The organism is Streptomyces sp. NPDC048172 (assembly GCF_043202595.1).
GTDB lineage: Bacteria > Actinomycetota > Actinomycetes > Streptomycetales > Streptomycetaceae > Streptomyces.
The window spans coordinates 278248-334408 of record NZ_JBIDAT010000009.1; the positions used below are offsets into that span (position 1 = coordinate 278248).

Consider the following 56161-nt stretch of genomic DNA (forward strand, 5'->3'; position numbering starts at 1 on the left):
GGGGGCGGGGGGGTGGGGGGGGCGCGGCCCGGGCGGCCCCCGCCCGCCGGGGGGGGGGGGGGGGGGGCCACCGCCGCGACAAGCCACGACGCAGCCGCAGCCTGCAAAGCACCGCACGGGGCTACCCCTGCCCAGCCCTGAGGCGGCGGGATCGCGCGTGGTCGTGCTGGGAGAAACGTTTCTGAGCGCGCGCCGGGTCGTTGTTGGCAACGTGGAGTATGACGAGACGGAAAGCCGACCGCGGACGCCCCGGTGGGTCGCCTGGGCCCGCTGGATCCTGATGGCCATCGCCGTGGCCTCGATGGCCGCCGCGTTCGTCCTCGCGGCGACCGACTGACCGCCCGGACCGGCCCGGGTCACCCCGCGGTGGCGAGGCGGACGAAGGAGTGGACCAGCGGCCGCGCGTCCGCGCTGTTCCAGGCGACGACGAGGCTGCTGGGCGCCACGTCGAGCAGCGGGACCGCGGTGAGCCCCTCGGGCAGGGCGTGGGTGAGGGGCGCGATGCCCACGGTGCCGCTCCACAGCACGGCCTGGAGGCACTCGTGGACGGTCCGCACCACGGGCCCGTCGCCGCGTCCGGCCGCCCCGCGCCCCTCGTCCGTGCCGCCGCACCAGTACGCCGACCACACCGGATCGGTCCCCTCCGGCAGCCGGAACCAAGTGCGGTCGGCCAGCGCGTCCAGGGGCAGGGCGCCGTGGTGCGCGAGGGGGTCGTCGGCGCGCAGCACGACGCCGACGGGGTCGGAGCGCAGCACCCGGGTGGTCAGGCCCGTCTCGTCGAACGGGGTCCGGGTGAGCGCGACGTCGGCCAGGCCCGCGCGCAGCCCCGTCGTCGGATCGGCGAAGTCGGCCTCGCGGACGACGACGCGTACGCCGTGGTGGCGGCGGCGGTACGCGGCGGCCAGCCGGGCCCCGGCCTGTTCGGCGCTGTCGGCGAGCATCCCGAGCGTCAGCGTCGCCTCGCCCGCCGCCGCGGCGACCCGCTGCCGTGCGCGCCCGGCCTGTTCCAGGAGCGCGCGGGCCTCCTCGTAGAGCGCCGTCCCCGCCGGGGTGAGCGCGACGCCCGTCGCCGAGCGGCGCAGCAGTACGGCGCCGAGGTCGGCCTCCAGCTGCTTGACGGCCCTGCTCAGCGGCGGCTGGGTCATGCGCAGCCGGACGGCGGCGCGGCCGAAGTGCAGTTCTTCGGCGACGGCCACGAAATAGCGCAGCGTCCGCAGGTCCATGAGCGGCGACGATACCCGCGCTGTATCGGGCCACGCCGAAGCGGTGTTGGACGTCCGCGCACGTCACGGGGTGAACTCGGGGTGAACAGCCCGGAGAAGAAGGAGAGTTCCCGTGACCGGAGCAGAGCCCGAAGCCGTGTCCGAAGCCGCCGAACCCCGCGTCCGCGTCGAGGGTGCGTACGAAGTCGCCCCCGATCTCGTGGTGATACCGGACCGGCGCGTCCCGCTCGTGCCGAACGTCGGCCTCGTCGGCGGCAAGGAGGCCGTCCTCGTCGTCGAGACCGGGATGGGTCCGGAGAACGCCGGGGAGGTGCTGCGCTTCGCGCGCGAGTACGCCCGGGGCCGCAGGCTGTATCTGACGACGACCCACTTCCACCCCGAGCACGCCTTCGGCGCGGAGGTCTTCGCGGGCGAGGCGACGTATCTCGCCAACCACGCGCAGGCCGAGGACCTGAAGGTGAAGGGGCCCGGCTATCTGGAGATGTTCCGGGAGTTCGGCCCGCTGGTCTCCCGGCACCTCGACGGCGTGGAGCTGGCGGCCCCTGACACCCTCTACGACCAGGCGTACGACCTCGATCTGGGCGGCCGCGTGGTGCGGCTGCGGCCGACGGGGCGCGCGCACAGCCTGGGCGACCAGGTGGTGACGGTCCCGGACGCCGGGGTGATGTTCACCGGGGACCTGGTGGAGGCGCGGCAGTTCGCGATCTTCCCCTGGTTCCCGCCGCACGACACGGACGTCTCGGGCGTCCGCTGGCTGGCCGTCATGGAGCGGCTGGCCGACGAGCGGCCGGGCGTGGTGGTGCCGGGGCACGGCGAGGTGGGCGGCGCCGGGCTCCTCGCGGACGTACGCGACTATCTGCGGCTGCTGCGCGACGAGACCTGGGCGCGCCGCGACTCGGCGATGGGCGAGGAGACGATCGCCGAGGAGGTCCACGCCCTGATGCTCGCCCGGCACCCGGAGTGGGAGGGCAGGGAGTGGATCGAGAAGGGCGTCCACTGCCTCTGCTCGGAGCACAGCGCGTAACGCGCGGGCCCGAACCGACCCCCACCCGGGCGTACTCGGGGGCGGACGCGTGCCCCGCGCGGGCCGGAGGCGTTGACGGGAGTGAACCGACCCCCTCACGAAGGAGCATCCGCCGTGCACCGTTCGCTCGCCGCCGCCGTGACCACCGCCGCGCTCGCCCTCGCCGTCGCACCCGTCACCACCGCGACCGCGCAGGCCGCCGAGCCGGGCCAGAGCGGCCAGGCGGGCGGCGAGGCCGGCCAGGCGGAGGAGATCCTGGGCACGGTCGTCAAGGGCGCCACCGAGAACGGCCTGCCCGTCGGCCTGCCCACGGACAGCCTCACCGGCAGCGTGACCCCGCTCCTGGGCTGACCGCGCCCCTCCCCCGCCCGGCACGACGACGCCGGTCTCCCCGCCCCTCCCCTTCTCCGGGCGCGGGAGACCGGCGTCGTCGTGCATGGAGCGGGCGTGGATCTAGACTCCTGTCCCTCGAACCCCCGTGGAGGGCATGTGACGGACGACCAGTTGGAGATGCTCCTCACGCGGATGCGCAATCTGGTCGTCGCGTGGGCGCCCGGGTGTCTCGCGTTCACGTGGTTCCTGACCCGGGAGGAGGGCTGGCACATGAGCTTCCTGGCCATGTGCCTGCTGCCGCCCCTCGGCGCGTATCTGGGGATCCGCGCCCACCGCGAGATCCGGCCCGGACTCGCCTGGACCGCGGGCGCGCTGGCCTTCGGGCCGCTGGTCCTCGTCGGCGCCGTCGAAAGCGCCTGACGGGACTCAGCGCCTGACGGGACTCGGGGCCCACGCTCCTCCACGCCGCGGCCGACCGCCGACGGATGGCTCGGCGACGGCCGGCCTGTGGCCCGGGGCGCGGTGTGACGGCCCCCCTGCGCGTCCCAGGCCCCCTTGCCCTGCCGTCCGAGGTCTTCGGCAGGGCCCCGCCTGGAACCGTCGTGCGGCGCGGGGGTGGGACGGCCCCGGCGGGGACGGGCTCTGAGGGTGCGCCGCCCGCCGGAACGGCCGTCCACGGACGGGCGCCGCTCGCCGAGGTCTGGGGCGAAGTCGCTACGCCCTCCCGTATGCCCGTAGTCGGACGGCGGAAACCGCGTGGCCGCCCGAGCGGGGGCACCGGTATCGTCCGGCTTCCGATCAACGACCGTACGGAGCGCGAGTCCCATGAGCAGCCAGCGAGCGACGACCACCCTGTGGCGCCCGACCGGCCCCGAGGAGCTGGAGCTCGTCCGGGAGCTGGAGTGGCGCGCGTGGCCCCCGCGCCTGCCCGAGCAGCCGATCTTCTACCCGGTGCTCAACGAGGACTACGCCGTCAGGATCGCCCGGGACTGGAACGTCAAGCACAGCGGCGCGGGCTTCGTGACGCGCTTCGAGGTGGACACGGAGTTCCTCAGCCGGTACCCGGTGCAGCGCGCCGGGGGCGAGACGATCCTCGAACTGTGGGTGCCCGCGGAGGAGTTGGACGAGTTCAACGCCCATATCGTCGGGCGGATCGAGGTCGTGCGCGAGTTCCGCTGAGCCGACGGCGGCGGATCCGCACGGGCTCGTCCGGCGAGGGCGCGGGCGTACGGCGCTCGGCGCGGGCGTGGATCGCGACACGGGCCTGATGGGCGCTCGCGCGGAACGCCTCCTCGCCCATGAGCGCGCCCATGGCGGCAGTGGCCGTTCCCCCGCGCCGCCGGACGAAGACGGCCAGCCAGGAGAACAGCCCCAGGGTCACGGCGAGGACGACGAGCACGACGACGTACGGCAGGAACGTGTTCACCGGCACAGCTGACCGCACCGCCGCCGCTGCCGCAAGGCCCGTGGAAGCGCTGCTCCGGGACGATGACCGGGCTCTCCCCCACGCGCCGTAGTCCGGCCACTTTTGCCACGCGCGTGACTAGCCGTGCCTCGTGGGGCCGTGCAGGGTTGTGGGCTTCTGACCACATGTGGGGAGAGGGGTCGGCAAAGTGGAGCGAAGACGTTTTGTTGCGGGGGCCGTCGGGGCCGTAGGGGCCGTGTCGGGGCTGGCGCTCGCGGGCGGAGCGGGCCAGGCGTGGGCACGTACCGCGTCGCCCGCCGCGTCCCGCGCGGGCGAACGGGCCGCGCTCGCCGAGTGGGGGCCCGTGCCGTCGCCCGGCAGCGAGGCGGGCGCGCACCTGCGCAAGGTCGCCGCGCTGGGCCCGAAGGCGGCGTGGGCCGTCGGCGAGGAGGCGCGGCCCGCCGCCGGGCAGCGGGGACGGCCGCTGGCGATGCGCTGGGACGGCGCGGCCTGGGCGAAGTCGGACACGTCCACGCTGAAGTTCAGCGGCGGGCTGCTCTCGGTGGCCGCCGCGGCGCCGGACGCCGTCTGGGCCGTCGGCTCGGCCGCGGACGGTTCGGGACGCCTGGTCCGCTGGAACGGGACCACGTGGCGCCCCGTCGACTTCCCCGGCAGCGGCAGCGCGGACACGCAGCTGTGGGCGGTGGCCACCGGACCCGGCCGCGAGGTGTGGGTGACCGGGCGTCAGGCGGGCGCCGTACGGCTGCTGCACTGGAACGGCAAGCGCTGGAAGTGGCTGGCGCCGCTCCCCGTGGCGGAGCCGACGGCGGCCTCGCTCGTCTCCGTCACCGTGGGCCCCGGCGGCGCGGTGTGGGCGTCCGGGAGCCAGAACACGGGGGAAGGCACCTGGGGCGGACTCGTGGCGCGCTGGGACGGCGCGTGGACCGTGCTGCCCGCCGTGGGCAGCATCCGCTCGGGCATCAGCGAGGTGCTGCCGGTCGCCGACGACGACGTGTGGGCGGTCGGCGCGGCGTACGGCGTGGGCGGGCCGCCCGGGAAACCGCCGGGCGCCGTGCTCGCGCGCTGGGACGGCGCGGCCTGGACGTACGTGGAGGACCACATCGGCCCCGGCGCCCTGCTGGGCATCACCGCCGACGACGCGGGGCAGCCCGCGTGGATCTGCGGCTGGGAGTTCTGGGACCAGAAGCGCAGCGCGTATCTCCAGTGGGACGGCAGCGCCTGGCAGTTGGTGCGCGGCCCGGCGGGCGACGCGGCGCCGACCCCGTACATGTACAGCGTGGCGCGGGTGCCGGGCACCTCGTCGTACCTCTCCGTGGGCAGGACCGGCGCCTCGGAGAACCCGCCGTCGACGGCGTACAGCGAGCTGACGACGGGCGCGTAGTACGGGCGTGCGGTACGGCCGGGGCGGGGGGGCGTTCTCACCCCCGCCCCTTCCCGTCTCCCCCGCCCGCCGTGCCCACGGCGACCGCGTTGGCCGCGACGACGACCGCGACGGCCGCCCAGGAGGCGGGGTCGAGCCGCTGGCCGAGGACGACCATGCCGACGAGGGACGCGTAGACCGGGTTGACGCTCATGAAGACGCCGAAGAAGCGGGCGGGGACCCGGCGCAGCGCGAGCAGGTCGGCGAGGAACGGCACCGCCGAGGAGAGCACCCCGGCCGCCACCGCGCACAGCAGTACGGGCGCGGTGGGCCGGTGGAGCCAGAGGACGACGGCGCCCACGGGCACGTAGAGCAGCGCTGAGACGGCCGCCGCCGTGGCCGATCCCTGGAGTCCGGGCAGGCGTTGGCCGACCGTCCGATTGAGCAGGATGTAGCAGCCCCAGCAGACGGCGGCGAGCAGCGCCAGCCCGATGCCGACGTAGTCCGTGCTGGGCCGGGGCCGGGTGAGGACCACCACGGCACCCGCGGCGGCGAGCGCGCACACCAGGTCCACGCGGCGCCGCGAGCCCGCCAGCGCGACGGTGAGCGGGCCGAGGAACTCCAGGGTGACCGCGAGGCCGAGCCCGATGCGGTCGATCGCCGTGTAGAGCGTGAGGTTCATGGCCGCGAACACCGCCGCGAGCCCCAGCACCGGTCGCCACTGCGCCGCCGTGAACGACCGTGGCCGCGGCCGTCCGGCGGCCACCAGCACGACGGCGGCCACCCATTGCCGTACGGCCACGACGCCCGCGGGGCCCAGCGCGGGGAACGCGAGCGCGGCGACGGAGGCGCCCACCTGGTTGGACAGCCCGCTGCCCAGCATCAGCGCGACGCCGGACCGGCGGGACGCGGCCTCTCCGGGACCGGTGGCGGCGGGCGGCTTCGCGTGCGCCTGTGTCGTCATGGCACGACGATCCGGCTCCCCCTCCCCCGCGCAAAATGCGCCGGACGCGCCATCCATACGATGGACGCATGGATGAACGTACGCGGCCGGGGCGCGAGCTGGAGCTGCGGCATCTGCGCTGCCTCGTCGCGATCGTCGACACCGGGACGCTCACCGACGCCGCGATCGAGCTCGGCGTCTCGCAGGCGGCGGTCTCGCGCACGCTGCTCGCGCTGGAGCGGATCCTCGGCGCGCGGCTGCTGCACCGCACCAGCCGCGTCTGCGTGCCGACGACCGCGGGCGTGCAGGTCCTGGCCCGCGCCCGGCAGCTGCTCGCCGAGGCCGAGGAGCTGGTCCGCCAGGCGACGACGGGCCACACCCGGCTGCGCGTCGGGCACGCGTGGTCGGCGATGGGCCGCCACACGGCGGAGTTCCAGCGCCGCTGGCGCGACCGCCACCCCGACGTCGAGCTGCACCTGATCCGGCACAACACCCCCACCGGCGGCCTCGCGGAGGGCCTGTGCGACCTGGCCGTCGTCCGTACGGCGCCGGGCACGCGGAGCTACGCGGAGGCCGTCGTCGGGCACGAGCCCCGCGTCGTCGCGCTCGCCTCCGACGATCCGTGGGCCCGGCGGCGCGGCGTGCGGCTGGCGGAGATCCGCGAGCGCACCCTGATCATCGACCGCCGCACGGGCACCACGACGCTGGACCTGTGGCCCGAAGGGGCGCGGCCCGCCGTGGAGTTCACGCAGGACATCGACGACTGGCTCGCCGCGATCGGGACCGGGCGCTGCGTCGGCGTCACGCCGCGCGCCACCGCGGCGCAGTACCGGCGCGACGGCATCGTCTACCGCCCGCTGCGCGACGCGGAGCCCGTGCCGGTCCGGCTCGTCTGGCGCCGCCACGACCCGCACCCGGCGACGCGCGACGCGGTGGCCCTGCTCGGCGAGCTCTACCGCGAGGGCGCGTAACCGCCGTGACCGCCGTGCCCCCCGTGCTCCCCGTAGGGGCGCAGGTCCTTGCGGCGCACCTGCCGGACCCCGCAGATGTCCTCGTACAGCTCGCCGTCCTCGTTGTCCCCGACCGTGCCCTTGGCCGAGCCGCCGGTGAACAGGAGGATCCAGGAGCGCAGCCAGTAGTACGGCTGGAGGGGCAGCCAGCACAGCCCGGCGAGCCAGCGCCAGGCGAGCCGGAACGGGCCGGGACGCGTGCCGTCCGTGGCGCGCACGACCCGGATCCGGGCCAGGAGCTTGCCGAGGCTGGCCCCGCAGGCCCAGGTGAGCAGCGTCTGGTTGATGAAGGAGAAGCCGATCAGCGTGCCGACGGCCGCGCCCGTCGCGCGCCCGCCCATGGGCGTGCCGTCGGGCCCGGCGTCCTTGCCCAGCGCGTTGGCCACGAGGAGGCCGAGCGTCACGGCCAGCACGAGGTCCACGAACACGGCGGCGTAGCGCCGCGCCTCACCGGCGCGGCCCGGGACGTACGGCCGGTACGGCACGTAGGGCCCGTACGGGCCCTGTGGCGGCGGATGGTGGGCGTACTGATTCCCCCGAGGATCGATCATGACCCTCATCCTGCCAGCCCGGAGTGCGGGAGCCGGACGGGGGTTTCGTAAGAGTCGCACTTGCCATAGGGTCATTACATGACCGAGGTGAGACCTGCCGTGGAGGACGACGTCGCGGAGCTCGTGCGGCTCCGGGCCCTGCTCTTCGAGACGTTGGGCGGCGACTTCTTCAACCCCGCGTCAGCCGACCCCGCGTGGCGCGGGACCTGCGCCGCCGTGCTCACGGAGCAGCTCGCGCACGACGGCGCGCGGATCCTCGTCGTGGACGGCGAGGACGGGCTCGCGGCCTGCGCCATCGGCACCACCGAAGTGCGCGTGCCGAGCCCGCACCTGCCGCGCGGCCGGGTGGGGAACGTGCTCGGGGTGGTCACCGACCCCGCCCACCGGCGGCGCGGCCACAGCCGCGCGCTGATGCGGGAGCTGCTCGGCTGGTTCCGGGAGCACGGGGTGGACCGCGTCGACCTGCACGCCTCCCGCGAGGGCGAACCCCTCTACCGCGACCTGGGCTTCACCGACCACCCCGACCCGTCGCTCTACTGGCGCCCGTAGCGCAGGAGGTGGCCGAGGTGGTCACGGGGCCAGGAACGCCGCCGTGACCGCCGCGAACCGCTCCGGGTCGTCGAGCCACGGGTGGTGCCCGGCACCGGACTGGACGACGAGCTGGGCGTACGGGAAGAGCCCGGCGTACTCGGCCATCGCGCCCGGCGGCGAGTTGAGGTCCACCTCTCCGGCGAGCACCAGCACGCGCGAGGCCAGGCGCCGGAGCGCGGCGCGGGTGGCCTCCGGCTCGTACGCCCCGTCGGCGCCGTAGACGGCGGCGGCCTCGGCGTTGCGCTGCCCGGCGTCGGCGGCGTCCAGGGCGCGGGCCGCGTCGTCCCAGCGGCCGTGCAGGAACGGCGCGACGGCCTCCCAGCGCGTGTCCTTGCCCCGGCCCGCCACGATCTCCTCCAGCGCCGCGAACGCCGCCGGGTACCAGGGCTCGCCCTCCCGCAGCCGCGCCGTCTCCAGCCGGTCCTCCGCCGTGACGCCGATGCCGACGGCGGCGACGCTGGGCGTGATCAGCGCGAGGCCGCCGACGCGTTCGGGGTGGCGGGCGGCGTAGAGCACGGCCAGGTTGGCGCCCGCGCAGTGCGCGAGGAGGTCCACCCGGTCCACGCCGAGGTGCGCGCGCAGCGCCTCGACGTCCGCGACGAGCCGGTCGCAGCGGTACGTCGCGGGGTCGTCCGGCGTCGCCGACTCCCCGGTGCCGCGCAGGTCGAGCGGGACCAGCCTGCGGCGCGCGGCGTCCGCGAGCCCGCCGAGGTCCCCGAGGTACGCGGAGGCGCGCATCGGGCCTCCGGGCAGGCAGATCACGGGCGGCCCCTCGCCGTACGCGTGATGGGCGAGCGTGGTCCCGTCGTACGCGGAGAAGGTCGGCATGCGCCGACCCTTTCAGTGCCGTTCACCTCCGGACAACCGGATTGAGCCCGTTCTACGGTGAGTTCACCGCCGCCCCTACCTCAGTTCACGGGGTCAGCGCGTCGATGCGCGCCAGGACCTCGTCCACGTGCGGGCGCAGGCCGGAGCGGAGCGTCTCGGGCCAGGTCTCCTCGTCGTACGAGGAGGTGCGGTAGAGGTCCCTGGCGTGGGCCAGGACCGGGCGGTGCGCGGGCGGGAGCCGGTCGAGGGCCCAGTCGGCCGCGGCGTCCTTCGGTTTGATCTCGCCGGTGGCGAGCGTGGCCCAGACGCGGGCGAGGGTGAGGAGGACGTTCCGGGTGTCCTCCTCCAGCTCGCCGACGAGTTCGGGAACGCCCGCCACGCTCGCCCGTACGAGATCGGCGTGCGGCACCGGGTCGAGAAGGTGCGCCGGAGGCGGACCGAGGAGGGGGCGGTCACCGGCGAGGACCATCGTGATCAGCAGCGCCAGGTCCGGCATGGGCCCGGCCTGCGGGACCGCGCCCGCGGCGAACTCCTCGCGCAGCCACTCCCCGTACAGGAAGTCGCCGGCCGGCGGGGTCCGCCACGGGCTGACCTCGGACCGGACGACCACGGTGAGTTCGACGGGACGGACCTCGCGCGAGAGCCCGGAGATCTTCAGCAGCCCCTCCAGGAGCGCGGCCCGCTCCCGCTCGTCCATGGCGCGGCGGGTGACGACCAGCACGTCCAGGTCGCTGGCGGGCTGGAGACCGCCGAGCACGGACGAGCCGTGCAGATACGCGCCGAGGACCTCGGCCCCCAGGACGTCGCGGACCAGGGACACGGTCTCCTCGATCTGATCACCCATCGGGTCAGTCTAGAGACCCTGGGGGCGGGGCCAGGGGCGGCCTCCGAGGCGTTCGATGTCGGTGTTGAAGCGCCGCAGATAGGACGCGAAGACGGCGATGTCCTCGTCGGCCCAGTCGGCCATGACCCGGTCCAGCGCCTCGACGAGCCCCTCGCGCTCCTCGTCGAGCAGCCGGGCCCCCTCGCCGGTCAGCCGGAACTTGCGGGCCATGCCGCCCTCGGGATCGGGGATGCGCTCGACGAGCCCGGCACGCATGGCCGCCGCCGTCTGGCGGTTGAGGGTGGAGGCGTCGAGCCCGAAGGCGTCGCTCAGCTCGCCGATCGACATCGGCCCCTGCACGCGGATGCGGCTGAGCAGGATGTACGCGCTGCGCTCCATGACCCCGCCCTTGCGGCGGGCGCCCCGGTGGAGCGGGAGGCCGTGCCGGCTGAGGAGCATCTGCTCGTACTCGACCTCTTGGGTGGGCCTGTCCGTCCGCTCCATGCGCCTGCCGCCTCCTGCTCGCCGTTCCCCGCCGGGCCATCCTCGCACGGCTATGTGCATCGACCATACGATGTGGCTCGTACATTGGATGTGTACGATGCACATCCCCCGGTCGGACGGATCCGGCCGACCCGACAGACCCGACCCGACAGACCCCGAGGAGCCCTCCTTCATGGAAGCCCCCCAGCACTCAGCCCGCGCGGGCGGCGTGGTCGCCACGCTGGCGTTCGCCGGCATCACGGCGGCGATCATGCAGACGCTGGTCACCCCGCTCATCGCCGAGCTCCCACGGATCCTGGACACCTCGTCCTCGAACGCCGCGTGGGTGATCACCGCGACCCTGCTGGTGGCGGCCGTCTGCGTGCCGGTCTTCGGGCGCCTCGGCGACCTCGTCGGCAAGCGCAGGATGCTGCTGGCGTGCACCGTGCCGCTGATCGCGGGCTCCGTGCTCTGCGCCCTCTCGTCCTCCGTCGTCCCGATGATCGTCGGGCGCGGCCTCCAGGGCATGGGGATGGGCATGGTGCCGCTCGGCATCGCGCTGCTGCGGGACGTGGTGCCGCAGGAGAAGCTCAGCTCGTCCATCGCGCTGGTCAGCGCCTCGATGGGGATCGGCGGCGGGCTCGGCCTGCCGATCGCCGCCGCGGTCGCGCAGTACACGAACTGGCGCGTGCTCTTCTGGGGCTCCGCCGCGTTCGCCGTGGCGGTCGCCGCGCTGATCTGGTTCCTGATCCCCGAGGTGCCCGCCGCGGCGAAGGGCCAGCGCTTCGACGTGCCGGGCGCGCTGGGGCTCGGCGCCGGGCTGGTCTGCCTGCTGCTCGCCGTCTCCAAGGGCGCCGACTGGGGCTGGGGCTCGGGCACGACGCTCGGCCTCTTCGCCGCCGCCGTCGTGGTGCTGGGCGTCTGGGGCCTGTGGGAGCTGCGCACCCGTGACCCGCTGATCGACCTGCGCACCACGGCCCGCCCCCGGGTGCTGCTCACCAACGTGGCCTCGGTCTTCGTGGGCGTCGGCATGTACGCCGCGATGCTGATCGTGCCCCAGCTCCTGCAGTTCCCCGAGGCCACCGGGTACGGGCTGGGCCAGTCGATGCTCGCGGCGGGCCTGTGGATGGCGCCGGGCGGGATCATGATGATGCTCGTCTCGCCGCTGGGCGGGAAGCTCACGAACGCGCGCGGCCCCAAGTTCACGCTGATCTGCGGCGTGATAGTGATCGCCGCCGGTTACGGGCTGGCGCTGCCCCTGATGGGCTCGGCGTGGGGCCTGATGCTGGTCTGCATGGTGATCAACAGCGGCGTGGGCCTCGCGTACGGCTCGATGCCCGCCCTGATCATGAGCTCCGTCCCGCTCTCCGAGACGGCGGCGGCCAACGGCTTCAACACCCTGATGCGCTCGCTGGGCACCTCGGTCGGCGCCGCCGTCATCGGCGTCGTCCTCGCCCAGATGACCGTCACCATGGGCGGCCACACGATCGCCTCGGAGGACGGCTTCCGCACGGGCCTGATCGTCGGCTGCGGCGTCGCCCTGGTGGCCGCGGCGATAGCCGCCGTCATCCCGGCGGCCCGCCCGGCCTCGGCGGACGACGACGGGCCCGGCCGTACGGCGGAGCCCGCGCAGGCCCCGGCGGGCGCCTGACCTGACCGACCCGCCCGCCCCCCCCAGTCCACCGACGGCCCTCTTCCCCCCGGGGGCCGTCGGTGCCGTCGCCGGGTCGCCGATCCCGTGCATCACCTCGATCCTGAAGGGGACACGGAAGAGACGAAGCACACGGAGAAGTGCGAACCGGGAGGAACCATGCCCGCCGGGTCCAGCAGGAAGCGCGAACGGCAGTACGAGCACATCAAGGAGGGCGCCGAGCGCCAGGGCGCCTCCACCAGCAGGGCGAAGGAGATCGCCGCCCGTACGGTGAACAAGGAACGGGCGCAGTCCGGCGAGGCGAAGAGCGCCAGCCGTACCTCCGTACGCGACAAGCCCGCCCCGAAGCGCGGCGGCGAGCGCTCGCACAAGGGCGCCGGAGGCCCCACCCGCGACCAGCTCTACAACGAGGCACGGCAGCGCGGCATCGAGGGGCGCTCCCAGATGAACAAGAGCCAGCTCCGCAAGGCGCTCGGCCGCTGAGGGGCGCCCCGTGAGCGGCAAGGACGCCGGGGAGCGGCTGAGCACGTACCGCGGCAAGCGGCACTTCGACAGCACCGCCGAGCCCGAGGGGGACGGCGGCCCCGGGGAGGACGGGGACGCGGGGCACCGCTTCGTCGTGCAGATCCACGACGCGACCACCCTCCACTTCGACTTCCGGCTGGAGGTCGAGGGCGTACTGAAGTCGTGGTCCGTGCCCAAGGGGCCCTCGACCGACCCGCACGACAAGCGGCTCGCGATGCCGACCGAGGACCACCCGCTGGAGTACCGCACGTTCGAGGGCGTGATCCCCAGGGGCGAGTACGGCGCGGGGCCGGTGATCGTCTGGGACACGGGCACCTACGAACCCCTCAAGGCGGACTTTGCCCGCGCCCTGGAGAAGGGGCATGTCTCCTTCCGGCTGCGTGGCGCGAAACTGCGCGGCGCCTGGGCGCTCACCCGCTTCCGCAGCGGCGAGGAGGGCGAGCGCGAGGCGTGGCTGCTGGTGAAGGAGAACGACGGCCGGGCCGGTTCGGCGCACGGCACCCCCGATCCGGCGCGGGCGCGTTCGGCGCTGAGCGGGCGCACGCTGCGGGGGGTCGCCGAGGCGGGCGGCCCGGCACCGGACTTCATCTGAATTTTAGGTCCGTACCACTCCCCCTTTTCTCTCCGCACATGACAATTCGCTCAACAATCCGCATCGCGCGGTTAATTTCCGCCACCACTCATATGCCCGGCCACATACCCTGAACGCATATGCGAAAAAGCCTTCTCCACTTCCGGGTAAAGGCGCTTCCCCGATGTTCTCAATTCGCGGGAAAGGGTCTTCTGCCGGGAAGCGGAAGCGGCGCAGGCTGCACCATGTGGTGAAACGCGGCAAGGCGAGGGAGAAAGCGGAGCGGGCCGCCGCCGATGCGGCCGAACGGCTCCTCAAGGCCGGACAGTTGCTCGGCACGGCACCCGTGTCCGAGGACCGGCGCGCGGTGTTCCGTACGAGAGAAGGCGTCAACGACGCCCCGTACCGCGAACGTTGGGCCCACGACAGAGTCGTCCGCTCGACGCACGGGGTGAACTGCACCGGATCCTGTTCCTGGCACGTGTACGTCAAGGACGGGCTGATCACCTGGGAGACGCAGGCGACGGACTACCCCACGACGGGGCCCGACCGTCCCGAGTACGAGCCCCGGGGCTGCCCGCGCGGCGCCTCTTTCTCCTGGTACACCTACTCCCCCACCCGGATCCGCTATCCGCACGCGCGCGGCGTGCTCGTCGAGATGTACCGCGAGGCCAGGCAGCGGCTGGGCGATCCCGTCGCCGCCTGGGCCGAGATCACGACGGACCCCGACAAGCGGCGCCGCTACCAGTCGGCGCGGGGCAAGGGCGGGCTGGTGCGCGTCAGTTGGGACGAGGCGCTGGAGATCGCCGCCGCGGCCCATGTGCACACGCTCGCCGCGCACGGCCCCGACCGGATCGCCGGGTTCTCCCCGATCCCCGCCATGTCGATGGCCTCGCACGCGGTCGGCGCCCGCTTCCACGCGCTGATCGGCGCCCCGATGCTCTCGTTCTACGACTGGTACGCGGATCTGCCCGTCGCCTCCCCGCAGGTCTTCGGCGACCAGACCGACGTGCCTGAGTCCGGCGACTGGTGGGACGCGGCCTACCTCATGCTGTGGGGCTCCAACGTGCCGGTGACCCGGACGCCCGACGCGCACTGGATGACCGAGGCCCGCTACCGGGGCCAGAAGGTCGTGGTCGTCTCCCCGGACTTCTCGGACGCGACGAAGTTCGCCGACGAGTGGCTGCACCCGCACCCCGGGACCGACGGCGCCGTGGCGATGGCGATGGGACACGTGCTGCTCACCGAGTTCTTCGTGGAGCGCCGGGTCCCGTACTTCCAGGAGTACGTCAGCCGCTTCACCGACCTGCCCTTCCTGGTCGAGCTGGAGGAGAAGGACGGCGCGTACGTGCCCGGCGCGTTCCTGACCGCCGCCGACCTCGACGGCGAGCACGCCGAGGACTCCGCCGACGAGGCCGACCGGTGCAGGCCCGTCCTGGTCGACGCCCGCACCGGGCGGGTCACGGCGCCCAACGGCACGCTGGGCGACCGCTGGTCCAAGGGCGGTGAGGAGCGCTGGAACCTCGATCTGGGCGACATCGAGCCGCTGCTGACCCTCCATCGGGAGACGGGAGGCGCCACGGCCGAGGTCGTCCTCCCCCGCTTCGACGAGCCGGACGCGGTCGTCCGGCGCGGCGTGCCCGTACGGGAGATCGGCGGGCGCCGGGTGACCACCGTCTTCGACCTGCTGCTCGCCCGGTACGGGGTGCGCCGCGCGGGACTTGAGGGCGAGTGGCCGGAGTCGTACGAGGACGCGTCGCTGCCCTGCACGCCCGCCTGGCAGGAGACGGTGACCTCGGTACCGGCGGGCGCGGTGGTGCGCGCGGCGCGCGAATTCGGGCGCACGGCGGAGCAGACCCGGGGCCGGTGCATGATCGTGATGGGCGCGGGCACCAACCACTGGTTCCACTCCGACACCATCTACCGCTCCTTTCTCTCGCTGCTCCTCCTCACCGGCTGCCAGGGCGTCAACGGCGGTGGCTGGGCGCACTACGTCGGGCAGGAGAAGGTCCGCCCGTTCGCGGGGTGGCAGCAGCTGGCGACGGGCGCCGACTGGGAGCGCCCCTCCCGCCAGATGGCGGGGACGCCGTACTGGTACACGCACACCGACCAGTGGCGGTACGAGCGGGCACCGGCCGAAGCGCTCACCGCCCCCACCGCGCGCGGGCTCTTCGCCGGGAGCCACACGGCCGACCTGGTGGCCCGCTCGGCGCGGCAGGGCTGGATGCCCTCGTACCCGACGTTCGCCGAGAACCCCCTCGACATGGGCCGCCGCGCCCGGCTCTCCGGGATGGACCCGGCACGGTGGCTGGCTGCCGAACGGGCGGCGGGGCGCGCGGAGTTCGCCTGCGAGGACCCGGACGCACCCGCCAACTGGCCCCGGGTGCTGACCGTATGGCGGGCGAACCTCATCGGCTCCTCGGCCAAGGGCAACGAGTTCTTCCTGCGCCACCTGCTGGGAGCGCAGGACAACGCGGCGGCGCCCGAGGCCCCGCCCTCCTCCCGCCCCGCCGAGGTCCGGTGGCGGGAGGAGGCGCCGCGCGGCAAGCTCGACCTGCTGCTCGCGCTCGACTTCCGGATGACGTCCACGACGCTCTACGCCGATCTCGTGCTGCCCGCCGCGACCTGGTACGAGAAGCACGACCTCTCCAGCACGGACATGCACCCCTACGTGCACGCCTTCTCGCCCGCCATCGACCCGCCCTGGCAGGCCCGTACCGACTTCGAGATCTTCCACGGGCTCGCGGAGAAGGTGGGCGAACTGGCCGCCGGACGGCTGGAGGAGACGTACGACCTCGTCGCCACGGCCCTCCAGCACGACACCCCCGGCGAGGTGCCCGCCGAAGGCCCGACCGCGCCGCAGGTCGCCGTGGTCGCACGGGACTACACGCGGATCGCCGACCGGCTCGCCTCCTTCGGGCCCCTGTCGGTGCGCGAGGGCGTCCGGGTCAAGGGCGTCACCGTACGGCCCGAGCCGGAGAGCGAGTGGCTCGCGGCCCGCTGCGGCACCGGCACGCGCGGCGACGCGCGCGGACGGCCGCTGCTCGACACCGACGTCAAGCTGTGCGAGGCGATCCTCGCGCTCTCCGGCACCACCAACGGGCGGATCGCCGCCGAGGGGTTCAGGGCGCTCGCCGAGCGCTGCGGCCCTGGCTCCGGGCTGGAGGAGCTGGCCGCCTCCGTGGCGGACCGGCGGATCGTCTTCTCCGACACGCAGGCCCGGCCCGTCAGCGCGGGGGCGAGCTTCGAGTGGTCGGGCAAGGAGGGCCCCGAGCGCCGCTACGCGCCCTTCACCGTCAACACCGAGCACCTCAAGCCCTGGCACACCCTCACCGGGCGGCAGCACTTCTTCCTCGACCACGCGTGGATCAGGGAGTACGGGGAGCAACTGCCCGTCTACCGGCCGCCGCTGGACATGTCGGAGCTGACGGAGGCCGAGAAGGGGGACGGGGCCGGGAAGGGAGACGGGACCGGGAAGGGGGACGGGGCCGAGGGCCGCGCGGTGACCGTCCGCTATCTCACGCCGCACGCGAAGTGGTCCATCCACTCCGAGTACCAGGAGAACCTGCTGATGCAGACCCTGGCGCGCGGCGGCCCCGTCATCTGGATGAGCCCCCAGGACGCGGAGGCCGTGGGCGTCGCCGACAACGACTGGATCGAGGCCGTCAACGCGAACGGCGTCGTCGTCGCCCGCGCCGTCGTCTCGCACCGCATGCCCGAGGGGACCGTGTTCATGTACCACGTCCAGGAGCGCATGGTGAACGTGCCCAGGTCGGAGGCGACCGGGCGGCGCGGCGGCGTGCACAACGCGCTGACCCGGCTGCTCATCAAGCCCACCCATCTCATCGGCGGCCACGCCCAGCTCTCGTTCGCGCCCAACTACTACGGCCCCACCGGCAACCAGCGCGACGCGGTCACGGTCATCCGCCGCCGCTCGCAGGATGTGGAGTACTGATGACGCGCGTCATGGCCCAGGTCGCCATGGTCATGAACCTCGACAAGTGCATCGGCTGCCACACCTGCTCGGTCACCTGCAAGCAGACGTGGACCAACCGCAGCGGCACCGAGTACGTCTGGTTCAACAACGTCGAGACCCGCCCCGGGCAGGGCTACCCCCGCCGCTACGAGGACCAGGGCCGCTGGAAGGGCGGCTGGGAGCTCAAGCACGGCCGCCTCGTCCCCCGCTCCGGAGGCCGCGCCCGCCGCCTCGCCCGGCTCTTCGCCAACCCCGAACTCCCCTCCCTCGACGACTACTACGAGCCCTGGACGTACGACTACTCGATCCTCACCGACGCCCCGCTCGGCGACGACGTGCCCACCGCGCCGCCCCGCTCCCAGATCGACGGCCGCCCCATGGCCGTCACCGGCGGCCCCAACTGGGACGACGACCTCGGCGGCGGCCCCGAGCACACCGCCGCCGACCCGGTGCTGGAGAAGATCGGCGACGAGGTGCGGCTGGAGTACGAGCAGGCGTTCATGTTCTACCTGCCGCGCATCTGCGAGCACTGCCTCAACCCGTCCTGCGTCGCCGTCTGCCCCTCCGGCGCGATGTACAAGCGGATCGAGGACGGCATCGTCCTCGTCGACCAGGACAGGTGCCGGGGCTGGCGGATGTGCGTGAGCGGCTGCCCGTACAAGAAGGTCTACTTCAACCACCAGACCGGCAAGGCCGAGAAGTGCACCTTCTGCTACCCGCGCATCGAGGCCGGGCAGCCCACCGTCTGCTCCGAGACCTGCGTCGGACGCCTGCGCTACCTCGGCGTGATGCTCTACGACGCGGACCGGATCGGCGAGGCGGCCTCCGTGGAGAACGAGCAGGACCTGTACGAGGCGCAGCTGGACTGCTTCCTCGACCCGCACGACCCCGAAGTGGCCCGTGCCGCCGAGGAGTCGGGCATCCCGCACGACTGGATCACCGCCGCGCGCCGCTCCCCCGTACGGTCGCTGATCTGCGACCACCGGGTGGCGCTGCCCCTCCATCCCGAGTACCGCACCATGCCGATGGTCTGGTACGTCCCGCCGCTCTCCCCCGTCGTCGACGCGCTCACCCGCAGCGGCCACGACGGCGAGGACCCGGCGGCGCTCTTCGGCGCGATCGACACCCTGCGCATCCCGCTGTCGTACCTGGCCGAGCTGTTCACCGCCGGGGACCCCGCGCCCGTCGAGGCCGCGCTCTGCCGCCTCGCGGCCATGCGCGCCCACATGCGGCGCCTCAACCTCGGCGAGGAACGGGACCCGGCGATCGCCCGCGCCGTCGGCATGGACGAGGAGGGGATCGAGGCCATGTACCGGCTGCTGGCCCTCGCCAAGTACGAGGAGCGGTACGTGATCCCGACCGGCTACGCGCCCGAGGACGGCACGCCCCTGGACACCGGGTGCAGCCTGGAGGGCGCGGGCGGGCCCGGCATGTACGACGCGGACGCGTTCCACGCGCCGCCGCCGATGCGGGACCCGGAACCGCAACCCGCGCCCGAACCGCAGCGCGTCAACCTCCTCAACTGGGACGGCAAGGGCCGCCCCACCGGGCTCTTCCCCGCGCGGGACCTCATGCGCGGGGAGGGCGAGTGAGGTCCCGCGCGGGCCGGTCGCAGTCCGCGCTGTTCCAGGCCGCCTCCCTGCTGCTCCGGCACCCCGGCGACGAGTGGCCCGAACGCCTCGCGCTGGTCCGTACGGCCGTCGCCGCCCTGCCGGGCCCCGGCGCGGCGGCGCTGCGCGGCGTGTGCCGGGCCCTCACGGACGTACCCCAACTGGAGCTGTCCGCGCGGTACGTCGCCACCTTCGACCGCTCACGGCGCCGCACCCTGCACCTCACGTACTACACCGACGGCGACACCCGGCGCCGCGGCGCCTCCCTGCTGCGCTGGCGGCACCTCTACCGGGAGCACGGGTGGCGGGCGCCGGAGGACGAGCTGCCCGACTTCCTGCCGCTCGCCCTGGAGTTCACGGCGCGCTGCCCCGGGCCCGGTCGCCGGGCGCTGCAGGAGCACCGGGCCGCGCTGGAGCTGCTCCGCACCGCGCTCGACAGCCACCGCAGCCCGTACGCCGGCGTCCTCACCGCCGTCTGCGGCGCGCTGCCCGGCGCCTCGCCCGCCGACCGCGCGGCCGCGCTGCGGATGGCGCGCGGCGGACCGCCGCCCACGGAGACGGTGGGCCTGCTGCCCTTCCCCACGTTCCGGCAGACCGGACCGCAGACCGGAGGAACCACCCCGTGAACCATCTCCACACGGCGCTGTGGGGCGTCCTGCCCTACGTCGCCCTCGTCCTGCTGGTCGCGGGCACGGTCTGGCGCTTCCGGCACGACCGCTTCGGCATCACCACCCGCTCCAGCCAGCTCCACGAGAGCCGCCTGCTGCGGGTGGGCGGACCGCTCTTCCACTACGGGCTGCTCTTCGTCTTCCTCGGACACGTCGTCGGGCTGGTCGTCCCGGAGTCCTTCACGGAACGCCTCGGCGTCCACGAGTGGCTCTACCACGCCAACGCGCTCCTCGTCGGCGGCGCCGCCGGGCTCGCCACGGCGGTGGGGCTCGGCGTCCTGGTCTACCGGCGACTACGGGTGCCCGCCGTCCGCGCGGGCTCCCTCCGCAGCGACCGCCTGGTCCACCCCCTGCTGGCCACGGTGCTGCTCGCGGGCCTGGCCGCGACGGTGACCACGCTGGAGCCCCACCCGTACGACTACCGGCAGGGCGTCTCGGTCTGGTTCCGCTCCCTCTTCACCCTGGACCCCGACGTCCCCGCCATGTCCCACGCCCCCTTCGTCTACCAGCTCCACGCCCTCCTGGGCATGGCTCTCTTCACCCTCTGGCCCTTCACCCGCCTCATCCACGCCTTCGCCCTCCCCTTGGGCTACGCGACCCGCCCGTACGTCATCTACCGACACCGCGCCGGGCAACGCCCCACGGCACGCCGATGACGAACGCCCCGTCAGGGGCGCGGGGAACTGCGCGACGAGCCACGACGCACGCGCACACCGCAGCGAGCGGAAAGGGGCACCCCCTGACCGGCACAAAGGTCAAGGCCGAGACGAGGACCGGCGGCGTCCGGGAGCTCGCTCCCGCCTGCTTCGCGCCCGTCATGGCCACCGGCATCGTCTCCCGGGCACTGGACCAGGCGGCCGGGGCACGGCAGGCGGCGGCCCTGCTGTTCGGGGCCGCGCTCGCGCTGCACCTCGTACTGCTGACGGCCACCGTCGCGCGCGCCGTACGCCACCGCGACCGGCTCGCGGCCGACCTCCGCGAACCGGCCCGCTTCTTCGGCGCGTTCACCCTCGTCGCCGCGACGGGCGTCCTCGCGTCCCGCCTCGCCACCGGGCCTCTGCGCGGCGTCACGGCAGCGCTCCTGCCGCCCGCCGCCGCACTGTGGGTCGCACTCGCCCTCACGGGCGTACGCCTGCTGCGCACGCACGGCGCAGCGGCGACGCGAGGCGCGGACGGCACCTGGTTCCTGGCCACCGTGGGGCTCCAGTCGCTCGTACTCACCCTCACGGCCGTCGCGCACGGCCCCGCCGCCGACCGCGCGGCACTCGCGGGCTGGCTCGCGGGCACGTGCCTGTACGCGGTGACGCTGTGCTGCGTCGTACGCCGCCTCCTGCGCCACCCGCCGGGCCCGGCGCAGCTGGCCCCCTCGTACTGGATCGTGATGGGCGCCGCCGCGATCTCGCTCCTGGCGGGGTGCGGCGTACGCGTACGGCCCGTGGTGAGCGTGGGGCTGGTGGCGCTGTGGGGATGGGCCACACTGCTCGTCGTCCCTCTGCTCGCCCCAGGCGCCTGGCGCCACGTCCGCCACCGGATCCCGGTCCGGTACGAACCGGCGCTGTGGGGCATGGTCTTCCCCCTCGGCATGTACGCCACGGCAACCGCCCGCCTCGCCACGACCCGCGACGTGCCCGCGCTACGACCGTGGGCGGAGGGCATGGCCTGGTGCGCGGCGGCGGCGTGGCTCGGCGTGACCGCTCTCCTCCTCGTACGGGCCGTACGGCGGGGCCCCGGGGGGTGGACGTAACACCCCCATGAGCCCGGGGGATGCTCCCCTCGTGGGCGGCGTGGGGCGCTGGTTGGCTGGTGGGCAGCGGAGGGCGGACGAGCCCTCACCGGCGGACAGGGGAGGACGGATGCGCGGCTTCGGGCGGACGGCGGTGCGTTGGGGTGCGGCGGCGGTGGCGTCGGCGGCGGTGCTCGCGGGGGTGGCCGGGGCACAGCACGCGGGCGCGACGGGGGCGTCGGTGACGGCAGAGGCGAAGGGCACCGACACGCTGCGCGCCGACGTCGCGGCCGTACGGAAGGCGGGCGGCGGCAAGGTCAAGGTGCTGGCCGAGACCTCCGGCGGGGGCGGTGCCGCGCGAGCGAGAGCGGGGGCGGGCGCGAAGGTGCCGTGGGAGGCGCGGTTCCGGGCGGCGAGCACGACGAAGACGTTCACCGCCGTCGTCGCGCTGCAGCTGGCCGCCGAGAAGAAGCTGTCCCTGGACGACACCGTCGAGAAGTGGCTGCCCGGCGTCGTCGAGGGGCACGGGAACGACGGCTCCAGGATCACCCTGCGCGATCTGCTCCGGCAGACGAGCGGGCTCTTCGACTACATGAAGGACCCCGAAGTGGCGGAGGGGCTGAAGGACTTCGAGGCGCACCGCTACGACACGGCCCCGGCGCGCGACTACGTGGCCCTCGCGATGCGGCACGAGCCCGTGTTCGTACCCCGGCAGGGGAAGACCCGCTGGGCCTACTCGAACACGAACTACCTGCTGCTCCAGATGGTCGTGGAGAAGGCGGGCGGCGGGCTCCCCTGGCGGGAGCAGGTCGAGCACCGCGTCGTCGCGCCGCTCGGGCTGCGGCAGACCTCGGTGGGCGGCGCCAACCCGTTCCTGCCGGGGCCGCACGCGCGCGTCACCCTGCCGGGTCCGGGCGGTCCGGGCGGCAAGGCCCTGGACGTGACCGAGCACAGCCTCCAGCACACCGCCGACTCGGGGGTCATCAGCTCCACCCGCGACCTGGACACGTTCTTCCGCGCGCTGATGACGGGCAAGCTGCTGCCCCAGGCCCAGTTGGACGAGATGCGGCGGACGGTGCCCCGCACCGACGACCCGGACGACCTCGCCGCCTGGCCCCGCGGCGGCTACGGGCTCGGCATCCGCGAGACCCCGCTCTCCTGCGGCGGCCGCTACTGGCACCACGAGGGCGACGGCTTCGGCTCGTACACCCGCACGGGCGTCACGGCCGACGGGCGGCGCGCGGTGACCGTCTCGGTCACCAGCGACGGCGGCGTCCCCGACCAGGTACGCCTGAACAAGGCCACCCGCGCCCTGGTCGACCACGCCCTGTGCGGGAAGTGACGCCGCATCAGCCGCGGGGGTACGGCGTCGGTGGGCGGGGGACGCGTTGGCCGGAGAGGGAGGGCTGGGCCAGGGTGAGGTAGCCGGTGTCGGGGCCGGGGTCGAGGCCGTGCTCGGCGGCGAGGCGGCGGCAGGCGCGCAGCCGGTCGGAGCCGACGACCCAGCGCGGGCGGGCGAGCGCGGTGACGGTACGGACGTACGGGCGGCGGCGCGCGGTGGCCAGGTCGTCGGCCTGGAGGACGACGAGGCGCCGGGGCGAGATCGCCGGGGTCAGCGCCAGGGCGATCCCCCCGTCCTCGGCGAGGAGCGCCACGGGCTCGCCGTCCAGGTGCAGGAGGCCGACGAGTTCGACGAGCGGCACGCCGTGGTGCGCGACGACGAGGCGGGCTGCGGAGACGGCGGCGAGGAGGTCGCGGCACTCCCTCTCGTCGAGCGCGAGCCGTCTGCGCGGCCCGCCCGGCACCGCGGCCGGTGCCGGGCCGGTGGCACGGACCAGCGAGAGGGGCTCCGCGTCGCCGGAGCCGGGGGGACGGTCGGCCGCCGGGTCCTCACCGGCGGACGACGGCCAGTCGTCCAGGACCGTGAAGGCGTGGTCGAGGCGGGCCAGGCACAGCACCCGCCAGACCTTGGGACTGCCGCGCAGCAGGCGCAGCGTGCCGCCGTAGTCGGCGACGTGTTCCTTGACGCGGAGCAGCAGCCGCAGACCGCTGGCGTCCAGGAAGGTCACGCCGCGCAGGTCGACGAGGACGTCGGCGGAGCGCTCGCGGTTCAGCAGCGCGCTCACCCGGGGGCCGGTCTCACGCTCGGCCCAGCAGTCCAGTTCGCCATGGAACGCGAGGACGAGCGTGCCGTCCCGCAGGTGATGGCGGAGTGCGAAGGTGAAGGTGTCAGGGGTACCCATGGCTCACCCCGGAGGTCTCCTCTCACGGAGGGTGACGGCTACGCGGAGGGCGCGCGGCCGAAAGGCGACGCCGTGACGCCACCGGGGTCCGGGGTGGCACCGCAGCGGTACTTCCCTCATGCCCCGTCAGCGGCGTTCGTACCCGGCGGCCCTGAGTGGTCCCTTGATGGTCCGGTGGCGTGAATCGCGTTCAAGTCCCCTGTCACAGCGGGTAGGTAAGAGCAGTGTCATCTGACATGCCCATGTGCCGACCGGCTTCCGCCGGTCTCCTCTCGGAGGTCCAGAATGCGCCGTAGCAGAGTCAGCCGCACCACCGGCAGAGTCACCGCCGGGCTCGCCGTGACGTCCGCCGCCCTGTTCACCCTCGTCGGTGCCGCCTCGCCCGCCGCGGCCGACCCGGCGGACAAGCCTCAGCTCCTGTCGAGCTGGACGCAGACCAGCGCGTCCAGCCAGAACGCGTTCCACGCCGCCCGGGCGAACCAGGGTTCGTACGCCTCGTACAACTTCGACTGGAGCACCGACAAGTGCTCCTCCTCGCCGGACAACCCCTTCGGCTTCCCGTTCGAGAACAGCTGCATCAGGCACGACTTCGGCTACCGCAATTACAAGAAGATGGGCACCTTCGACGCGAACAAGGCCCGCATCGACAGCGCCTTCTACGAGGACCTCAAGCGGGTCTGCTCCCGCTACAGCGGCGCCAAGAAGGCGTCCTGCAACAGCCTCGCCTGGACGTACTACCAGGCCGTGAAGGTCGTCGGAGTGAAGAAGGGCAGCCCCGTGGGCTGAGAGACCGTCACGTCTGATCCGGAGTACGGGTGACGACCGCGCCCGTCGACTTCCTGCCGTGGCGGGCGCGGGACTCGATCCTGGCGGCGAGTGTCGTCAGGAGAAGGTTGAGGGCGACGAAGAGAACGGCGACGACGGTGAGGCAGGCGAGGGTGTTCGCGCCGTAGTTCGCGGAGATCAGCCGGACCTGGTGCAGGAGTTCGCCGAAGGCGAGCATCTCGCCGCCCAGCGCCGTGTCCTTGACGATCACCACCAGCTGGCTGGTGAGCGCCGGGAGCATCGCGGTGACCGCCTGCGGCAGCAGCACGTACGCCATGGTCTGGGTCTCGCGCATGCCGACCGCGCGGGCGGCGTCGCGCTGCCCGGCGGGGAGGGCGAGGACGCCCGCGCGGACGATCTCGGCGACTACGGCCCCGTTGAAGATCACCAGCCCCGTCACCACGGCGTAGAGCGGGCGGGTGTCCGGGGCGACGTCGCTGAGCTGCGCGTACGCCTCGTTGCACAGCAGCATCAGCATCAGGACGGGCACGGCGCGGCCGAGGTTGACGAGCGTCGCCGTCGGGCCGCTGAGCCAGCGGTGTTCCGAGAGCAGCGCCACGCCCAGCAGCGCGCCGAGGGGCAGCGCGAGGACCATCGCGAGCGCGGCGGCCTCGACGGTGGCGCGCAGGCCCGGCAGCAGGAACTCGGTCCACACCCGCGCGTCGTCGACGAACGGGCTCCACTTCTCCGCGTCGAGCTGGTGCCGCTCCCCCATCGCCGCCAGCACCCACCACAGCGCCGGCGCGAGGACGGCGAGGAACGCGAGCCCCGCCAGCCGGTGGCGGCGCCGGGCGCGCGGACCCGGCTCGTCGTACAGCACAGGCGCCCCGCCCCCGCCCGGCCCGCCTCCGTCCGGCCCACCGCCATACGGCCCGCCCCCGGACGGCCCGCTCACCGGCGCACCGCCACGCGGCGGCTCACCCAGCCGAGCAGCAGCGCCGTGGGGAGCGTGAGGCAGACGAAGCCGAGGGCGAAGACGGCGAACACCGCGAAGATGGCGTCGCTCTCGTTCTCGATCATCTCCTTCATCAGCAGCGACGCCTCGGCGACGCCGATCGTGGAGGCCACCGTGGTGTTCTTGGTCAGCGACATCAGTACGGTCGCCAGCGGCGTCACGACCGTGCGGAACGCCTGCGGCAGCACGACGAGCGTCAGCACCTGGCGGAAGCCGAGCCCGAGGGCGCGCGCCGCCTCCGCCTGGCCGACCGGCACGCTGTTGATGCCGGAGCGCAGGGATTCGCAGACGAACGTGGCGGTGTAGCCCGCGAGTCCGAGCACCGCGAGCCGGAACCCGGTCTCCTTCGCCGTGCCGCCGCCCAGCGCGACGCCCATCGTCTGGTGCAGGCCCAGCGACATCCCGACGATGATGACGGCGAGCGGGATGTTCCGTACGACGTTCACGTACACCGTGCCGAACGTCCGCATCAGCGGGACGGGGCTGACCCGCAGCGCCGCCAGGACCGTGCCCCAGACGAGCGCGCCCGCCGCCGACCAGAGGGCGAGGCGCACGGTGACCCCGAACGCGGCGAGCAGGTCGTACCGTTCGGGGTCGAGGAACCCGGGCATGGACCGCGTGCCCTCCCCTCTCAGTCGGCCGCGCCGGTCTCGGTGAGCCTCGGCGCCGCCTCCGCCTCGTATCCGGCGCCGCCGAAGTGCGCGCGCACGGACTTCTTCCAGGTGCCGTCGGCGACCATCTGCCGGAGCGCCCTGGTGACGTCGGCGCGCAGCGCGTCCTGGCCCTTCTTGACGCCCACGCCGTACCGCTCGTCGCTCAGCCGCAGCCCCGTGAGCCGGAACTTGCCGCGGCTCTCCTTGCGCGCGGCGAAACCGGCGAGGATGGCGTCGTCGTTGGTCAGCGCGTCGACGGCCTTGTTCTCCAGGCCCGTCAGGCACTCCGAGGGCGAGCTGAACTCCTGGAGGTCGGCCTTGGGCGCCAGCTCGTTCTTCACGTTCTGCGCCGAGGTCGAGCCGGTCACGGAGCAGAGCTTCTTGGAGTCGAGGTCCCCGGCCGCGTCGATCGAGTCGTCCCCGGCGCGGACGAGCAGGTCCTGGTGGGCGAGGAAGTACGGGCCGACGAAGTCGACCTTCCGCTTGCGTTCGGGCGTGATCGAGTAGGTGGCGACGACGAGATCGGCGTCGCCGCGCGTGAGCACGTTCTCGCGCTCGGCGGGCACGGTCGCCTTCCACTCGATGTCGTCGGCGGCCACGCCGAGCCGCTTGGCGATGTACGTCGCGACGTCGATGTCGAAGCCCTGGTACTTCCCGTCCGGGGTTCTGAGCCCGATGCCGGGGAGGTCGTCACGCACGGCGATCGTCAGGCCGTCTCTCTCGCCCCCGGCGCCGTCCGAGCCGTCCTCCGAGCCGCCGCACGCGGTGGAGGCCACGCACAGGAGCCCCGCCGCCACCGCGATGTTCACCGCACGGGATGCCATGTCGCGTCAGCATGACCGCGCGGCGGACAAGAGACAACAGAAGGGGCGGCAGTGGCTGAAAAGCGCTCGGATCGCCCGTTCGGACGCTGAACGCACGCGCCCCGCCGTCCGTATGGAGGCGTGAGGGAACACCTCACGTCCCGGGAGGGGAAGGTGATCGCGATGAAGCGGCGACCATCCGGACGGACGACCCGGCGGGGCCTCTTCCTCGCCGCGACGGTCACCGCGCTGCTGGGCATCGCCTCGCCCGCGCTGGCGACCGGTGCGGCCCAGTACTGCGGTGCCTCACGCGGCCTGACGGCCGAGGTCGCGGTCGCGGGCGCGATCGACGACGCGCGGACCTCGGCGAGCGGCGACGGCAGATTCGACTGCGCACTCGCCGAACAGCCGCAGATCTTCGAGGTCTTCGACGACCCGACCTTCGGGCACATCTTCCGCGCGAGCGTGGTCATGAACTGCGAGTGACGCCCATTCCACGGGCGCGGCGGAAGCGGGCGAGCCCGTCGGCGAGGGCGACGACCGGCTCCGGGTAGTCGTACGCGGCCCGTTCGCGCGCGGACAGCTTCCAGGGCTCGTGCACGGACGGGCCCTGGATCCCCGCGAGTTCGGGCACCCATCGCCGCACGTAGGTGCCGTCGGGGTCGTAACGGCGGCCCTGGCGGACGGGGTTGAGGACGCGGTTCGGGCGGGTGTCCGTGCCGGTGCCCGCCACCCACTGCCAGTTGAGCTGGTTGTTGGCCACGTCGCCGTCGACGAGCAGGGAGAGGTAGTGCCGGGCGCCGGTGCGCCAGTCGACGTAGAGCGTCTTGGTGAGGAAGCTCGCGGCGAGCAGCCTGCCCCGGTTGTGCGTCCAGCCCTCGTGGAGCAGCTGGCGCATGGCGGCGTCGACGACGGGGTAGCCGGTGCGGCCCCGCCGCCACGCCTCGGCCTCCTCGCCGTCCGCGCGCCACGTGTCGTCCCGCCGCCGGTAGTCCTCGGTCGCGGCCTCGGGGCGCGCGGCGAGGACCTGGTGGTGGAAGTCGCGCCAGCAGACCTGGCGGACGAAGGCGTCGGCGCCCTCGCCGCCCTCGCCCCCCTCGCCGCTCTTCTCGCGCGCCCGGTGCACGATTTCGGTGGGCGAGAGCGTGCCGAAGTGCAGGTGCGGGGAGAGCCGGGAGGTGGCGTCCCCCGCGAGGTCGTCGTGGCGCGCGGCGTACGCGCCGAGGGGGCCGCGCAGCCAGGCGGTGAGCCTCCTGCGGCCCTCGGCCTCGCCGCCCCGGGCGAGCCCCGGGGAGACCCCGGCCACGTCCTCGCGCGCGGGGACCTCCTCGGTGCGGACGCCGTCGGGTACGCGCACGGCGCGCGGCGCCGGGAGCGGGGCACGCGGGCTCTCCTGGGCCCAGCGGCGCGCGTACGGTGTGAAGACGGCGAAGTGGTCCGCGCCCTTCCCACTGGGCACGACGGCGCCGGGCGGCACGACGGTGACCACGGCGTCGTGCACGCGCAGCTCGGCGCCGAGCCGTTCGACGGCCGTACGGAGCCGCCGCTCGCGGGCCTGCGCGTAGCCGCTGACCCCGGCCGCCAGGTGCACTTCGCGGGCCCCCGTCTCCCGCACCACGGCGCCGACCTCGTCCGCGACGTCCCCGGACCGGACGATCAGCCGGCCGCCGCGCGACCGCAGCCCTGCGTCGAGGTCGGCCAGGCAGTCCGCGAGGAACGCGAGCCGGTTCGGCGCGTCGAAGCCCGCCTCGGCGACGCGCCGGTCCCGGACGAAGAGCGGCACGACCCGCTCGCACGCCGCGAGCGCGGCCCGCAACGGCGGATGATCGCGCACCCGCAGATCGGACGTGAAGAGGACTACGGCGGTACGGGTCATGGGAGCCTCATCGGTCGGTGGCGGTGCGTCGTTCGGCCGTACGTTCAGCCGTACGTTCGGCCGTACGGGCGATGTTGCGGGCCATGCCGCCGAACACCACGGCGTGGAACGGGGAGACGGCCCACCAGTACAGGAGCCCGGCCAGCCCGTGCGGATGGAACAGGGCACGCTGCCGGTAGCGCGAACCTCCCCCGCCGTCCGGGTCCGGCTCCGCGCTCATCTCCAGCCAGGCGAGGCCCGGCAGCCGCATCTCGGCGCGCAGCCGCAGCATCCGGCCCGGCTCGATCTCCTCCACCCGCCAGAAGTCCAGCGCGTCGCCCACGCGCAGCCGCTCGGCGTCCCGCCGTCCGCGGCGCGGCCCCACGCCGCCCGCGAGCAGGTCGATCCAGCCTCGTACGGCCCAGGCGAGCGGGAAGGAGTACCAGCCGTGCTCGCCGCCGATGCCCTCGATCACCCGCCACAGCGCCTCGGGCGGCGCCGCGACCGCCCGCGCACGCCGGTCGGTGCGCAGGCTGCCGCCCGACCAGTCGGGATCGGTGGGCAGCGGGTCGCTCGGCGCACCGGGGGTGGCGGCGGAGGACCACCGCGTGGCGACCCGGGCCTCCCCCACCCGCCGCAACGCGAGCCGCAGAGCCTCATCGAACCCGAGCGGCGCGCCGAGTGCATCGCTGGGGGTGGCGTCAGGCGCACCAGACGCGCCGCCGGTCCCGGCGGGCGCGGCACTGGGCCCGCCGGGCGTGGCGCCTGACGCGGCGGGCGCGACGCCGGACACACCGGGCGCCGCGTCGGGCACGGCAGACGCGCCGTCAGCCCCGGCGCTGGGCCCGGCGGGCGCGCCGTCCGCCCCGGCGGGCGCGCCCCCGGACACGGCAGGCGCGGCGTCGGCCCCGGCGGGCGCCGCGCCGGCGGGCACATCGGGCACGGCGCCGGATACGTCGGGCACGTACGCCGCGATGTCGTGTTCGTGGCAGACGACCTCGTGGCGGAGGGACTCGGTCAGGGGGCGGGCCAGGGCGCAGGGGACGGGGGTGACCAGGCCGATCCAGAGGCTGGAGAGGCGGGGCGTCAGCATCGGGACGCGGAGTACGCGCCGCTTGGGGAGCCGCGCGACGCGCGCGTAACGGTGCATCATGCCCTCGTACGTGAGGACGTCGGGCCCTCCGACGTCAAACGCGCGGTTGACGTCGTCCGGCATGCGCGCCGCGCCCACCAGGTAGCGCAGGACGTCGCGGACGGCGATGGGCTGGACGCGGGTGCCCACCCAGCTCGGGGTGACCATCACGGGGAGCCGCTCGGTGAGGTGGCGCAGCATCTCGAACGAGGCGGAGCCGGAGCCGATGACGACGGCGGCGCGCAGGACCGCGGCGGGGACGGGCCCGTCCAGGAAGATCTGGCCCACCTCGGCCCGGGAGCGCAGATGCGGCGAGAGCGCGTGGACGGGCACGCCGGACGGCGTCAGGCCGCCGAGGTAGACGATCCGCCGTACGCCCGCGGCCCCGGCCTCCTCGGCGAAGGTCCGCGCGGCGATCCGGTCGGTACGTTCGAAGTCCGCGCCGGTGTCGAGGGCGTGGACGAGGTAGTGGGCGACGTCCACGCCGCGCAGCGCCGCGCGGAGGGAGGCCCGGTCCGTGACGTCGCCGCGCGCGGCCTCGACCCGGTCCGCCCACGCGTGGTCGCGCAGCTTCTCCGGGGAGCGGGCGAGGCACCGTACGCGGAATCCGGCGGCCAGCAGTTCGGGGACCAGGCGGCCCCCGATGTAGCCGGTGGCGCCGGTGACGAGACAGAGCGGACGCTCCTCGGTCATGTGCCCTCCATTCGGTACGCCCGTACACCCGTACGCCGTCGCAGACTCGCACGGCACGGCGGCGGAAGGGCCGCGGCCACTCCGCGGTGCGATGCTGGTCAGCGGAACGGGTGGTACCGGCGAGCGACGAGGAGTGGCCGTGCGGGTGGGAGTGCTGCGGGCCGTGGGCGCGGCGACGGCGGTGTACGGGGCGGTCGTGACGGCCCGGCCCGGCTGGCTGGCGCGGCCCTCGGGGCTGCCCGACGACGCGGGCACGCGGACCTCGCTGCGCCCGCTGGCCTGGCGGGACATGGCCAGCGGCCTCGCGCTGCTGACGGCGCCGGAGGGGGACGCGCTGCGGACCGCCGCGTGGGTGCGGATGGCGGCGGACTTCGGGGACGCGGCGCTGCTGGGCGCGACGCTGCCGGGCCGGGGGCGGCGCGCGGGGGCCGTGGCGGTCTCGGTGGGCTGGGGCGCGGTGTCGGCGTGGGCCGTGTGGTCGAGGCCCCGCTCCTCCTCGTAACGGGTCAAGTTCCGGCAAAATTACGGGAGTTGGTCCAGTCCTGTGCGGGCCCGGGAGCGTGGTGGACGCCTCCGGGGAGGCGGATTGGTACGGTCCGGTCCGCTCGCGCGGCGCGTTGACATGTCCGCCTATAGCGGTTCCCTGGGAAAGGTCTGCACCAATCGGACGCGCTATTCGGACCGCACCCCGAGGAGAGACATGTCCGCACCGAGACCCCACAGATCCAGATCGGGGCCCAGGCCCCCCTTACGCCCCGCGCGGCGGCTCGCCGTCGTGCTGACCGTGCTCGCGCTGGCCGTCGCCGGGCTGACGACGCTCGGCACCGCGCCCGCCCGCGCCGCGGGCTCGCTGACCGCCGCCTTCAGCACGTCCGGCAGCGGCTCGTCGTGGACGGGCAAGTTCGTCGTCAAGAACAGCGGCGACGCGGCCGTCGACAACTGGTCGCTGGAGTTCGACCTCCCCGACGGCGTGAGCGTCAGCGGCCACACCCACGGCACGGCCAAGGTCGAGGGCCGCCACGTCACCGTGACGCCCGCCTACTACAACGCCCGCGTCCCCGCGGGCCGCGACACCGAGCCGTACAGCTACACGTTCCAGGGCAGCGGGCCCATGACCGCGCCCACGGGCTGCCTCATCAACGGCGAGAAGTGCGACGGCAGCCCGGCCGTCCCGCCCAAGGCGCCCACCGGGCTCAAGGTCGCCGACACCACGGCCCGCACCGTGAGCCTGGAGTGGACGCCCGCGGCGCAGGGCGACTTCCCCGTCTCCTCCTACGAGGTGCTGCGCGGCGGCACGGTCGTCGCGGCCAGCGCGACGCCGAAGGCCACGGTGCGCGACCTGACGCCCGACACCGCGTACGAGTTCACGGTCCGCGCCAAGGACACCCGGGGCAACGACGGGCCCGCCAGCGCGCCCGTCACCGCCAGGACCGTGGACCCGGCGAGCGACACCGTGCCGCCCACGGCGCCCCGTAACCTCCGCGCGGGCGAGGTGACGTCGAGCACGGTCGCGCTCAGCTGGGATCCGGCGACCGACGACAAGCGCGTCGCGGCGTACGACGTCTACCGGGACGGCGCCCTCGTGGAGAGCCTGCCCGCCGACACCCTGACCACGACGCTGACGGGGCTGGCGCCCGCCACGAAGTACGCGCTCACGGTGAAGGCGCGGGACGCCGCCGACAACGCCTCGCCCGCGAGCGCGACGCTGGACGTGACCACCAAGGAGGCGGTCGGCGAGGGCGGTTACGCCAAGGTCGGCTACTTCGTGCAGTGGGGCATCTACGGCCGTCAGTACTTCGTGAAGGACCTCGACACCTCGGGCGCCGCCGCCAAGCTCGACGTGGTCAACTACGCCTTCGCCAACATCGACCCGAAGAACCTCACCTGCCTCAACGGCGTCACCAAGGGCACCACCCAGAACCCCCAGGACCCCAACCAGGGCGACGGCGCGGGCGACGCGGAGGCCGACTACGGACGGGCCTTCTCCGCGGCGCAGTCCGTGGACGGCGTGGCCGACGACGGCTGGGGCAAGCTGCGCGGCAACTTCAACCAGCTCAAGAAGCTCAAGGCCAAGCACCCGAAGCTCAAGGTGCTCGTCTCGCTGGGCGGCTGGACGTACTCCAAGTACTTCTCCGACGTCGCGAAGACCGACGCCTCCCGGCAGAAGTTCGTGAAGTCCTGCGTCGACATGTACATCAAGGGCAACCTGCCCGCGTACAACGGCGCGGGCGGCGACGGCGTCGCGGCCGGGATCTTCGACGGCTTCGACCTCGACTGGGAGTGGCCCGGCTCCCCCGACGGCCACCCCGGCAACCACTGGAGCCCCGAGGACAAGGCCAACAACACCGCGCTGATCGCCGAGTTCCGCAAGCAGCTGAACGCGCTCGGCGGCGGGCACAAGCTCCTGTCGGCCTTCACCCCCGCCGACCCCAAGAAGGTCGACGCGGGCTGGGACCTCAAGGAGATCTTCAAACACATGGACTTCGCCAACGTCCAGGGCTACGACTTCCACGGCTCCGGCAGCGACAACTCCTGGGAGCCCAACCGCACCGGGCACCAGGCCAACCTCTACCCCGACACCCAGTCCCCGTACCCGAACGACTTCAGCGTCGACGGCGCCGTGCGGCACTACCTCGACGCCGGGGTGAGCCCCCGCAAGCTGACCGTCGGCTTCCCCTTCTACGGGCGGGGCTGGCAGCAGGTCGCGGAGGGCGGCGCGAAGGGCGAGTACCAGAGCGCCAACGGGGCCGCGCCCGGCCAGTTCCAGGAGGAGGCGGGCACCCGCGGCTACGACAACCTCGTCGCCAGCCTCCCCAACCTCACCGTCCACCACGACGAGCAGTCCGTCTCCACGTACGGCTACACCGGCGCGGGCGGCCAGTGGTGGTCGTTCGACGACACCTGGTCGATCGGGAAGAAGACCGAGTACATCAAGTCGAAGGGCCTGCTGGGCGCGATGGTCTGGGAGATGTCCGGCGACACGACGAACGGCTCCCTCTTCAACGCCCTCGACCGCGGCCTCCCGTAACACCAGGAGGCCGTGGCCGTGGCCGTGGCCGTGGCCGTAGCCGCCGCCGACAGCCGCTCAGGTGAGGCACTGGTGCATCTGGGCGGCGAGGCGGCCGTCGGGCCAGGGCATGACGCCCAGGTCGTCGTGGTCCGGTTCGGGCTTGAGGCCCTGTATCGCGAGGGTCATGGCCCGGGAGAGGGTCCCGGCACGGGTGTGGAAGGCGGTCATCGTCAGAACGCCACGGGACTGCTGGCCGCGCAGGGCGTGCCAGCTGCGCAAGAGCATGAGGGAGGTCAGCGGGCTGCGGGCGGCGAGGGGCACGGGGTGCGCGTGCGGCGTCCTGTCCTCGGTGCGTTCGAGGTCGGTGACCTGAGCGGCCCAGTGCTCGGCGGTCCGCAGTTCCCCGCGGGTGGTGTGGAGCAGGTAGAGGCACTCCGCCGAGGCGGGCTTGCCCGCGCCCGCGGAGAACTGCCAGAGGAACTCGGCCTGTTCGTCGCGCTCGGCCAGATGGAGCAGGCAGGCGAAGACGAAGGCGCTGTCCGGATCGATCTGGTGGGTGGCGGCCATGTGCTGGATACGGTCGGCCGCGTGCGGAGTGCGGACCGTGAGGGAGGAGAGGGCACGGAGCTCCCGCGCGGCCCTCTCCCGGCGGGGAGAGGGCGCGGCAGCACCCGGGGCGAGCCCGGCGGCGGCCCGGGACGACGGCGGGCCGAGGGCGGGTTGCGGGTAGCCGCCCCCGATGCCGCGCGCCACCGCGTCGTCATGGGCGTCGACCACATCGAGATAGGCGGCCCACTCGCCCTCCTCGCCTTCGAGTGCGCCGGGGGCGCCGGGGGCGCCGGGGGCGCCGGGTGAGGACACGTAGGCGTCGGCCAGGAGGTCGTCCAGGGTGCGCGGCATGGGGCGGTACCTCTCAGTTCTCGTCGCGGTCGGGGCCCGGCTCTATGCCCATCTCCTGGGCGAGGCGCTCCTTGGCGTGCTGCCGGTGGGAGCGGACGGTGGCCTCGTCGATGCCCATGATGCGGGCGGTCTTCGCGGTGCTGTAGCGGAGGACGTAGTGCAGGACCACCGTGTCGAACTGGCGGGCGGGGAGCCGGGCGATGGCGGGGTAGAGACCGACGGTGCTCTCCATGGCCGCGAACTCGTCGCGGGCGTCCTCGATCACGGCGCGCCGGACCTTGCCGAAAGCGGCGGTCTCGGGGAGCGCGGAGGGGCGGTCCTCACGGATGAGGACCTCGTCGACCGCCTCCTTCAGATGGGCCCAGGCGCTCGCGGCCGGGTTGGCCTCCTCCATCAGCCGGTTCCAGCCCCGGAAGAGGCTGACGAAGACAAGGTTCACGACGCGGTCGGCGACCTCGGGGCAGCCGAGCTGGAGGGCGGCGTAGTGCACGTACGCGCGCCGGTACTGCTGGTGGAACGCGCGGAAGGCCATGCGGCGCTGCCGTTCGCGAAGAGCCGCCCGCGTACGTGAGCCGTTCTCGGAGTGGTTCACGCCTGCCCCTCCCGCTCGCCGGTCACGGGGGTACGGCCTCGTTCGCTCAGTGAAGCGACTCCCACCTTGACGCCCGCGGCGAGCCCGCGCCGGACCAGGCGCGCGGCGTCCGGGATGAAGACCCGCGCGGCGGTGGCCAGGGCCAGGGCGCCGATCAGGAGCTCAAACACAGAGTGGTTCCTTTCGTCCGAAGCACTGTCGGCGGACCCCCGACGGCCAACTTGGCTGTGTGCCCGAGGACTTCGGCGTCCTCGGGTGAATAGCTAAGCGGCCGGAAGGGGGCAAACGTGGAAGCGCTCCGAAAGAAAATCAACCCGGCATGATCACACCCTCGCCCCCGACCGCCGTCACCTGCGCATTCACGAGCAGGATGTGACGGGCACCACGCCCGGAAGGGGTTTGACGTCCCACCGGTATAGACCCTTCCCTCAGGTGAACGGACATCGCGTCAGGGGAAGCTCACACCTCCCGCGCTCCCGGGCCGCCCTCCGTGGCGAACTCGGCGGCGAACAGTTCCGTGCCCAGTGCCCCGAGGACCCTGGCCGTGACGCGGTCGACGTCGCCGCGCTCGGCGTCCGGGAGAGCGGCGCCGGCCGCCTCCCGGGCCCGGGCGGCCGTGCCCAGGAGGCGGGCGGCCCGCACGTGCCGGCCCGCGAGGGCGTGGGCCCCGGCGAGGCCCTCGTGGGCGAGAGCCAGGGCCCGGGGATCGCCGCTGTCACGGGCGACGGAGAGGCCCTGGTGGTGCAGGGACAGGGCCTCGGACGCGTCACCGCGCTGTTCGGCGAGGAAGCCGAGTTCGGCGAGGAGGAGTGCGGGGCCGGGGCCGAAGTCGACTTCCCGGTGCCATGCGAGGGTGCCGCGGAGGTGCGTCTCGGCGCGGTCGAGGTCGCCCTCGCGGCGGGCGGTGAGGGCCAGTCCGATCTCGGCGTGGATCTCGCCCGCCGTGTAGCCGTGCTCGGCGGCCAGGGCCATCGCCTCGCGGTGGAGCCTGGTGGCCTCGGAGAAGTCGCCGGTCAGGAGGGCGACCCTGCCCAGTCCGGTGAGCCGGTCCGCGGCGTCCGGCCAGAAGCCCAGTTCCTCCGCCAGTTGGAAACCGTCCTGGTGCAGCCGGGCGGCGCGCGCGTAGTCGCCGGTGATCGCGGCCAGCGCCGCCAGCGCGTACGTGGTCTTCAACTGCCCCCAGCTGTCGCCGAGTTCCGCGAAGAGCGCGTGGCCTTCCTCGGCGCTGTCGCGTACGGCGGCGAGGTCGCCCCGCAGCAGGGCCTGGACGGCCCGGGTGCTGAGCGCGGCGGCGAGGCCCCAGCGGTCGTCCGCTGCACGGAAGCCGGTCAGGGCGCGGTCCACCAGGGTCTCGCTGCGGGCCAGGTCCTCACCCGCGCTGAGCGAGGCGTAGCCGAGGAACCACGCGGCACGTGCGTCACCGGCCCGGCCGTCGGCTGTCACGTCGGCCGGTCGGGCCGGGTCGTCCCCCGCCTCCCCGGCCAGCAGGCTGAATCCGGCGTGCCAGACGGCGGCTCGGGAGCGCGGGGCCGGGTGTGTGTCGTCGCTGAGGCGCAGGGCCTCCCCCAGTGACCGCCGGGCCTCGCTCAACCGGCCGCGCAGGAACCAGTACCAGGTCGAGGCGAGCGCCATGCGCAGGGCCCCGGCGCCGTCCTTCCGCCGCACGGCGCGGTCCAGGGCCACGCGCAGGTTGGCGCTCTCGCAATCGAGGCGGGTCAGCCAGCTCTGCTGCCCGGGGCCGTGGAGCCGCGCCGCGGCCTGCTCCACGTACTCGGTGCAGTACGTCTGGTGGCGCACGTCGAGGGTCTCGGACTCGCCCGCCTCCGTCAGGCGTTCACGGGCGTAGGCCGCGACCGACTCCGGGAGCCGGTAGCGACGGCCGTCGGTCACGGCGACGAGTGAGCGGTCCACCAGGCGGATCAGCGGGTCGAGGACGTCCTGACCGTCGACGCCGCACACCGCCTCGGCCGCTTCGAGGGTGCAGCTGTCGGCGAAGACGGCCAGGCGGCGCAGGAGGGTCCGCTCGTCCTCGCTCAGCAGCTCCCAGCTCCAGTCGATCACCGCTCGGAGGGTGCGCTGGCGCGGGGGCACGTCGCGCCGGCCACCGGCGAGCAGCCGGAACCTGTCGTCGAGGCGGGCGCACAGCGCGTGCACTCCCAGCGCACGGACCCGGGTGGCGGCCAGTTCCAGGGCCATGGGTATGCGGTCGAGACGGCGGCAGATCGTCGCGACGGCCTCCGCGTTGTCCTCGGTGACGGCGAATCCGGGTGCGGCGGCAGCGGCCCGCGCGGCGAACAGCTCCTCGGCTTCGGCCTGCGGAAGCGGGGGGACGGTCCACACCGTCTCCGCGGCCAGGCCGAGCGGCTCCCGGCTGGTGGCCAGGACGCTCAGCCCGGGTGCGGCGGCCAGGACCCGGCGTACGACGTCGGCCGCCGAGTCGATGACGTGCTCGCAGTTGTCGAGGAGCACGAGGAGCCGCCTCGAACGCAGCGCGTCCTCCAGCCCCGCCACCCCCTCCTCCCGTACGCCCAGGGCGGCGCTGAGCTGCTCGGCCACCTCGGTGGATCCGGCGAGCCCCACCATCCGTACTCCGTCGGGGAAGGAACCGGCCGCGCGGTCGGCCGCCTCCTCCGCCAGGCGGGTCTTGCCCACCCCGCCGGGCCCCGTCAGCGTCACCAGCCGGTGGGCGGCGAGCAGTTCGTCCAGCGCGGAAACCGCCGCCTTCCTGCCGATCAGGCCGGTGAGCGGAGCCGCCAGCTCGCCGTGCCTGCTCCTCGGACTCTTCGGACTCCTCGGGCTCCTCGGACTCCTCGGGGAGGCGGTGGGCGCCTCAAGGGCCGCGTCGTGTTCGAGGATCGCCTGGTGCAGAGCGGTCAGTTCCGGCCCGGGGTCCACGCCCAGTTCGTCGGCCAGCTGCCTGCGCAGCTCCTCGTACGCGGACAGCGCTTCGGACTGCCGCCCGGCCCGGTACAACGCGCGCAGTTGGACCGCGCGCAGCCGCTCCCGCAGCGGATGGCGGACCGCCAGCTCGCCCAACTCGTCGCTCAGCGTGTGGTGCTCGCCCAGTTCGAGGCGGGTCTCGGCGAGCGCTTCCAGGGCGGTGAGGCGCTGTTCGTCGAGGCGTTCGGCCGCGGCGCGCAGGAACTCCAGGTCGCCCAGTCCGGCGAAGGCTTCCCCCGTCCACAGCTCCAGAGCCTCGGCCAGCAGGTCCGCCCTGGCGTGCGGGTCCCCGGTGCCGTACGCGGTGGTGGTCAGGCCGGTGAACCGGTGGGCGTCCACCTCCCCGGGGCCGGTACGCAGCAGATATCCCGACGGCCCCGACTCCACCAGCGTCTCCGCCCCGGGTTCGGCCCGCGCCAGGGCGCGCCGCAGCCGCGAGACCTTCGTCTGCAGGGCACCGGCGGGATTGGCGGGCGGCCGCCCGGCCCACAGATCGTCCACGAGCCGGTCGGCCGAGACCGGCTGTCCCGCGTGGACGAGCAGAGCGGCCAGCAGGGCGCGCACCTTCGCTTCAGGGACGTCGACCGCGCGGCCGCCAGTCGTCCGGGCCGTCAGCGGGCCGAGCACCGAGAAGTACATGACCGCACGGTATCCGGCGCCGACAGCCGCCCTCCGGCGACCGACAGCGCACCGACAGGCCCCCGCCAGCGCGGGTCGGCACGGTGAGGGACACACCGAACGAACCGTCCGGTGCGGCCAGCCGAAGAACCGAGAACCCAGGAGTCACCCCGTGTCGGAGAACGAGAACCACGAGCAGTCCACCGTGTCGGTGATCGGCCTGGGGCAGATGGGCACCCGCCTCGCCCAGGCGTTCCTCACCGCCGGTTACGCCACGACCGTATGGAACCGCTCCCCCGCGAAGGCCGAGGCACTCGCCGCCCAGGGCGCCGTCCGCGCGGCGACCGTCGAGGAGGCGGTCGCCGCGAGTCCCCTGGTCGTGGTCTGCCTGCCGGACTACGCGACGGTGAGCGGCCTGCTGGGGCCGGTGGCACCGCGGCTGCGCGGGCGGGCCCTGGTCAACCTGACCTCCGGCACCCCGGAGGAAGCCGCCGGGATGGCCGGATGGGCGGCCGGGCACGGCGCCGACTACCTCGACGGCGCCGCCATGAGCGGCACACGGCTCGTCGGGCGGCCCGAGGCGCTGTTCGTCCTCAGCGGCTCCCCGGATGCCTTCGCCACCCACCGGACGGTGCTGACGAGCCTCGGCAACCCCGTCCACCTCGGCGCCGATCCGGCGCTGGCCCCGGTGTACGACACCGCGCTGTTCGGCATGGCCTGGGGCGCGCTGGCGGGCTTCTACCACGCCGTCGCCCTGGTGGGCACGGCAGGCGTCGACCCGGCCGCCTTCGCGGCGGTGGCGACGGAACACATGCCGTTCGTCACCTCGCTGATGGCCGACCACTCCCGCCAGATCGAGGACGGCGACTTCCCGGACGACGACGGCACCGTGGACGTGCACGCGGCAGCGATGGAACACCTCCTGGACGCCAGCCGGGCCGGCGGCCTCGGCACCGACGTGCCGGAGCTGGTCCGGAACCTGCTGCGCCGGACGGCGGCCACCGGACACGGCTCCAGCGGCATCGCCAGCGTCGCCGGGACGATCACGAAGGGCGGACGGAATGCCTGAGCGGACACAGCCCCGCGTCACGGTCCTGGGCCTCGGCCGCATGGGCGGCCGGATCGCCTCCGCGTTCCTCACCGCCGGGTACCGGACCACCGTATGGAACCGCACCGCCGCCAAGGCCGACGCGCTCGTCGCACAAGGCGCCCTCCGCGCGAGCACCGCCGCCGAGGCGGTCGCGGCCGGTCCTCTGGTGATCGCCCCGCTCCTCGACCACACCGCGGTCCGGCAGGCGCTCGGTCCCGCCGCCGCCGCGCTGCGGGGCCGCACCGTGGTCAACCTCGCCAACAGCACCCCCGAGCACGCCCGGGAGCTGGCCGGCTGGGCCGCCGGGCACGGCGCCGACTACCTCGACGGCGCCATGATGGCCCTCCCCGAGACCGTCGCCACCCCGGAGGGCTTCTTCCTCTACGGCGGTTCCCAGCGCGCCTTCACCACGTACCGGCGCGAGCTGGAAGTGATGGCGCCGGCACACTACTTCGGCACCGATCCCGGCTCCGCGGAGATCCACGACCTGGCCCTGCTGGGCACCGGATACGCGGCCCTCACCGGATTCCTGCACGCCGCGGCGCTGCTCGGCCCGGTCGGCACCGCCCCTGAGGCGTTCGCCCCGCTGGCGGCCCGATGGCTGCGCGGGATGGCCGAGTTCCTGCCCGAACTGGCGCGCGAGGCAGGAGAGGCGTCGTACACGGACGGGGTCTCCACGGTCGACCTCAACCGCGCCGGGGTCGACAGCCTCCTCCAGCTCAGCAGAGCCAGCGGCATCGCCACCGACGTCCACGAACCGCTGAAGGCCCTGCTCGACAGGCGATCGGCCGACGGCCACGGGCAGGACAGCTTCTCCAGCGTGTTCGAGCTGCTCAGGGCGCGCGGCCGGCTCAGGCCAGGCCCGCCTCGATGGCGCGGCGGATGGCGTCGGCGCGGTCCCGGATGGCTGCCTTGGCGAACAGGTTGTTGATGTGGGTCTTGACCGTGGCCTCGCTGATGAAGAGCTGCTCGGCGATGCCCCGGTTGGGCAGCCCCTGGCCGATCAGGGTGAGCACTTCGCGTTCGCGGGGGGTGAGGTCGTCCGGCAGGGGCTGTCGCTGTCCAGTCCCTGGTTCCGGGGCCGGTCCCGGGACCGGCCCCGGGGCCGACGTCTGCGCCCTGATGGTGGCGAGCAGCCGGTCCTGGACCTCGCGGTCGAGGACGGACTGCCCGGCGGCAGCGGCCCTGATGGCGAGGACGATGTCCTGGCGTCCCGCGTTCTTCGTCAGGTAGCCGCGGGCGCCCGCGCTCAGCGCGCCCAGGACCGAGTCGTCGTCGGCGAACGTGGTCAGCACGACGACCGCCACCTCCGGGTGCTCCTCGCTCAGCCGACGGGTGGCCTCGATGCCGTCCAGCACGGGCATGCGCAGGTCCATCAGCACCACGTCCACGGGGGCGTTCGCGACGGCCGTCAGCACCTCGTTCCCGTCAGCGACAGCGGCGACGACGTCGATGTCCTCGGACAGCCCGAGCACTGTGGCGAGCGGTTCCCGGACCGCCGCCTGGTCGTCGGCGACGATCACGCGCAGCTGTCGCGCGTCTCGCCTCTCGTGCTTCTCGCGCCCCTCGCTCATCCGGGGATCACCGCCTCCACCAGCCAGCCGCCCTGGTCCGGTCCCTCGGTGACAGGCCCTGCGGTGACGGTGCCGTTGAGCAGGGCGACGCGTTCGCGCATCCCGATCAGCCCCATTCCACTGCCGGTGCCCGCGCTCACCGGACGGGTGGCGGGGCGGTTACGGACCCTCAACGTGGCCGACGCGGCAGCGAACTCCAGTTCCACCCGCACCTCACCTCCGGGAGCGTACCGGGCCGCGTTGGTCAGCGCCTCCTGGGCGATCCGCAGCAGGTTCTGCGTCACCTGGACCGGCACCTCGCGGACGGTTCCGGTGACGGTGAGCGCGGAGCGGTGGCCCGAGGATTCGAGCATCGCGCCGAGGCTCTCCCGCAGCGGCAGCGCGTCCTCGCGCAGCGCGTGCACTGTCCACTGCGCCTGTTTCAGGCTCTCCTTGACGAGGCCGTGGGCCTTGGCGTTGGCCTCCCGGACCCGCTCCAGGTCGCCGGTGTCGAGCAGCGCGTCGGCGAGCTCCAGCTGCATGTTGATCCCGGCCAGCGAGTGCGCCAGTACGTCGTGCACGTCCCGCGCGATGCGCCCGCGCTCGGCCAGCACGGCGCTCTGGGCCTCGGCCCGGGCGGCCCGCTCGCCCGCCTCGGCGGCCTCGATCGCCGACTGGACGGCCTCCCGCTGGCTGCGGTTGACGATCCCGGCCAGGACCGGGACGCCGGTGACGAACCCGACGACCGGAGGCAGCGAGTGGTGCCCCGGCCCGAGGTGGAAGTACAGGACGCCGCCGCACAGCAGGCCGCAGAGCGCCGCCAGCGTGACGGCGGCGCGGGTGTCGAGGCGGTACCCGAGGTGACCGGCGAGGAAGAAGGCGAAGAGGTAGCCCGTCCCGCTGCCGCTGGTGCCGATCAGGGCCGCCGCCGCGACGACGCCCCCCGTCAGCCAGACCAGGGCGAGATGCCGGGGAACCCGGTGCACGGGCAGCCCCCGGGCCAGCAGCGCCGCGGAGTTGACCACGTACAGCAGGGCGACGGCGAGCCCTCGTCCGCTGAGGCCCATGGGCCGGATCGTCAGGGCGCCGATGACGATGACCGCCACCGTCAGCACCCACTGCACCCGCGGGTCCTGCCCGGTGACGGGATGCCGGGGGCCGCCGCCCGGCGCCGCGGCCTTCCTGGTGGACGAGGGGCTCGGGGACGCGGGCGTTGGCATGGGCCGAACGTATCGCGTGGTCAGGCCGTACGGTCGCCCACGGCGGGTACGGGGTGACCGGCCGCCGGGCTCACTGCCCGCCCGCGCCCGTGCGAAGGGCCCCGCCGCGCGCCGAGGCGGCCGGTTCAGGTCGCTGACGCGGTTCCGCACGGCCCCTCCGGGTGCGGCGCACGGAGCCAGGCGTCGATCCGGCCCAGCGCGGTGGTCTTCAGCGCGGCGGGCGCGGCGGAAGACTCGATCGATACGGCCGCCAGCGCCGCGAGCCGCTCGTCGCTCAGGCCGAGGACGGAGCGGGCCAGCTCGTACTCCCGCACGAGATGGGTGTCGAACAGCAGCGAGTCGTCCGCGTTGAGCGAGCACCGGACGCCCGCGTCCAGCAACGCGGGCAGCGGGTTCGCCGCGACCGGGTCGTACACGCCCAGCAGCGCGTTGCTCGTGAGGCAGACGTCCAGCGCCGTGCCCCGGGCCGCGAGTTCCCCGACCAGCGCGGGATCGTCGATGGCACGCACGCCGTGCAGGACCCGGTCGGCGCCGAGCACGTCGAGCGCCGCACGCACCGACTCCGGCCCCGCGATCTCACCCGCGTGCGGAACCGAGAGGAGTCCGGCCTCGCGCGCGATGTCGAACGGCCGCCCGAACCATGCCGCCGGAGCCGCCGCCTCGTCCCCGTCGAGCCCGAACCCCACCACGTCACGCCCCGCGCACTCCGCGGCGACCTCGGCCACGGCGAGCGCGTCGTCGGCACCGAGCCCGCGATTGGCCGCGGCGATCAGCCCGAAACCGACCCCCGACCGCTCCGCGGCCTCGCGACCGGCCTCCAGCACGACCGCTACCGCCGACGCGTAGTCCCCCAGCCGCCCCTGGAACAGCCCCGGCCAGACGGACAGTTCGAGCCACACCGCGCCCGCGGCCCCGGCGTCCTCGACGATCTCGCGGACCGCCCGCCGGACGTCCTCCTCGTCCCGCAGGCACGCGGCGGCGGCCGTGATCGTCTCCATGAAGTGCGCGAACGAGCCGTATCCGCTCGGCCACGGAACCTCGCGGCCCTCCGCTGCGGCGATCTCCTCCACCGTCGACCGGCGCAGCGAACCGTCGAGGTGCAGATGCAGATGGGCCTTGGGCAACTCCACCAGCGAACGAGCACCGGTACCGGCACCGGCCCGGGCGGCCGCGCTCACGTCCTCACGTCCTCACCGTGCATGGCCATCAGAGTGGTCCCCCAGTCGCCTTCCCGTGCTCCGGTTCCCCCGTTCCCATTGTCCGCCTCAACCCCGAGCGCCCTCGCGCGCACCCGCCGCTGCCGCCGCCGCGTGCGTCGTCGACGTCCCGGTGGCGGTGGCGGTGGCGGTGACGGCCCGGCTCCGGGCGTAGATCGTGGCCAGCCTCGTGACCACCTCGGTGAGCGCCATCAGTACGAACGCCGCCACCCACGCCTGGTCGCTCGTGATGTGGTGCGTCACGCTGAACCGGGCCACGTCATCGGCGCCGCCCCAGTGCGCGGTCCACAGCTGGAAGCCCATCCGCGCGCCCATGCCCAGCACCCACAGGGTCGCGGACACCGCTCCGGCCTTGATCAGGAGGTGCCCGTCGACGGCCCGGATCCGGGTCCAGACCCCGCCGGCGATCCCGAGCACGGCTCCCACGCCGATCAGGGCCCCGATCAGGACGAGGTCGTTCCCGCCGGTGGGGACGGTGTCCAGGTACGAGTAGCCCACGTAGGCCACGATGCCCAACGGGATCAGGAACGTCTTGTGGTCGAGCCGTCCTTCCCGCAGCTGCCGGAAGACGACGAGGAGAAGGGCGATGTCGGTGATCCACTCAGTCGTTGTCATGCCCTTCAGACTGCTGCTCGCCGGGGCGCGACACCTGGACCCACGGGTGGAACCGGGGGTGGAGATCGCCTGCCCCCGCCGGTTCCACCCCGTGTCAGCGGACGGTGGTGCGGGCGGCCACCGCCTCCACCTCGAACAGCATCCCCGGCAGCGCCAGAGCCGCCACCCCGACCAGGCTCTGCGCGGGCAGCCTGTCACCGAACCGGGCGCTCAGCTCCTTGCCCAGGATCTCCAGCTTCGCCATGTCGTGGTCGACGATGAAGGTCCCCAGGCGGACCACGTCCTCAAGGGCGAGGCCGACGCCCTCAAGCGCGGTGACCAGCCGGTCGAACGCCAAGGTCACCTGTGCGGCGAAGTCCCCGGGCACGGGGCGGCCGCTCTCGTCGGACGCGTACTGCCCGCCGATGAAGACGAGTTGCCCGGGGGCCTCGACAGCGTGTGCGTACCCGAAGGGCGTCGGGTCGTGCAGGCCGGGCGGGTTGGTGATCGTGCGCGCGTCGGTCATGCCGTGCATCCTCCCAAGTCCGGGGCACCCGTGGCGCTGCCCCGCACGGCCGTCCAACCGCCAACCGCCCCGGAGTGTTCCCCCGGCCTCCCGCCACGGGGCGCGGCGTCAGCGGACGACGTCGAAGATCTGCTTCTGCATGCCGTTGGCGTACGCCTGGTGCTCGACGAGCTTCAGCTTCTGGGTGTCCTTGTCGGTGGTGGAGAAGAGCCGCTTGCCCGCGCCGAGGAGGAGGGGGAAGACGAGCAGGTGGTAGCGGTCGATGAGACCCGCGTCGGACAGCTCGCGGTTGAGCGTGGCGCTGCCGTGCATGATGACCGGGCCGCCCTCGGTCTCCTTGAGCGCCGCCACCTCGTCCAGCGAGCGCAGGATCGTCGTCTCGCCCCAGCCCTCGACCAGGTCCTTGTCCGTGAAGGTGGTGGAGACGACGTACTTGGGCATCGGCTTGTAACCGGCGAACTCCGCCATGTCCGGCCACACGGGGCTGAACGCCTCGTAGCTGGTGCGGCCGAAGAGCATCGCGGTGGCCTCCTCCTGCTCCTGCCCCTTGAGTTCGTACGCCTCCGGGAGGAACTCGACCTCCTTGAAGGTCCAGCCGGAGTTCCGGTACCCGGGCTCGCCGCCCGGGGCCTCCATGACGCCGTCGAGCGAGACGAAGGCAGAGCTGATCAGTGTGCGCATCTCAAGGTCTCCCGAGCTTCCGGATGTCTCCGGACCGGGGCTGCTCCCCGGCCTGGTGAGATCAACCTAGAGTCGCTACTTCTAAATTGCAAGTGCGAGATTTCAAAAAGGAAGTGCGTGGGTTAGACTGGCGCCATGGCAACGAAGCGGAGCTATCAGGACGCCTGTGGGATCGCCCACGGGCTCGATCTCGTCGGTGAGCGCTGGGCGCTGCTCGTGGTCCGTGAGCTGCTCCTGGGCCCCAAGAGATACGGGCGACTGCGCGCGGACCTGCCCGGCATCGGGACGAACGTGCTCGCCCAGCGGCTGAGCGAGCTGGAGTCGTCCCGCCTCCTGCGCAAGCGCCGACTGCCCCCGCCCACGAGCGCGACGGTCTACGAACTCACCGACTGGGCCCACGAGCTGGAGCCCGTACTGCGCGCGCTCGGCCGCTGGGCCGTCCGCTCCCCCGACCACGACGGCTCGGCACACCTGAGCGCGACCTCGTTCCTGCTCTCCCTGCGCACGAACTTCGACCCCGCCCTCGCCGAGGGCGTGCGCGGACGGTTCGAGCTGCGCGTGGGTGAAGAGGTGGGCCGCGCGGTCCTGGAGGACGGGGCGCTCCTGGTCGAGAGAGGCACGCAGGAGCGCCCGGACGCCGTGCTCACCGGACCGCCCGAGATCCTCGCCCGGGTCGTCTACGCCGGGTACGGCCTCGGGGAGTCGGTCGCCGCCGGGGAGATCCAGGTGGAGGGCGACCTCACCGCCGCGGGGCGCTTCCTGACCGTGTTCAGCCTTCCCTCGCAGATCGACCCCGCCGCATAGCCCGCAGCGGCACCGGCCAGTCCTTCTCGCGGATTACGTAAGCGAGTACCTACGTACTTTTGACCGATGCGGCGGCCCTCCCCTCCCCGGCATCGTGGACACCGGTCGCGAGGCCAAGTCGCCGTCCTCCTCCGCTCCCCCCGTGGCGGAGGGGGCGGCGACGTCTCGTTCAGTCGGTGTCGGGCAGCAGGACGACCTTGCCCGCCGCGGCGCCGGAACCCGCGTAGCGCAGGGCCTCGGCGATCTGCGACAGCGGGAAGGCGCGGGCGATACGGGCGGTGATCTCCCCGGCCGCGAGGTGCCCGAAGACGGCGCGCAGGTCCGCGTGCAGCTCCGCCCGGTGGCTCCGGGAGTCCCGGGGATTCCGCTCACGTCCGGGCCAGAGACCGGCGGACGCCGCGCCCCGGCCGACGGACCCGGCCCCTGGCCCGGGCCCTGGCCCGTCGGCCGCGTGGTCGAACACGGCCACCGCGCCGCGCGGCGCGACGCGCCGGATCCCCGCGGCGAGGTCGGTGTCCCGGTCCAGCGGAATGGCGCCGATCTCGCGCACGTACGGCAGGTGGTACGCGGCGGCGACGCCGACGACCTGGGCACCGGCGTGGCGGGCGAGCTGGACCAGCAGCGAGCCGACGTCGTCGGCGGCGCCGAGCACGACGACCGTGTCGCCGTCGCCCACGGGTGCGGCGGCGAGCATCCGCCGGGCGGTGACGCCGTCGGCGATGACCGTCTCCGCGTCCGTGGCGTGCAGCCCGTCGGGCACCGCGACGAGATCGTCCGTCGCCAGCACCAGGCGGTCGGCCCAGGCACCGGTCCCGGTCAACGCCGCCACGCGCTGGCCCACGGCGAACCGCGGGGAGCCCCCGGCGAGGGTGTCGATGACGCCGACGGCGTCGAAGCCGGGCACGAACGGGAACGGCGGCTGGTCCCGGTACGCGCCCCGGCACATCTGCTGCTCGGCGTAGGAGATCCCCGCCGCTTCCATCCGTACCAGCGCCTGCCCGGCCAGCAGGGGCGGGACGGGTCTCGTCCGCAGCAGCGGCTCCGCGGGCCCCACGGATCCCACGGGCCCCGCAGGCCCCACGGCGCCCGGCAGAACGACCTCTGTGATCATCGAGTCTGTCCCCTGTCTCCGGGCCGATGCCTGTGTGACGGGCCGAGGATGCCGGGGCGGGGTACGCGGTCGCGTCGGCGAAAACTACCTACCCGGCACGCCTAGGTAGCCCGGCAACGGCCCGGCGAACGCCCGGAGGGCCACGCGCTCACAGGGGTATGTGGCGGAGCTGGCGGCGCGAGGTGATGCCGAGCTTGCGGTAGACGTTGCGCAGGTGGGCGTCGATGGTGCGGGGGCTGAGGTAGAGCATGGCGCCGACCTCTTTGGAGGTGGCCCCGGTGGCGGCCTTCTGGGCGATGAGGCGTTCGCGCGCGGTGAGCAGCGCCGGCGCGTCCTGCCCGCGGGGGCGGGGCTGTTCGCCGGTGGCGCGCAGCTCGCGCGCCGCGCGTTCGGCGAAGGCGGCGGCGCCCATGGTGGCCAGCAGGTCGTGCGCGGAGCGCAGTTCGACCCTGGCCTCGGCCCGCCGGTTCGCGCGGCGCAGCCACTCCCCGTACGTCAGCCGGGCGCGTGCGTACAGCACCCGGGCCCGGGTGCGGGCGAGGTGGTCGATGGCCTGCCGGTGCAGCGTCTCGCACTCCGGCCCCTCGGCGAGGAGGGCCCGCGCCTGGAGCCATTCCGCCCGCGCCCAGGGGGTGGGGCTGGCGGTGGCCAGGGCTTCGAGATGGGCCAGGCCCGCGGCGGCCTGGCCGGGACGCCCGGCGCGCGCCGCGGCCTCCACCAGCTCGGCGTAGACGGCCCAGATCGCGTAGGAGCCCGACTGGTGACGCTGCTGCGCGGCGAGTGCGGACTCCAGCGCCGTCCCGTACTCGCCCAGGCCGTTGTGCAGGACGGCGCGGGCGTAGTGCTCGCCGACGCTCTCGACGGGGAGGCCGTCCTTCCCCATCAGCGCGGCCAGTTCCCGGTAGCGCTCCGCGTCCCCGCGGAAGGCCAGATGGACGAGTTCGGCCGCGATCAACGGGGTGGTGCCCGCGGCCTCGTCCACCGCCCTGGCCTCGCTGAGGCTGGCGGCGGCCTCCGCGAAGCGGCCGGTGGTGGTGCGGCTGATGGCCTGGTAGCGCAGGGCCTGCGGCAGCGCGGCCAGCGCGCCCTGGGCGCGGGCGACCTCGACCTGCCGGTCGGCGAGGTCGACCACGCCCGCGTCGTCCCGCAGGTCGAACGCCAGCTGGCACACCAGGTTCATCCGCCAGGGCCCGGCCGAGACGTCGGCGGTACGGCAGGCGGCCACGGCCTCCCGCATGGTCGGCACCGCCTCCGCCACCGGCAGCGTCACCTGGTCCAGCAGCGCTTCCAGCAGCAGGTCCACCGGCCGCGCCCGCTCGGGCAGCGGCGCCCGCCGCCGCATCCGCGCGCCCAGTTCCCGCAGCCGGTGACCGGGCTGGGGCTCGTTGTACATGCAGGAGGCGAAGGCCTCCAGCCCCGTCTCCCGCGCCCGTTCCGGCGCCAGCTCCGCCACCGCGTCGATCAGCGCGGCCGTCGCCTGCGGGCTGTGCCCCAATTGGTACTCCACGCGGGCCCGCAGCAGCCACGCCTCCGCCCGCACCGTCTCGTCCATCCCCTGGCGCTCGGCACGGGCGACGAGCGCGCGCGCCGCGGCGGGGGTACCGGCCTGCAGCCGCAGCTGTGCCGCCGCCAGCAACCGCCCGGCGCGGCGCCCCGCGACGGGCTGGGCCTCCGCGACGGGCTGGGCGGGCTGAAGGGGCTGAACGGGCTGGGTGGGTGTCAGCGTCGCGGCGCGTTCCATGAAAGCGGCCGCCGCGGTGAACCCGCCCCTGCCGCGCGCCCGGTCCGCGCACTGCTCCAGCTGCCCCGCCACGTCCTCGTCCGCGTCGATCACCGCGTGCGCGCGGTGCCAGGCCCGCCGGTCCGGGTCCGTGGCCGGGTCGGTGGCCTCGGCCAGCGCGCCGTGCACCCGCCTCCGTACGCCCGGGGTGGCCGAGGCGTACACCCCCGAGCGCACGAGCGGATGCCGGAACCGCAGCCGGGGGCCCAGCGAGAGGAGTCCGGCGTTCTCCGCGAGGGCGTAGTGGGCGGCGTCCAGCTCCAGCAGCGCCGCCGCGCGCCGCAGCAGGCACAGGTCGCCGACGGGTTCGGCGGCGGCGAGCACCACCAGTTCGCGCGCCGTGGGCGGGAGTTGTCCGAGGCGGTGGGCGAACTGCTCCTCCAGCGCCCCCGCCACACCGGCCCGCTTCCCGCGCGCGTGCGGCACGCCGAACGGGCCCGCCTCGTGGGCGAACTCCAGCAGGGCCAGCGGATTGCCCCGTGCCTCGGTCAGGATCCGGTCCAGGACCTCCCCGTCCAGCCCCGCGTGCGGCACGCCCGGCGCCCCGGCCAGCACGGCCCTGGCGTCCTCCTCGCCCAGCCCCTCCAGGGGCAGCCGTGGCAGGCACGCCAGCCCGGGCACCGCCTCCGCGTCCCGCGCGGCGAAGACGACGGCGATCCGCTCGGCGGCCACCCGCCGGGCCACGAACACCAGCACCTGCCGCGAGGCCTCGTCCATCCACTGCGCGTCGTCGACCACGCAGCACACCGGGCGCTCCCGGGACGCCTCGTGCAGGAGCCCCAGCACCGCCAGCCCCACCGTCAGCACGCTCGGCGCGGCCCGCCCGTCGCCCAGCCCGAACACCGCCTCCAGCGCCTCCCGGCGCACCCCCGGCAGCCCCGCCCGTAAATCGAGCACCGGCGCGCACAGCTGGTGCACCACCGCATACAGCAGGTCCCGTTCGAACTCGGTGCCCGCAGCGCGCAGCACCTCGAAGCCCTCAAGGCCCCCCACCGCCGCCTCCACCAGCGACGTCTTCCCCACCCCCACCTCGCCCTCGACCACGACGGCCCCACCGGAACCACCGGCCGCCGAGGAGACCAGCCCCTCGATCTCCCCCAACTCCATCTGCCGGGCCACGAACCCCACGGCGAACCGCCTCCGACCACCAGCGTGCGCTCTTCCCACCTGAGAAGAGAGACTCGTCGACGGACGGCCCGCCCCGCAACGCCGCACCGGAGGACGGGACGCTGGAACGGCGAAACCCGCCCTGACCTGCGCGGACCGTCACCTCTCTGGAACGGGCCCCTGGAACGGCACCGCACCTGCGGGATCACGTAATCGGCCCTGGCTACGTAGTTTTCACCGATGCGGCGCCGTTCGCCCGCCCGGCATCGTCCCTACCGGCACCCGGTGACGACTCCCAGAGAGGCGGTGACGCATGCGCGGGGCATGGGTTACTGACATTGTCGAGAGCTACGAGCACGACGACAGGCCCGCGCACGAGTACCTCCGGGAGAACGGCGACTGGGTCCGGGTCAGCCGGCACGAGCTGCTGTGCGGAGTCCGGTCCGCCGCCCGGGGATGGTCCGAGGCGGGCATGCGACCCGGCGACCGGGTCGTCCTCGAAGCGGCCGAACCGCACCTCTTCGTCCCGGCCTTCCTCGGGGCCCTGTGGGCCGGTGTGGTCCCCGTGCCCGTCGCCCCGCCTCCCCCACCGGGCCGCCGCCCCGCCTGGAACGCCTACGTGGAGGTGCTGGCGGACATCGCGCGGCCCCGGGCCGTCGCGCTGCGCGGCGGTGGTGGCGACGCCGGTACGCCTGCGGGGGACGGCTGGACGGACAAGTGGGATCCGGTCGACCTGGACGCCGTGGTCACCGCGCCGCCGGACGGGTCGCCAGACGCTCCGTCGGACGCGCTGCCGGACGCGCCGCCCCCGTACCGTCCCGGCACGGAGGAGACCGCGTATCTGCAGTTCAGCAGCGGCAGCACCGGAATTCCCCGGGGCGTCCCCGCCCGGGTCGAGGCGGTGCTCGCCAACTCCCTGGCCATCATGCGCGACGGGCTGGACAGCGACCCGGCCACCGACCGGGGACTGTCCTGGCTGCCGCTCCACCACGACATGGGGCTGGTCGGATTCGTCCTGGCACCCCTGATCGCGGGCGTCCCCGTCTCCTTCGTCCCGACCCGGTCCTTCGTCCGGGACCCCGGACTGTGGCTCCGGACCATGTCCGAACGGCGGGCCACGATCAGCTTCGCGCCCAACTTCGCCTACGCCCTGACCGCCCGGCGCACCTCCGAGGCCGAGGCGGCGGCACTGGATCTCGGGCATGTACGGGTGCTCGGGTGCGGGGCCGAACCCATAAACCCCGCCGTGCTGGACCGGTTCACCACCGCCTTCGCCGCCTCCGGACTCAGGCCCGAGGCCCTGATGCCGTGCTACGGGCTGGCCGAGGCCACCCTCGCGGTCACGCTCTCGCCGCTGGGCCAACGGCACCGCGTGGACTCCGTCGACCCGGCGGCCCTGTCGGCGGGCCGCGCCGCTCCCTCCGGGGACGGGGACGGGGAGGCGGGGGACGGGGAGGCCCTCGCCGTCGTCAGCTGCGGACCGCCGCTGCCCGGGCACGAGGTCACCGTCCGCGACACCGAGGGCACGGCCGTGGCCGAGCGGGCCGTCGGTGAGATCTGGCTGCGCGGCCCCTCCAACGCCCGTACGTACATGGGCTCTCCGGACGAGGCCCGCAGGGCGTTCGGGGCAGACGGCTGGCTGCGCAGCGGGGACCTCGGCTATCTGGCCGACGGGGAGCTGTTCGTGACCGGCCGCGTCAAGGATCTGCTGATCCTCAACGGCCGCAACGTCGACCCGCAGCGCGTGGAGTGGCTCGCCGAGACCGTGCCCGGCGTCCGCGCGGGCGGCGTCGTGGCCTGCACACGCCCCGGGGAGCAGTCCGAGGAACTGGTCGTCGTCGCCGAGTGCCGCACCTCCGCCACCGCCGGGCTGGCACCGGCCCTGCGGGAGGCCGTGGCCGGGGCGCTGGCGCTGCCCGTCCACGACGTCGTCGCCGTCCGGCCCGGCACCGTGCCCAGGACGACGTCGGGAAAACCGCGACGGAGCGAAACGCGCCGTCAATACCTGGAAGGCGCACTCCATGTCCAACAAGGCTGAACTGGCCGTCAGTTACGACCTCGACCCGGAGTTCTTCCGCCTCTGGCTCGACAGCGGGATGAACTACACCTGCGGGGTCTTCGACGACACCGACGACCTGGAGGCAGCGCAGGTCGCCAAGCTCGGCGTCCTCCACGACTTCGCCCGGATCACGCCCGCCAGCAGGGTCCTGGACATCGGCTGCGGCTGGGGCAACAACCTCGCCTACCTCACCCGCGACCGGCACGTCGCCCGGGCCCACGGCATCACCCTCTCCGAGGCCCAGTACAGCGAGATCCTGCGCCGCGGACTCCCGGGCGTCACCGTCTCCTGCGTCGACTACCGCGACTTCGCCCCCGCCGAACCCTTCGACGCGGTGCAGTCCATCTGCATGATCGAGCACGTCTGCACCCCCGAGGAGGCCCGCGCGGGCCAGGCCGTCGCCCGTTACCGCGACTACTTCCGCAGGGCCTGGTCCTGGACGGCCCCGGGCGCCCACTTCGCGCTCCAGACCGGGCTGCGCGACCGGCTGCCCCGGCGCCCCGAGGAGGCCCGCGAGCTGCGCTGGCTCGGCGAGAACATCTTCCCCGGCGGCATGGCCCCCCGCGCCGAGGACCTCGTCGTGGCCGTCGCGCCCTACTGGGAGGTGATGCAGCTGCGCACCCGGCGCGAGGACTACGAGAAGACGACCACCCACTGGCGTGCCCGGCTGCGCGCCCACGAGGAGGAGATCCGCGACCGCTGGGGCCAGGACCTCTTCGACACGTACGACCGCTATCTGAGCTGCTGCGTCAACTCCTTCGCCCGCCGCCACATGACGCTCTCCCAGTGGTGCCTGCGCCGGGTCGACGACCCCGCGTGACCCCGATCAGCCCATCGAACGACGCAACCACGCAACGACGTGACGACGTAAGGAATCACCGGTGACCCAGGACGAACTGCTGCGGCTCCTCGACCGCGGCCTGCACGACATCACCGACGCCCAGCGCCCCCCGCTCACCCCGGAGACCGACCTCCACGCCGCCGGGATCGACTCCCTCCAGCTCCTGGAGCTCGTCACCTGGACCGAGAAGGAGCTGGGGATCCTCCTCCCCGACGAGAAGCTCTACCACGTCACCGGCGTCCAGGGCCTGTGCGAGCTGATATCCGCCGAACTCGCCGCCGAGCAGCCCTCATGAACAGGCAGCTGCGCGAATCCTTCCACCGGGCCTACATGACGTTCTTCGAGAACGCCGAGCGCACCCGCAGATGGAACCCGTTCAGCGACATCGACTGGGACGCCCTCGACGCCTCGGAGCCCGACAAGCAGCTCGCCACCAACGCCGAGACGTTCTGCGGCGTCGAGATGTTCCTCCCCGACTACCTCGACGCCCACCTGGAGCTCTTCGGCCGCGACTACGCCCAGGCGTGGTTCGCCGCCAACTGGGGGTACGAGGAGTCCAAGCACTCCCTCGTCCTGCGCGAGTACCTGCACCGCAGCGGCCAGCGCACGGAGGAGCAGCTCCACGACTACGCCGACACCATCCTGTCCCGGCGCTGGGAACGGCCGTACGACAGCCCCCGGCAGATGGTGATCTACGGGATGGTCCAGGAACTCACCACGTTCGTCGTCTACCGCTCCCAGCGCACCCTGGCCCTCGACTCCGGTCACCAGGTCCTCGGCGACATCTACCGGCTCATCGGGCGCGACGAGATGGCCCACACCCGGTTCTACCAGCAGATGGTCGCCCTCCATCTCGGCGAGGACCGGGCCGGGACCCTCGCCGATCTGGCCCATGTCCTGCGGACGTTCCGCATGCCCGCCGAAGAGCTCCTGCCCGACCCCGAGGCGCGCTCCGCGCTGATGCGCTCGACCGGCATCAACTCCCAGGTCTATCTGCGCGACATCGTCGCCCCCACGCTCAAGGCCCTCCACCTCACCCGCCACGACCTCCCCGCGCCCAGCCGTCCGACGGGAGAGCCGCGTGCCTGACCCGGCCCCGGACCAGGGGCTGAGCATTCTCGACGACCCCCTCTTCGATCCCCGCGCCCGCTACGAGCTGGGCGGGGACGAGCTGATCCGGCTGACCGCCCGGCGCGCGAAGGCACTGCACGACAAGGGTCTGGTCAGCAGCGAGAGCTGGCGCGGCGGGAGCCGGGAGGAGGAATTCCCAGACCTGGTACGCACGCTGGGCTGGCTCTGCGCGTTCGACCTCTCCCTGGTGTCGACCGTCTGCGACCACCAGATGGCCGGAAGCGCGCTGCTCTCCCACGGCAGCGCGGCCCAGGTCGCCGCGTACCGCGACGAGATCGGCCGGATGGAGCGGGTGTACGCCTTCGCGGTGACCGAGATCGGCCGGGGGACCAACCTGCTGTCCATCGGGACGGAGGTCCACTACCGGCACGAGGACCGCTCGCTGCGCATGGTGACCCCGTCCGACGACGCGGCGAAGTACTGGATCGGCAACACCCTGTTCTCCGCGACCCACGCCATGGTCCTCGCCCGGCTGGTGGTGGACGGAACCGACGAGGGCCACCACTGGTTCCGGGTCCCGCTCAGACCGGGCGAGGGCGCACCGCCGTACGCCGGGGTGCGGATCCGGCGGGCCGGTCCCAAGGGCGGGCTGGAGGCCAGCCAGACGGGAATGATCCACTTCGACCGGTACCGGATCCCCCTGGGAGCGCTGATGAGCGCCTGGGCGCACATCGACGAGGACGGCGCGTACGTCACCGCGACCGCCCGCCGGAGCCGGTACCTGCGCTGCCTGCGGACCTTCACCCAGGAGCGCGTCTTCCCCGTGACCGGCGCCGCCGGAGTGCTGCGCCGCTGCTCAGCGATCGCTCTGCGGTACAGCGCCCACAGGGAGACGTTCGGCACCGTGCTGCTGGAGCGTCAGCACTACCGTGAGCGCCTGATGCCCGTCGTCGCCCAGGCCCTGGCCCTGCATCAGCTGACCGAGCACCTCATCGAGGAGTGGACCGGCGAACGGCCCGGGACTTCGCTGTACGGGCTGACCTCCGGGGCCAAGGCGTACGCCTCCTGGGCGGCCAACGCGCACCTGACCGGCCTGCGGGAGCTGTGCGGGGGCCACGGGTTCCACAGCTACAACGAGATCGTCACCGCGCGGGTGGACGGCGAGATCAGCACCACCTTCGGCGGGGACAACACGGTCCTGTGCTACGAGAGCACCCGCACCGCCGCCAGGTCAGCGGCTTCCGTGCGCGCGGTCCCCGCCGTCGCCGCCGTCACCGAAGAGGGCCTGCGGGACGGCGGGCAGGGCGCCGGTCTGCTGGAGGACCTGGCGGAACGCCTGCTGCGCCGCTGGAAGACCTCGCAGCGCGGCGCCCTGTGCCGACCGCAGGTCCAGGCGCGCTGCGCGGCGCTGCTGCTGCGCCGCTGGGCCCGGCACTCCCAGGGCCCCACCGACGACGCCCTGCGACAGCTCCACGCCGTGCACAGCCTCCTGGACCTCTCCGACCACCTGCTGGCGGAGGGGCTGCTCGACGGCGCCGGTGTCCGGGGGCTGCTGGCACAGCGCGGCGCGCTCAGCGACCGTTGCGCGCGGGATCCCGCGGCGGTGCTCCCTCTGCTGAACGTGCCCGAAGCCCTGCTCGACGTGCCCCTGGCCCACCCCGACTACGTCCGCCGTACCGTCGAGCTGGCCGGGAAAGGCCTTCCGTGAGGCCGTCCGGTCCCGGGGACGCGCCTCGGGTGCGGCGCATCGCCCAGGCGACCAGGGCCCCGGAGGCGAGGGTGAGGATCAGCCCGGAGAGGGTGACCGCGGCATGGAACTGGCCGGTCTGGCGCGGACTCCAGTGCCCCTCGGCGACGTTCCCGGCGAACAGGGCCGCCAGCACCGTGCCGGCCACGGCGACACCGGCCGCGGCGGTGACCTCGGCCGCGGTGTCGGTCAGGGCCGCACCCGTGGACGTACGGTCGCGGG

Annotated in this window: 53 protein-coding genes and 1 pseudogene (1 of these 54 cut by a window edge); 29 read left to right on the plus strand and 25 right to left on the minus strand. The window is 73.8% G+C overall.

Features of this window, described 5'->3' with window-relative positions; genetic code table 11:
• The first annotated feature begins 211 nt into the window (after positions 1–211).
• Entirely contained in the window at positions 212–337 is a 126-nt protein-coding gene (locus ACGF3A_RS35215; RefSeq protein ID WP_393734528.1) for a hypothetical protein, read from the plus strand.
• A gap of 19 nt (positions 338–356) precedes the next feature.
• On the opposite strand, the gene ACGF3A_RS35220 is transcribed toward ACGF3A_RS35215, so the two are convergent.
• On the minus strand, positions 357–1223 hold the full coding sequence (locus ACGF3A_RS35220; RefSeq protein ID WP_393734529.1) for a LysR family transcriptional regulator: 867 nt from the start codon (positions 1221–1223) through the stop codon (positions 357–359).
• 112 nt (positions 1224–1335) lie between these two features.
• Here ACGF3A_RS35220 and ACGF3A_RS35225 point away from each other — a divergent pair, with 112 nt between their 5' ends.
• The 5 genes from ACGF3A_RS35225 to ACGF3A_RS35245 all read left to right on the plus strand — a co-directional run bounded on the left by ACGF3A_RS35225 (position 1336) and on the right by ACGF3A_RS35245 (position 5387).
• Positions 1336–2247 carry an MBL fold metallo-hydrolase gene (locus ACGF3A_RS35225; protein ID WP_393734530.1) on the plus strand — a complete coding sequence of 304 codons (912 nt, stop codon included), beginning with the start codon at positions 1336–1338 and terminating at the stop codon, positions 2245–2247.
• Positions 2248–2361: 114 nt separating this feature from the next.
• Positions 2362–2598, plus strand: a complete 237-nt coding sequence (locus tag ACGF3A_RS35230; RefSeq protein WP_393734531.1) for a hypothetical protein — start codon at positions 2362–2364, stop codon at positions 2596–2598.
• A 138-nt stretch (positions 2599–2736) separates the two neighbouring features.
• Positions 2737–3000, plus strand: coding sequence for a hypothetical protein (locus ACGF3A_RS35235; protein ID WP_393734532.1), 264 nt, complete (start codon positions 2737–2739; stop codon positions 2998–3000).
• A 405-nt stretch (positions 3001–3405) separates the two neighbouring features.
• Positions 3406–3759, plus strand: coding sequence for a hypothetical protein (locus tag ACGF3A_RS35240; protein ID WP_393734533.1), 354 nt, complete (start codon positions 3406–3408; stop codon positions 3757–3759).
• 482 nt (positions 3760–4241) lie between these two features.
• Complete coding sequence (locus ACGF3A_RS35245; protein ID WP_393734534.1) at positions 4242–5387, plus strand: hypothetical protein; 1146 nt, start codon at positions 4242–4244, stop codon at positions 5385–5387.
• Between the two features lie 37 nt (positions 5388–5424).
• Here ACGF3A_RS35245 and ACGF3A_RS35250 read toward each other — a convergent pair whose 3' ends face one another.
• A complete protein-coding gene (locus ACGF3A_RS35250; RefSeq protein ID WP_393734535.1) occupies positions 5425–6330 on the minus strand; it encodes a DMT family transporter in 906 nt (301 codons plus the stop codon).
• Positions 6331–6398: 68 nt separating this feature from the next.
• Here ACGF3A_RS35250 and ACGF3A_RS35255 point away from each other — a divergent pair, with 68 nt between their 5' ends.
• On the plus strand, positions 6399–7280 hold the full coding sequence (locus tag ACGF3A_RS35255) for a LysR family transcriptional regulator (protein ID WP_393734536.1): 882 nt from the start codon (positions 6399–6401) through the stop codon (positions 7278–7280).
• Here ACGF3A_RS35255 and ACGF3A_RS35260 read toward each other — a convergent pair.
• On the minus strand, positions 7262–7870 hold the full coding sequence (locus tag ACGF3A_RS35260) for an RDD family protein (RefSeq protein WP_393734537.1): 609 nt from the start codon (positions 7868–7870) through the stop codon (positions 7262–7264). The genes ACGF3A_RS35255 and ACGF3A_RS35260 overlap by 19 nt on opposite strands.
• 78 nt (positions 7871–7948) lie before the next feature.
• Between ACGF3A_RS35260 and ACGF3A_RS35265 the strand changes: the two genes are divergently transcribed.
• The gene (locus tag ACGF3A_RS35265) at positions 7949–8419 is read left to right on the plus strand and encodes a GNAT family N-acetyltransferase (RefSeq protein WP_393734538.1); all 471 of its coding nucleotides are present in this window, start codon (positions 7949–7951) and stop codon (positions 8417–8419) included.
• A 21-nt stretch (positions 8420–8440) separates the two neighbouring features.
• On the opposite strand, the gene ACGF3A_RS35270 is transcribed toward ACGF3A_RS35265, so the two are convergent.
• The 3 genes from ACGF3A_RS35270 to ACGF3A_RS35280 all read right to left on the minus strand — a co-directional run bounded on the left by ACGF3A_RS35270 (position 8441) and on the right by ACGF3A_RS35280 (position 10616).
• Positions 8441–9289, minus strand: coding sequence for an alpha/beta fold hydrolase (locus ACGF3A_RS35270; RefSeq protein WP_393734539.1), 849 nt, complete (start codon positions 9287–9289; stop codon positions 8441–8443).
• A gap of 85 nt (positions 9290–9374) precedes the next feature.
• The gene (locus tag ACGF3A_RS35275; RefSeq protein WP_393734540.1) at positions 9375–10133 is read right to left on the minus strand and encodes an aminoglycoside adenylyltransferase family protein; all 759 of its coding nucleotides are present in this window, start codon (positions 10131–10133) and stop codon (positions 9375–9377) included.
• A 9-nt stretch (positions 10134–10142) separates the two neighbouring features.
• Positions 10143–10616 (minus strand): MarR family winged helix-turn-helix transcriptional regulator, encoded by a 474-nt coding sequence (locus ACGF3A_RS35280; RefSeq protein ID WP_393734541.1) that lies wholly within the window; start codon positions 10614–10616, stop codon positions 10143–10145.
• Positions 10617–10713: 97 nt separating this feature from the next.
• Here ACGF3A_RS35280 and ACGF3A_RS35285 point away from each other — a divergent pair, with 97 nt between their 5' ends.
• From ACGF3A_RS35285 to ACGF3A_RS35325, 9 genes are all read left to right on the plus strand, one after another.
• The gene (locus ACGF3A_RS35285) at positions 10714–12246 is read left to right on the plus strand and encodes an MFS transporter (RefSeq protein ID WP_393734542.1); all 1533 of its coding nucleotides are present in this window, start codon (positions 10714–10716) and stop codon (positions 12244–12246) included.
• Between the two features lie 159 nt (positions 12247–12405).
• Positions 12406–12729 (plus strand): plasmid stabilization protein, encoded by a 324-nt coding sequence (locus ACGF3A_RS35290; protein ID WP_393734543.1) that lies wholly within the window; start codon positions 12406–12408, stop codon positions 12727–12729.
• 10 nt (positions 12730–12739) lie between these two features.
• Complete coding sequence (locus ACGF3A_RS35295) at positions 12740–13363, plus strand: DNA polymerase ligase N-terminal domain-containing protein (protein ID WP_393734544.1); 624 nt, start codon at positions 12740–12742, stop codon at positions 13361–13363.
• Positions 13364–13592: 229 nt separating this feature from the next.
• The gene (locus tag ACGF3A_RS35300; protein WP_393734673.1) at positions 13593–17297 is read left to right on the plus strand and encodes a nitrate reductase subunit alpha; all 3705 of its coding nucleotides are present in this window, start codon (positions 13593–13595) and stop codon (positions 17295–17297) included.
• Entirely contained in the window at positions 17297–18910 is a 1614-nt protein-coding gene (gene narH / locus ACGF3A_RS35305) for a nitrate reductase subunit beta (protein WP_393734545.1), read from the plus strand. Before ACGF3A_RS35300 ends, narH begins: the two co-directional genes overlap by 1 nt.
• A complete protein-coding gene (gene narJ, locus ACGF3A_RS35310; RefSeq protein ID WP_393734546.1) occupies positions 18907–19554 on the plus strand; it encodes a nitrate reductase molybdenum cofactor assembly chaperone in 648 nt (215 codons plus the stop codon). The genes narH and narJ overlap by 4 nt, the downstream gene beginning before the upstream one ends.
• Positions 19551–20252, plus strand: a complete 702-nt coding sequence (narI, locus tag ACGF3A_RS35315) for a respiratory nitrate reductase subunit gamma (protein ID WP_393734547.1) — start codon at positions 19551–19553, stop codon at positions 20250–20252. The genes narJ and narI overlap by 4 nt, the downstream gene beginning before the upstream one ends.
• Positions 20249–21340, plus strand: coding sequence for a tellurite resistance/C4-dicarboxylate transporter family protein (locus tag ACGF3A_RS35320; protein ID WP_393734548.1), 1092 nt, complete (start codon positions 20249–20251; stop codon positions 21338–21340). The genes narI and ACGF3A_RS35320 overlap by 4 nt, the downstream gene beginning before the upstream one ends.
• A gap of 109 nt (positions 21341–21449) precedes the next feature.
• Entirely contained in the window at positions 21450–22661 is a 1212-nt protein-coding gene (locus ACGF3A_RS35325; protein ID WP_393734549.1) for a serine hydrolase domain-containing protein, read from the plus strand.
• A 7-nt stretch (positions 22662–22668) separates the two neighbouring features.
• Here the strand turns inward: ACGF3A_RS35325 and ACGF3A_RS35330 are convergent, their stop codons facing one another.
• Complete coding sequence (locus tag ACGF3A_RS35330; protein WP_393734550.1) at positions 22669–23562, minus strand: STAS domain-containing protein; 894 nt, start codon at positions 23560–23562, stop codon at positions 22669–22671.
• A 285-nt stretch (positions 23563–23847) separates the two neighbouring features.
• On the opposite strand from ACGF3A_RS35330, the gene ACGF3A_RS35335 reads away from it, so the two are divergent.
• Positions 23848–24348 carry a phospholipase gene (locus tag ACGF3A_RS35335; RefSeq protein ID WP_393734551.1) on the plus strand — a complete coding sequence of 167 codons (501 nt, stop codon included), beginning with the start codon at positions 23848–23850 and terminating at the stop codon, positions 24346–24348.
• A 7-nt stretch (positions 24349–24355) separates the two neighbouring features.
• On the opposite strand, the gene ACGF3A_RS35340 is transcribed toward ACGF3A_RS35335, so the two are convergent.
• The 3 genes from ACGF3A_RS35340 to ACGF3A_RS35350 form a co-directional block, all read right to left on the minus strand.
• Entirely contained in the window at positions 24356–25207 is an 852-nt protein-coding gene (locus ACGF3A_RS35340) for an ABC transporter permease subunit (RefSeq protein WP_393734552.1), read from the minus strand.
• A gap of 71 nt (positions 25208–25278) precedes the next feature.
• Positions 25279–25953 carry an amino acid ABC transporter permease gene (locus ACGF3A_RS35345; RefSeq protein WP_393734553.1) on the minus strand — a complete coding sequence of 225 codons (675 nt, stop codon included), beginning with the start codon at positions 25951–25953 and terminating at the stop codon, positions 25279–25281.
• 20 nt (positions 25954–25973) lie between these two features.
• Positions 25974–26819, minus strand: coding sequence for a glutamate ABC transporter substrate-binding protein (locus ACGF3A_RS35350; protein WP_393734554.1), 846 nt, complete (start codon positions 26817–26819; stop codon positions 25974–25976).
• A 162-nt stretch (positions 26820–26981) separates the two neighbouring features.
• On the opposite strand from ACGF3A_RS35350, the gene ACGF3A_RS35355 reads away from it, so the two are divergent.
• Positions 26982–27284: a hypothetical protein gene (locus tag ACGF3A_RS35355; RefSeq protein WP_393734555.1), complete on the plus strand. Its 303-nt coding sequence runs from the start codon at positions 26982–26984 to the stop codon at positions 27282–27284.
• On the opposite strand, the gene ACGF3A_RS35360 is transcribed toward ACGF3A_RS35355, so the two are convergent.
• Both ACGF3A_RS35360 and ACGF3A_RS35365 read right to left on the minus strand, forming a co-directional pair.
• Positions 27268–28674, minus strand: a complete 1407-nt coding sequence (locus tag ACGF3A_RS35360) for a cryptochrome/photolyase family protein (RefSeq protein WP_393734556.1) — start codon at positions 28672–28674, stop codon at positions 27268–27270. The two genes, ACGF3A_RS35355 and ACGF3A_RS35360, sit on opposite strands and share 17 nt — an antisense overlap.
• A gap of 7 nt (positions 28675–28681) precedes the next feature.
• Positions 28682–30478 carry a DUF2867 domain-containing protein gene (locus ACGF3A_RS35365; RefSeq protein ID WP_393734557.1) on the minus strand — a complete coding sequence of 599 codons (1797 nt, stop codon included), beginning with the start codon at positions 30476–30478 and terminating at the stop codon, positions 28682–28684.
• A gap of 139 nt (positions 30479–30617) precedes the next feature.
• On the opposite strand from ACGF3A_RS35365, the gene ACGF3A_RS35370 reads away from it, so the two are divergent.
• The gene (locus tag ACGF3A_RS35370; protein WP_393734558.1) at positions 30618–30980 is read left to right on the plus strand and encodes a hypothetical protein; all 363 of its coding nucleotides are present in this window, start codon (positions 30618–30620) and stop codon (positions 30978–30980) included.
• A gap of 198 nt (positions 30981–31178) precedes the next feature.
• Entirely contained in the window at positions 31179–33506 is a 2328-nt protein-coding gene (locus ACGF3A_RS35375; protein WP_393734559.1) for a glycosyl hydrolase family 18 protein, read from the plus strand.
• 57 nt (positions 33507–33563) lie between these two features.
• Here ACGF3A_RS35375 and ACGF3A_RS35380 read toward each other — a convergent pair whose 3' ends face one another.
• From ACGF3A_RS35380 to ACGF3A_RS35395, 4 genes are all read right to left on the minus strand, one after another.
• Entirely contained in the window at positions 33564–34388 is an 825-nt protein-coding gene (locus tag ACGF3A_RS35380; RefSeq protein ID WP_393734560.1) for a hypothetical protein, read from the minus strand.
• A 13-nt stretch (positions 34389–34401) separates the two neighbouring features.
• Positions 34402–34980 carry an RNA polymerase sigma factor gene (locus tag ACGF3A_RS35385; RefSeq protein WP_393734561.1) on the minus strand — a complete coding sequence of 193 codons (579 nt, stop codon included), beginning with the start codon at positions 34978–34980 and terminating at the stop codon, positions 34402–34404.
• Positions 34977–35150 (minus strand): hypothetical protein, encoded by a 174-nt coding sequence (locus tag ACGF3A_RS35390; protein WP_393734562.1) that lies wholly within the window; start codon positions 35148–35150, stop codon positions 34977–34979. The genes ACGF3A_RS35385 and ACGF3A_RS35390 overlap by 4 nt, the downstream gene beginning before the upstream one ends.
• Positions 35151–35439: 289 nt before the next feature.
• Positions 35440–38559: an ATP-binding protein gene (locus tag ACGF3A_RS35395; RefSeq protein WP_393734563.1), complete on the minus strand. Its 3120-nt coding sequence runs from the start codon at positions 38557–38559 to the stop codon at positions 35440–35442.
• Positions 38560–38710: 151 nt separating this feature from the next.
• Here ACGF3A_RS35395 and ACGF3A_RS35400 point away from each other — a divergent pair, with 151 nt between their 5' ends.
• Together ACGF3A_RS35400 and ACGF3A_RS35405 are read left to right on the plus strand one after the other, a co-directional pair.
• On the plus strand, positions 38711–39607 hold the full coding sequence (locus ACGF3A_RS35400) for an NAD(P)-dependent oxidoreductase (protein WP_393734564.1): 897 nt from the start codon (positions 38711–38713) through the stop codon (positions 39605–39607).
• Positions 39600–40559, plus strand: a complete 960-nt coding sequence (locus tag ACGF3A_RS35405; RefSeq protein ID WP_393734565.1) for an NAD(P)-dependent oxidoreductase — start codon at positions 39600–39602, stop codon at positions 40557–40559. Before ACGF3A_RS35400 ends, ACGF3A_RS35405 begins: the two co-directional genes overlap by 8 nt.
• On the opposite strand, the gene ACGF3A_RS35410 is transcribed toward ACGF3A_RS35405, so the two are convergent.
• From ACGF3A_RS35410 to ACGF3A_RS35435, 6 genes are all read right to left on the minus strand, one after another.
• Positions 40480–41202, minus strand: a complete 723-nt coding sequence (locus tag ACGF3A_RS35410; protein WP_393734567.1) for a response regulator — start codon at positions 41200–41202, stop codon at positions 40480–40482. The genes ACGF3A_RS35405 and ACGF3A_RS35410 overlap by 80 nt on opposite strands.
• The gene (locus ACGF3A_RS35415) at positions 41199–42305 is read right to left on the minus strand and encodes a sensor histidine kinase (protein WP_393734674.1); all 1107 of its coding nucleotides are present in this window, start codon (positions 42303–42305) and stop codon (positions 41199–41201) included. The genes ACGF3A_RS35410 and ACGF3A_RS35415 overlap by 4 nt, the downstream gene beginning before the upstream one ends.
• Before the next feature lie 221 nt (positions 42306–42526).
• Positions 42527–43579 (minus strand): adenosine deaminase, encoded by a 1053-nt coding sequence (gene add, locus ACGF3A_RS35420; protein WP_393734568.1) that lies wholly within the window; start codon positions 43577–43579, stop codon positions 42527–42529.
• A gap of 87 nt (positions 43580–43666) precedes the next feature.
• Positions 43667–44233 (minus strand): hypothetical protein, encoded by a 567-nt coding sequence (locus tag ACGF3A_RS35425; protein WP_393734569.1) that lies wholly within the window; start codon positions 44231–44233, stop codon positions 43667–43669.
• A 94-nt stretch (positions 44234–44327) separates the two neighbouring features.
• A complete protein-coding gene (locus tag ACGF3A_RS35430) occupies positions 44328–44738 on the minus strand; it encodes a RidA family protein (protein WP_393734570.1) in 411 nt (136 codons plus the stop codon).
• A gap of 108 nt (positions 44739–44846) precedes the next feature.
• Positions 44847–45419, minus strand: coding sequence for a dihydrofolate reductase family protein (locus ACGF3A_RS35435; RefSeq protein WP_393734571.1), 573 nt, complete (start codon positions 45417–45419; stop codon positions 44847–44849).
• A gap of 135 nt (positions 45420–45554) precedes the next feature.
• Between ACGF3A_RS35435 and ACGF3A_RS35440 the strand changes: the two genes are divergently transcribed.
• Positions 45555–46223 carry a winged helix-turn-helix transcriptional regulator gene (locus tag ACGF3A_RS35440; protein ID WP_393734572.1) on the plus strand — a complete coding sequence of 223 codons (669 nt, stop codon included), beginning with the start codon at positions 45555–45557 and terminating at the stop codon, positions 46221–46223.
• Positions 46224–46392: 169 nt separating this feature from the next.
• Here the strand turns inward: ACGF3A_RS35440 and ACGF3A_RS35445 are convergent, their stop codons facing one another.
• Together ACGF3A_RS35445 and ACGF3A_RS35450 are read right to left on the minus strand one after the other, a co-directional pair.
• Positions 46393–47334: an alcohol dehydrogenase catalytic domain-containing protein gene (locus ACGF3A_RS35445; RefSeq protein ID WP_393734573.1), complete on the minus strand. Its 942-nt coding sequence runs from the start codon at positions 47332–47334 to the stop codon at positions 46393–46395.
• Between the two features lie 148 nt (positions 47335–47482).
• Positions 47483–50242: an AAA family ATPase gene (locus tag ACGF3A_RS35450; protein WP_393734574.1), complete on the minus strand. Its 2760-nt coding sequence runs from the start codon at positions 50240–50242 to the stop codon at positions 47483–47485.
• A 292-nt stretch (positions 50243–50534) separates the two neighbouring features.
• Here ACGF3A_RS35450 and ACGF3A_RS35455 point away from each other — a divergent pair, with 292 nt between their 5' ends.
• The 5 genes and pseudogenes from ACGF3A_RS35455 to ACGF3A_RS35475 all read left to right on the plus strand — a co-directional run.
• Positions 50535–52259 (plus strand): AMP-binding protein, encoded by a 1725-nt coding sequence (locus tag ACGF3A_RS35455; RefSeq protein WP_393734575.1) that lies wholly within the window; start codon positions 50535–50537, stop codon positions 52257–52259.
• Positions 52243–53100 carry a class I SAM-dependent methyltransferase gene (locus tag ACGF3A_RS35460; RefSeq protein ID WP_393734576.1) on the plus strand — a complete coding sequence of 286 codons (858 nt, stop codon included), beginning with the start codon at positions 52243–52245 and terminating at the stop codon, positions 53098–53100. The genes ACGF3A_RS35455 and ACGF3A_RS35460 overlap by 17 nt, the downstream gene beginning before the upstream one ends.
• Before the next feature lie 61 nt (positions 53101–53161).
• Entirely contained in the window at positions 53162–53416 is a 255-nt protein-coding gene (locus ACGF3A_RS35465) for an acyl carrier protein (protein WP_393734577.1), read from the plus strand.
• Positions 53413–54210 (plus strand): acyl-ACP desaturase, encoded by a 798-nt coding sequence (locus ACGF3A_RS35470; protein ID WP_393734578.1) that lies wholly within the window; start codon positions 53413–53415, stop codon positions 54208–54210. The genes ACGF3A_RS35465 and ACGF3A_RS35470 overlap by 4 nt, the downstream gene beginning before the upstream one ends.
• Positions 54211–54904: 694 nt before the next feature.
• Positions 54905–55402, plus strand: a pseudogene (locus tag ACGF3A_RS35475) (acyl-CoA dehydrogenase family protein); the annotation flags it as partial.
• Positions 55403–55763: 361 nt separating this feature from the next.
• Here the strand turns inward: ACGF3A_RS35475 and ACGF3A_RS35480 are convergent.
• Positions 55764–56161: the end of an MFS transporter gene (locus tag ACGF3A_RS35480; RefSeq protein ID WP_393734579.1), read on the minus strand. The gene runs 1183 nt beyond the window's last position; 398 of the gene's 1581 nt are visible here — the last part of the coding sequence; its start codon lies off the right edge, out of view — the gene reads right to left on this strand; the stop codon is at positions 55764–55766.

Bases quoted from the DNA above. Each gene is read 5' to 3' on its own strand.
- ACGF3A_RS35345 (WP_393734553.1), bottom strand. From the start codon at position 25,953: ATGCCCGGGTTCCTCGACCCCGAACGGTACGACCTGCTCGCCGCGTTC.
- ACGF3A_RS35360 (WP_393734556.1), bottom strand. From the start codon at position 28,674: ATGACCCGTACCGCCGTAGTCCTCTTCACGTCCGATCTGCGGGTGCGC.
- ACGF3A_RS35375 (WP_393734559.1), top strand. From the start codon at position 31,179: ATGTCCGCACCGAGACCCCACAGATCCAGATCGGGGCCCAGGCCCCCC.
- ACGF3A_RS35280 (WP_393734541.1), bottom strand. From the start codon at position 10,616: ATGGAGCGGACGGACAGGCCCACCCAAGAGGTCGAGTACGAGCAGATG.
- ACGF3A_RS35395 (WP_393734563.1), bottom strand. From the start codon at position 38,559: ATGTACTTCTCGGTGCTCGGCCCGCTGACGGCCCGGACGACTGGCGGC.
- ACGF3A_RS35350 (WP_393734554.1), bottom strand. From the start codon at position 26,819: ATGGCATCCCGTGCGGTGAACATCGCGGTGGCGGCGGGGCTCCTGTGC.
- ACGF3A_RS35330 (WP_393734550.1), bottom strand. From the start codon at position 23,562: ATGGGTACCCCTGACACCTTCACCTTCGCACTCCGCCATCACCTGCGG.
- ACGF3A_RS35410 (WP_393734567.1), bottom strand. From the start codon at position 41,202: ATGAGCGAGGGGCGCGAGAAGCACGAGAGGCGAGACGCGCGACAGCTG.
- ACGF3A_RS35335 (WP_393734551.1), top strand. From the start codon at position 23,848: ATGCGCCGTAGCAGAGTCAGCCGCACCACCGGCAGAGTCACCGCCGGG.
- ACGF3A_RS35440 (WP_393734572.1), top strand. From the start codon at position 45,555: ATGGCAACGAAGCGGAGCTATCAGGACGCCTGTGGGATCGCCCACGGG.
- ACGF3A_RS35470 (WP_393734578.1), top strand. From the start codon at position 53,413: ATGAACAGGCAGCTGCGCGAATCCTTCCACCGGGCCTACATGACGTTC.
- ACGF3A_RS35260 (WP_393734537.1), bottom strand. From the start codon at position 7,870: ATGATCGATCCTCGGGGGAATCAGTACGCCCACCATCCGCCGCCACAG.
- ACGF3A_RS35430 (WP_393734570.1), bottom strand. From the start codon at position 44,738: ATGACCGACGCGCGCACGATCACCAACCCGCCCGGCCTGCACGACCCG.
- narH (WP_393734545.1), top strand. From the start codon at position 17,297: ATGACGCGCGTCATGGCCCAGGTCGCCATGGTCATGAACCTCGACAAG.
- ACGF3A_RS35425 (WP_393734569.1), bottom strand. From the start codon at position 44,233: ATGACAACGACTGAGTGGATCACCGACATCGCCCTTCTCCTCGTCGTC.
- ACGF3A_RS35380 (WP_393734560.1), bottom strand. From the start codon at position 34,388: ATGCCGCGCACCCTGGACGACCTCCTGGCCGACGCCTACGTGTCCTCA.
- ACGF3A_RS35220 (WP_393734529.1), bottom strand. From the start codon at position 1,223: ATGGACCTGCGGACGCTGCGCTATTTCGTGGCCGTCGCCGAAGAACTG.
- ACGF3A_RS35290 (WP_393734543.1), top strand. From the start codon at position 12,406: ATGCCCGCCGGGTCCAGCAGGAAGCGCGAACGGCAGTACGAGCACATC.
- ACGF3A_RS35270 (WP_393734539.1), bottom strand. From the start codon at position 9,289: ATGCCGACCTTCTCCGCGTACGACGGGACCACGCTCGCCCATCACGCG.
- ACGF3A_RS35250 (WP_393734535.1), bottom strand. From the start codon at position 6,330: ATGACGACACAGGCGCACGCGAAGCCGCCCGCCGCCACCGGTCCCGGA.
- ACGF3A_RS35285 (WP_393734542.1), top strand. From the start codon at position 10,714: ATGCACATCCCCCGGTCGGACGGATCCGGCCGACCCGACAGACCCGAC.
- ACGF3A_RS35275 (WP_393734540.1), bottom strand. From the start codon at position 10,133: ATGGGTGATCAGATCGAGGAGACCGTGTCCCTGGTCCGCGACGTCCTG.
- ACGF3A_RS35325 (WP_393734549.1), top strand. From the start codon at position 21,450: ATGCGCGGCTTCGGGCGGACGGCGGTGCGTTGGGGTGCGGCGGCGGTG.
- ACGF3A_RS35265 (WP_393734538.1), top strand. From the start codon at position 7,949: ATGACCGAGGTGAGACCTGCCGTGGAGGACGACGTCGCGGAGCTCGTG.
- ACGF3A_RS35455 (WP_393734575.1), top strand. From the start codon at position 50,535: ATGCGCGGGGCATGGGTTACTGACATTGTCGAGAGCTACGAGCACGAC.
- ACGF3A_RS35435 (WP_393734571.1), bottom strand. From the start codon at position 45,419: ATGCGCACACTGATCAGCTCTGCCTTCGTCTCGCTCGACGGCGTCATG.
- ACGF3A_RS35405 (WP_393734565.1), top strand. From the start codon at position 39,600: ATGCCTGAGCGGACACAGCCCCGCGTCACGGTCCTGGGCCTCGGCCGC.
- ACGF3A_RS35320 (WP_393734548.1), top strand. From the start codon at position 20,249: ATGACGAACGCCCCGTCAGGGGCGCGGGGAACTGCGCGACGAGCCACG.
- ACGF3A_RS35355 (WP_393734555.1), top strand. From the start codon at position 26,982: ATGAAGCGGCGACCATCCGGACGGACGACCCGGCGGGGCCTCTTCCTC.
- ACGF3A_RS35460 (WP_393734576.1), top strand. From the start codon at position 52,243: ATGTCCAACAAGGCTGAACTGGCCGTCAGTTACGACCTCGACCCGGAG.
- ACGF3A_RS35365 (WP_393734557.1), bottom strand. From the start codon at position 30,478: ATGACCGAGGAGCGTCCGCTCTGTCTCGTCACCGGCGCCACCGGCTAC.
- ACGF3A_RS35240 (WP_393734533.1), top strand. From the start codon at position 3,406: ATGAGCAGCCAGCGAGCGACGACCACCCTGTGGCGCCCGACCGGCCCC.
- ACGF3A_RS35255 (WP_393734536.1), top strand. From the start codon at position 6,399: ATGGATGAACGTACGCGGCCGGGGCGCGAGCTGGAGCTGCGGCATCTG.
- ACGF3A_RS35445 (WP_393734573.1), bottom strand. From the start codon at position 47,334: ATGATCACAGAGGTCGTTCTGCCGGGCGCCGTGGGGCCTGCGGGGCCC.